Annotated in this window: 48 protein-coding genes (2 of these 48 only partly in view); 13 read left to right on the top strand and 35 right to left on the bottom strand. The window is 44.8% G+C overall.

What is annotated here, in order from left to right:
- A protein-coding gene (locus tag AC3WJJ_RS20505; RefSeq protein ID WP_492543515.1) for an efflux RND transporter permease subunit crosses the window boundary here: on the top strand, positions 1 to 2,536 show its 3' portion. Its footprint begins 635 nt before the window's first position; 2,536 of the gene's 3,171 nt are visible here — the last part of the coding sequence; its start codon lies off the left edge, out of view; it ends in the stop codon at positions 2,534 to 2,536.
- Positions 2,537 to 2,644: 108 nt separating this feature from the next.
- Here the strand turns inward: AC3WJJ_RS20505 and AC3WJJ_RS20500 are convergent, their stop codons facing one another.
- Positions 2,645 to 3,346: a TorD/DmsD family molecular chaperone gene (locus AC3WJJ_RS20500; RefSeq protein ID WP_422658644.1), complete on the bottom strand. Its 702-nt coding sequence runs from the start codon at positions 3,344 to 3,346 to the stop codon at positions 2,645 to 2,647.
- A gap of 381 nt (positions 3,347 to 3,727) precedes the next feature.
- On the opposite strand from AC3WJJ_RS20500, the gene moaA reads away from it, so the two are divergent.
- Entirely contained in the window at positions 3,728 to 4,741 is a 1,014-nt protein-coding gene (gene moaA / locus AC3WJJ_RS20495) for a GTP 3',8-cyclase MoaA (RefSeq protein ID WP_422658645.1), read from the top strand.
- A 112-nt stretch (positions 4,742 to 4,853) separates the two neighbouring features.
- On the opposite strand, the gene mobA is transcribed toward moaA, so the two are convergent.
- Positions 4,854 to 5,594 (bottom strand): molybdenum cofactor guanylyltransferase, encoded by a 741-nt coding sequence (mobA, locus tag AC3WJJ_RS20490; protein WP_492543514.1) that lies wholly within the window; start codon positions 5,592 to 5,594, stop codon positions 4,854 to 4,856.
- Between the two features lie 225 nt (positions 5,595 to 5,819).
- On the opposite strand from mobA, the gene AC3WJJ_RS20485 reads away from it, so the two are divergent.
- The gene (locus AC3WJJ_RS20485) at positions 5,820 to 7,058 is read left to right on the top strand and encodes an MFS transporter (protein ID WP_492543623.1); all 1,239 of its coding nucleotides are present in this window, start codon (positions 5,820 to 5,822) and stop codon (positions 7,056 to 7,058) included.
- An 88-nt stretch (positions 7,059 to 7,146) separates the two neighbouring features.
- On the opposite strand, the gene AC3WJJ_RS20480 is transcribed toward AC3WJJ_RS20485, so the two are convergent.
- Positions 7,147 to 8,883, bottom strand: coding sequence for a glutamine--tRNA ligase/YqeY domain fusion protein (locus AC3WJJ_RS20480; RefSeq protein ID WP_422658648.1), 1,737 nt, complete (start codon positions 8,881 to 8,883; stop codon positions 7,147 to 7,149).
- Between the two features lie 249 nt (positions 8,884 to 9,132).
- Here AC3WJJ_RS20480 and AC3WJJ_RS20475 point away from each other — a divergent pair, with 249 nt between their 5' ends.
- Together AC3WJJ_RS20475 and AC3WJJ_RS20470 are read left to right on the top strand one after the other, a co-directional pair.
- Positions 9,133 to 9,387, top strand: coding sequence for a DUF2164 domain-containing protein (locus AC3WJJ_RS20475; RefSeq protein ID WP_422658649.1), 255 nt, complete (start codon positions 9,133 to 9,135; stop codon positions 9,385 to 9,387).
- A gap of 30 nt (positions 9,388 to 9,417) precedes the next feature.
- Positions 9,418 to 9,966 (top strand): GNAT family N-acetyltransferase, encoded by a 549-nt coding sequence (locus tag AC3WJJ_RS20470; RefSeq protein ID WP_422658650.1) that lies wholly within the window; start codon positions 9,418 to 9,420, stop codon positions 9,964 to 9,966.
- A 103-nt stretch (positions 9,967 to 10,069) separates the two neighbouring features.
- Here AC3WJJ_RS20470 and AC3WJJ_RS20465 read toward each other — a convergent pair whose 3' ends face one another.
- The 10 genes from AC3WJJ_RS20465 to AC3WJJ_RS20420 all read right to left on the bottom strand — a co-directional run bounded on the left by AC3WJJ_RS20465 (position 10,070) and on the right by AC3WJJ_RS20420 (position 23,649).
- On the bottom strand, positions 10,070 to 10,726 hold the full coding sequence (locus AC3WJJ_RS20465) for an MOSC domain-containing protein (protein ID WP_492543513.1): 657 nt from the start codon (positions 10,724 to 10,726) through the stop codon (positions 10,070 to 10,072).
- A 62-nt stretch (positions 10,727 to 10,788) separates the two neighbouring features.
- On the bottom strand, positions 10,789 to 11,283 hold the full coding sequence (locus AC3WJJ_RS20460; RefSeq protein ID WP_492543512.1) for a GNAT family N-acetyltransferase: 495 nt from the start codon (positions 11,281 to 11,283) through the stop codon (positions 10,789 to 10,791).
- 79 nt (positions 11,284 to 11,362) lie between these two features.
- Positions 11,363 to 12,601 (bottom strand): MFS transporter, encoded by a 1,239-nt coding sequence (locus AC3WJJ_RS20455; protein WP_492543511.1) that lies wholly within the window; start codon positions 12,599 to 12,601, stop codon positions 11,363 to 11,365.
- Positions 12,602 to 12,900: 299 nt separating this feature from the next.
- On the bottom strand, positions 12,901 to 14,730 hold the full coding sequence (locus AC3WJJ_RS20450; RefSeq protein WP_492543510.1) for a sensor histidine kinase: 1,830 nt from the start codon (positions 14,728 to 14,730) through the stop codon (positions 12,901 to 12,903).
- Positions 14,727 to 16,304, bottom strand: a complete 1,578-nt coding sequence (locus AC3WJJ_RS20445; RefSeq protein WP_492543509.1) for a response regulator — start codon at positions 16,302 to 16,304, stop codon at positions 14,727 to 14,729. Before AC3WJJ_RS20445 ends, AC3WJJ_RS20450 begins: the two co-directional genes overlap by 4 nt.
- A gap of 171 nt (positions 16,305 to 16,475) precedes the next feature.
- A complete protein-coding gene (locus AC3WJJ_RS20440) occupies positions 16,476 to 18,149 on the bottom strand; it encodes an extracellular solute-binding protein (protein ID WP_492543508.1) in 1,674 nt (557 codons plus the stop codon).
- Positions 18,150 to 18,216: 67 nt separating this feature from the next.
- Positions 18,217 to 19,116, bottom strand: coding sequence for a carbohydrate ABC transporter permease (locus AC3WJJ_RS20435; protein WP_492543507.1), 900 nt, complete (start codon positions 19,114 to 19,116; stop codon positions 18,217 to 18,219).
- Positions 19,117 to 19,143: 27 nt separating this feature from the next.
- Positions 19,144 to 20,037, bottom strand: coding sequence for an ABC transporter permease (locus AC3WJJ_RS20430; RefSeq protein ID WP_492543622.1), 894 nt, complete (start codon positions 20,035 to 20,037; stop codon positions 19,144 to 19,146).
- Positions 20,038 to 20,431: 394 nt separating this feature from the next.
- Positions 20,432 to 22,498, bottom strand: a complete 2,067-nt coding sequence (locus AC3WJJ_RS20425) for a molybdopterin-containing oxidoreductase family protein (RefSeq protein WP_492543506.1) — start codon at positions 22,496 to 22,498, stop codon at positions 20,432 to 20,434.
- 293 nt (positions 22,499 to 22,791) lie between these two features.
- Complete coding sequence (locus AC3WJJ_RS20420; RefSeq protein ID WP_492543505.1) at positions 22,792 to 23,649, bottom strand: formate/nitrite transporter family protein; 858 nt, start codon at positions 23,647 to 23,649, stop codon at positions 22,792 to 22,794.
- Positions 23,650 to 23,914: 265 nt separating this feature from the next.
- Here AC3WJJ_RS20420 and AC3WJJ_RS20415 point away from each other — a divergent pair, with 265 nt between their 5' ends.
- Entirely contained in the window at positions 23,915 to 25,330 is a 1,416-nt protein-coding gene (locus AC3WJJ_RS20415) for an amino acid permease (RefSeq protein WP_492543504.1), read from the top strand.
- A 92-nt stretch (positions 25,331 to 25,422) separates the two neighbouring features.
- Here AC3WJJ_RS20415 and AC3WJJ_RS20410 read toward each other — a convergent pair whose 3' ends face one another.
- The 7 genes from AC3WJJ_RS20410 to AC3WJJ_RS20380 form a co-directional block, all read right to left on the bottom strand.
- Complete coding sequence (locus AC3WJJ_RS20410; protein ID WP_492543503.1) at positions 25,423 to 26,037, bottom strand: DUF4352 domain-containing protein; 615 nt, start codon at positions 26,035 to 26,037, stop codon at positions 25,423 to 25,425.
- Positions 26,038 to 26,201: 164 nt separating this feature from the next.
- The gene (locus AC3WJJ_RS20405) at positions 26,202 to 27,569 is read right to left on the bottom strand and encodes an FAD-dependent oxidoreductase (RefSeq protein WP_492543502.1); all 1,368 of its coding nucleotides are present in this window, start codon (positions 27,567 to 27,569) and stop codon (positions 26,202 to 26,204) included.
- A 289-nt stretch (positions 27,570 to 27,858) separates the two neighbouring features.
- Positions 27,859 to 28,338 (bottom strand): glutathione peroxidase, encoded by a 480-nt coding sequence (locus tag AC3WJJ_RS20400; protein ID WP_492543501.1) that lies wholly within the window; start codon positions 28,336 to 28,338, stop codon positions 27,859 to 27,861.
- 13 nt (positions 28,339 to 28,351) lie between these two features.
- On the bottom strand, positions 28,352 to 30,067 hold the full coding sequence (locus AC3WJJ_RS20395; RefSeq protein ID WP_492543500.1) for an ATP-binding protein: 1,716 nt from the start codon (positions 30,065 to 30,067) through the stop codon (positions 28,352 to 28,354).
- Positions 30,068 to 30,108: 41 nt separating this feature from the next.
- Complete coding sequence (locus tag AC3WJJ_RS20390; protein ID WP_492543499.1) at positions 30,109 to 31,119, bottom strand: cobalamin B12-binding domain-containing protein; 1,011 nt, start codon at positions 31,117 to 31,119, stop codon at positions 30,109 to 30,111.
- A gap of 461 nt (positions 31,120 to 31,580) precedes the next feature.
- Positions 31,581 to 31,928: a DUF3243 domain-containing protein gene (locus tag AC3WJJ_RS20385; RefSeq protein WP_422658666.1), complete on the bottom strand. Its 348-nt coding sequence runs from the start codon at positions 31,926 to 31,928 to the stop codon at positions 31,581 to 31,583.
- 95 nt (positions 31,929 to 32,023) lie between these two features.
- Entirely contained in the window at positions 32,024 to 33,703 is a 1,680-nt protein-coding gene (locus AC3WJJ_RS20380; protein WP_492543621.1) for a DEAD/DEAH box helicase, read from the bottom strand.
- Positions 33,704 to 33,802: 99 nt separating this feature from the next.
- On the opposite strand from AC3WJJ_RS20380, the gene AC3WJJ_RS20375 reads away from it, so the two are divergent.
- Positions 33,803 to 34,360, top strand: coding sequence for a hypothetical protein (locus tag AC3WJJ_RS20375; RefSeq protein ID WP_492543498.1), 558 nt, complete (start codon positions 33,803 to 33,805; stop codon positions 34,358 to 34,360).
- Between the two features lie 23 nt (positions 34,361 to 34,383).
- On the opposite strand, the gene AC3WJJ_RS20370 is transcribed toward AC3WJJ_RS20375, so the two are convergent.
- The 7 genes from AC3WJJ_RS20370 to AC3WJJ_RS20340 form a co-directional block, all read right to left on the bottom strand.
- Positions 34,384 to 36,054 (bottom strand): ABC1 kinase family protein, encoded by a 1,671-nt coding sequence (locus AC3WJJ_RS20370; RefSeq protein ID WP_492543497.1) that lies wholly within the window; start codon positions 36,052 to 36,054, stop codon positions 34,384 to 34,386.
- Positions 36,055 to 36,372 carry a phasin family protein gene (locus AC3WJJ_RS20365; RefSeq protein ID WP_422658670.1) on the bottom strand — a complete coding sequence of 106 codons (318 nt, stop codon included), beginning with the start codon at positions 36,370 to 36,372 and terminating at the stop codon, positions 36,055 to 36,057.
- Between the two features lie 100 nt (positions 36,373 to 36,472).
- Entirely contained in the window at positions 36,473 to 37,111 is a 639-nt protein-coding gene (locus tag AC3WJJ_RS20360) for a ThuA domain-containing protein (RefSeq protein ID WP_422658671.1), read from the bottom strand.
- 97 nt (positions 37,112 to 37,208) lie between these two features.
- Positions 37,209 to 38,030 carry a uroporphyrinogen-III synthase gene (locus tag AC3WJJ_RS20355; RefSeq protein ID WP_492543496.1) on the bottom strand — a complete coding sequence of 274 codons (822 nt, stop codon included), beginning with the start codon at positions 38,028 to 38,030 and terminating at the stop codon, positions 37,209 to 37,211.
- Positions 38,031 to 38,291: 261 nt separating this feature from the next.
- Positions 38,292 to 39,755: a catalase gene (locus AC3WJJ_RS20350; RefSeq protein WP_492543495.1), complete on the bottom strand. Its 1,464-nt coding sequence runs from the start codon at positions 39,753 to 39,755 to the stop codon at positions 38,292 to 38,294.
- A 154-nt stretch (positions 39,756 to 39,909) separates the two neighbouring features.
- A complete protein-coding gene (locus AC3WJJ_RS20345; protein ID WP_492543494.1) occupies positions 39,910 to 40,728 on the bottom strand; it encodes a winged helix-turn-helix domain-containing protein in 819 nt (272 codons plus the stop codon).
- The gene (locus tag AC3WJJ_RS20340) at positions 40,704 to 41,099 is read right to left on the bottom strand and encodes a Fur family transcriptional regulator (protein ID WP_422658675.1); all 396 of its coding nucleotides are present in this window, start codon (positions 41,097 to 41,099) and stop codon (positions 40,704 to 40,706) included. Before AC3WJJ_RS20340 ends, AC3WJJ_RS20345 begins: the two co-directional genes overlap by 25 nt.
- 189 nt (positions 41,100 to 41,288) lie before the next feature.
- On the opposite strand from AC3WJJ_RS20340, the gene AC3WJJ_RS20335 reads away from it, so the two are divergent.
- From AC3WJJ_RS20335 to AC3WJJ_RS20320, 4 genes are all read left to right on the top strand, one after another.
- Positions 41,289 to 42,257, top strand: coding sequence for a D-alanyl-D-alanine carboxypeptidase family protein (locus AC3WJJ_RS20335; protein WP_492543493.1), 969 nt, complete (start codon positions 41,289 to 41,291; stop codon positions 42,255 to 42,257).
- 33 nt (positions 42,258 to 42,290) lie between these two features.
- On the top strand, positions 42,291 to 42,989 hold the full coding sequence (locus AC3WJJ_RS20330; protein ID WP_492543620.1) for a response regulator transcription factor: 699 nt from the start codon (positions 42,291 to 42,293) through the stop codon (positions 42,987 to 42,989).
- Between the two features lie 31 nt (positions 42,990 to 43,020).
- Positions 43,021 to 44,088, top strand: coding sequence for a sensor histidine kinase (locus AC3WJJ_RS20325; protein ID WP_492543492.1), 1,068 nt, complete (start codon positions 43,021 to 43,023; stop codon positions 44,086 to 44,088).
- 134 nt (positions 44,089 to 44,222) lie between these two features.
- Positions 44,223 to 45,317, top strand: a complete 1,095-nt coding sequence (locus AC3WJJ_RS20320; protein WP_492543491.1) for a GGDEF domain-containing protein — start codon at positions 44,223 to 44,225, stop codon at positions 45,315 to 45,317.
- Positions 45,318 to 45,407: 90 nt separating this feature from the next.
- Here the strand turns inward: AC3WJJ_RS20320 and AC3WJJ_RS20315 are convergent, their stop codons facing one another.
- The 4 genes from AC3WJJ_RS20315 to AC3WJJ_RS20300 all read right to left on the bottom strand — a co-directional run bounded on the left by AC3WJJ_RS20315 (position 45,408) and on the right by AC3WJJ_RS20300 (position 50,033).
- Positions 45,408 to 46,346: an aldo/keto reductase family protein gene (locus AC3WJJ_RS20315; protein ID WP_492543490.1), complete on the bottom strand. Its 939-nt coding sequence runs from the start codon at positions 46,344 to 46,346 to the stop codon at positions 45,408 to 45,410.
- Between the two features lie 78 nt (positions 46,347 to 46,424).
- The gene (locus AC3WJJ_RS20310) at positions 46,425 to 47,534 is read right to left on the bottom strand and encodes a Ger(x)C family spore germination protein (RefSeq protein WP_492543489.1); all 1,110 of its coding nucleotides are present in this window, start codon (positions 47,532 to 47,534) and stop codon (positions 46,425 to 46,427) included.
- On the bottom strand, positions 47,531 to 48,643 hold the full coding sequence (locus tag AC3WJJ_RS20305; RefSeq protein WP_492543488.1) for a GerAB/ArcD/ProY family transporter: 1,113 nt from the start codon (positions 48,641 to 48,643) through the stop codon (positions 47,531 to 47,533). Before AC3WJJ_RS20305 ends, AC3WJJ_RS20310 begins: the two co-directional genes overlap by 4 nt.
- Positions 48,636 to 50,033 (bottom strand): spore germination protein, encoded by a 1,398-nt coding sequence (locus AC3WJJ_RS20300; RefSeq protein ID WP_492543487.1) that lies wholly within the window; start codon positions 50,031 to 50,033, stop codon positions 48,636 to 48,638. The genes AC3WJJ_RS20305 and AC3WJJ_RS20300 overlap by 8 nt, the downstream gene beginning before the upstream one ends.
- A 157-nt stretch (positions 50,034 to 50,190) precedes the next feature.
- On the opposite strand from AC3WJJ_RS20300, the gene AC3WJJ_RS20295 reads away from it, so the two are divergent.
- Positions 50,191 to 51,744 carry an FAD-dependent oxidoreductase gene (locus AC3WJJ_RS20295; protein WP_492543486.1) on the top strand — a complete coding sequence of 518 codons (1,554 nt, stop codon included), beginning with the start codon at positions 50,191 to 50,193 and terminating at the stop codon, positions 51,742 to 51,744.
- A gap of 69 nt (positions 51,745 to 51,813) precedes the next feature.
- Here the strand turns inward: AC3WJJ_RS20295 and AC3WJJ_RS20290 are convergent, their stop codons facing one another.
- Together AC3WJJ_RS20290 and AC3WJJ_RS20285 are read right to left on the bottom strand one after the other, a co-directional pair.
- Positions 51,814 to 52,266 carry a hypothetical protein gene (locus AC3WJJ_RS20290; RefSeq protein ID WP_492543485.1) on the bottom strand — a complete coding sequence of 151 codons (453 nt, stop codon included), beginning with the start codon at positions 52,264 to 52,266 and terminating at the stop codon, positions 51,814 to 51,816.
- A gap of 133 nt (positions 52,267 to 52,399) precedes the next feature.
- Positions 52,400 to 54,628: an MMPL family transporter gene (locus AC3WJJ_RS20285; protein ID WP_492543484.1), complete on the bottom strand. Its 2,229-nt coding sequence runs from the start codon at positions 54,626 to 54,628 to the stop codon at positions 52,400 to 52,402.
- 197 nt (positions 54,629 to 54,825) lie between these two features.
- Here AC3WJJ_RS20285 and AC3WJJ_RS20280 point away from each other — a divergent pair, with 197 nt between their 5' ends.
- Positions 54,826 to 55,434 (top strand): TetR/AcrR family transcriptional regulator, encoded by a 609-nt coding sequence (locus tag AC3WJJ_RS20280; protein ID WP_492543483.1) that lies wholly within the window; start codon positions 54,826 to 54,828, stop codon positions 55,432 to 55,434.
- 13 nt (positions 55,435 to 55,447) lie between these two features.
- Here the strand turns inward: AC3WJJ_RS20280 and AC3WJJ_RS20275 are convergent, their stop codons facing one another.
- Positions 55,448 to 56,338: a diacylglycerol/lipid kinase family protein gene (locus AC3WJJ_RS20275; protein WP_492543482.1), complete on the bottom strand. Its 891-nt coding sequence runs from the start codon at positions 56,336 to 56,338 to the stop codon at positions 55,448 to 55,450.
- A 186-nt stretch (positions 56,339 to 56,524) separates the two neighbouring features.
- Positions 56,525 to 57,671, bottom strand: partial view of an ABC transporter ATP-binding protein gene (locus AC3WJJ_RS20270; RefSeq protein WP_492543481.1) — the 3' portion only. It continues 713 nt past the right edge of the window; the window shows 1,147 of its 1,860 coding nt (coding positions 714-1,860); its start codon lies beyond the right edge, outside the window — the gene reads right to left on this strand; its stop codon occupies positions 56,525 to 56,527.

The raw sequence follows: 57,671 nt of genomic DNA, 5'->3' as shown, positions 1-57,671 counted from the left end.
TTATGCCCCTCTCGGATTGTTCGAGATGGAAGAGTCACAAAAAGCGGTGGCAGTCGATGGCGGCATCATCGGTATTGATGATCTGAAGAATATCGCGATTCCTGTTATGCCTAGTGGCGCTGGAGCTGGCGGAGCAGGAGCGCAAGGCGTTGGTGGAGCACCTACAGCAGAAGCTGGGGCTACTACTGGGCAAATTGGAGCCGACAATGCTGCGGGTGCTCCTAACGGAGGAGCTCCTCTAGCCATTCCGACCGTGAAGCTTAGTGATATTGCTGACATTCAAGTCGTCGGAAAAGCTGAGTCCATCTCCCGCACCAACGGCAAGGAATCCATCGGTGTTCAAGTCGTGAAAGCCAATGACGCGAACACCGTAGATGTTGTTAACCGAGTTAAAGACAAGACAGAAGAATTAAAAGAACTGTATCCGGGCATGGATCTAACCATCATGCTTGATCAGGGTAAGCCTATCGAAGATTCCGTTCATACCATGTTGTTCAAGGCTGTATATGGTGCCTTGTTCGCTGTAATCATTATTATGATCTTCCTTCGTAATATCCGTTCAACCATTATATCGATCATTTCGATTCCATTGTCGCTTCTCATCGCTGTGCTCTGTCTGCAGCAGATGGACATTACGCTAAACATGATGTCGCTCGGTGCGATGACGGTCGCTATTGGTCGGGTTGTCGATGACTCCATCGTTGTCATTGAGAATATTTACCGGCGGATGTCATTATCTACTGAGAAGCTGAAGGGCCGAGAACTGATTAGCGCAGCTACTCGAGAAATGTTCATACCGATCATGTCTTCGACAGTTGTCACGATTGCCGTGTTCTTACCACTCGTACTCGTTAGCGGTATGGTAGGCGAACTATTCATGCCATTTGCATTGACGATGGTGTTCGCTCTTCTTGCATCACTCGTCGTAGCCGTTACACTCGTTCCTGCACTTGCTCACACTCTTTTCCGTAAAGGTGTTAAGAACAAGCGGAACCATGAAGAGAATCCAGGCTCACTTGCTCGCGGTTATCAAAATGTGCTGAGATGGACGCTGAACCACAAGCTGATTACTTTTGGTGCTGCGATTGTGCTGTTGGTCGGTAGCTTGTTCCTCACGAAATTCGTGGGCGTAAGCTTTATGCCGGATCAAGAAGATAAATATGCGATGGTTACTTATTCACCTCAACCAGGCGACCGTCTGGAAGATGTGGAACAACGTGCATTAAAAGCCGAGAAGTACATTCTCGCTCAAGATGGAGTTCAAAGCATGCAATTCTCCATCGGAGGCAGCAACCCACTAGGTATGGGGTCAGCCAATTCCGGTCTGTTTTATGTCATGTACGACCCAGATACGAAGAACTTTGAGGATGTAAAAAAAGACTTAGTCGAAGGCCTCGAGACAGAAGTTCCTGAAGGTGTATGGGCAAGTATGGACATGGGCGGTATGGGCGGTAACCAGCTTACCGTTAATGTCTTTGGTGATTCACTAGATCAGATCAAACCTGTAGCTGATGAAATTGCAGAACTGGCGAAGAAAGATACAGCCAGCTTCGAAAATGCAGAAACCAGCTTGTCAGAAGCCTATGAGCAATACACATTAGTTGCGGATCAAGAGAAGCTTAGCTCTCTCGGTTTGACAGCAGGTCAACTCGCTATGAAGCTCAGCCCAATGCGTGAACGTCCTGTATTGACTGAGGTGAAGATTGAGAATAAATCCTATAAAGTCTACATTGAAGCTGATAATCAGACTTATAAGAGCATCAAGGAAATTGAAAATGAGACGGTAACCTCACCGCTTGGCATGGAAGTCCCAATTAAAGACGTCGCTAAAGTGGAGAAAGGTACCTCACCGGATTCCATTACACGTATCGATGGTAAGATGGTTGTTACCATTAATGCTGACATCCTGACTACAGACGTAGGTAATGCTTCCGCTGATCTTCAAGCCAAAGTTGATAAAATGAAGCTACCTGAGGGTGTTTCTGTCTCCTTCGGCGGCGTAACCGAACAGATTAATGAAACATTCGGTCAGCTTGGTCTTGCAATGTTGGCAGCCATTGCGATTGTTTACTTCGTTCTTGTTGTTACTTTCGGAGGTGCGCTTGCTCCATTCGCGATCCTGTTCTCACTACCATTCATCGTCATTGGTGCAATCGTCGCCTTGCTGATTACAGGTGAAACACTGAACGTATCTGCTTTGATGGGTGTACTGATGTTGATTGGTATCGTTGTAACGAACGCGATTGTACTGATAGACCGTGTTATCCATAAGGAACGTGAGGGAATGTCTACTCGCGATGCACTTCTTGAAGCAGGTGCAACACGTCTTCGTCCAATTCTGATGACTGCTCTTGCAACCATAGGAGCATTGCTGCCACTCGTCTTCGGATGGGAGAACAGCGCAGGTATTATTTCTAAAGGGCTCGGTATTACGGTTATCGGCGGTTTGATCAGTTCTACACTGCTGACACTTGTCGTTGTCCCTGTGGTATACGAATTCCTCATGAAATTCCACAAAAAGCAAATCGAAGATTAATTCAAAAAGGACACACTCCGAATTATAGGAAGTGTGTCCTTTTTTTCATTTGTTCTTATATGAAGAAGTACATCTAGACCTGATTGTAGCTTGTATCAATCATTGTCTCTATGCGAGTACAGGTTCACGAACCGGCTCTTTAACCGTCAGACAAGACTGTCTCCAAGTCCGAAGCATCGCCACATCGTATTCAAGGAACTCTGCAAGCAATCGTGATACCGATAAATAGATCGGACTCATCGTTGAAGCGTTTAGTTCTCTACATAGTGCAGGGATCCAGGTGAGTAAATGTTCTTCCAAGAATCGAATCTGGATATCCATGAGCTCGATCATGCTATCTTCGGAGTACAAACTATTCAGCATACGATCATGCAGTACCGTTATAAATTCAAGCTCAATTGCAAGGTGATCGTCAGGTTCGCCGCTCACTTTCTTAAAAGCGACCCCCGCCGATGCATAGAAATCCGATAGATCCTGTGCCGTACATGAGTAAGGAGAATAACGCGATTCCGCTAATGGACGCTGTTTCGAATGCTGCAGCAATCTACGGTATTCGGCACCTTCCCTTTCGCAAATCTTCACGAGTTCCTCTGGTGAGCGGCCACTTAAATAATGCATAAGCTCACGGCCTCCACGAGTTAACTCAGCAGCTTTACTAATGCCATGACTGCGACTCCAATGTGCAACTAAAGATAGTGTAGGCTTGTGGCCTAGAAATTCAGTGAGCAGCTGATAAATCGTCCCGCGATTTTCCAGCCACCTGTGACAGACGTCAGGTACCTCCAATGTTTGAACAGACGATATCGCCATATCGAACCTCCTAATGGTGACCTCTTGTTGGATGTGATATCCTTCACAGTATATCGCAAATGACTGAACTATGGGTGATTTAATGAAAAATGATTCCCGGAAGTTTCTGAAAATTCTGGAAATCATCCTGAAAACAGCGGCCATCCAGATCAGGATGGCTTAACTGTTAACTCAGGGCATATTTCCTAGGGGAAATTCATGTTCCTGTAACTACAGTATAAGGACACCTGAAAACGTTTTCTGTGATAGAGTTCACATGGATCGCATTTATATGCGAATTTTAAAGTTAAAATTTAATCTTTTATCATGTCCACTCCATTGACTCCCGCTCCGGCAATCGCTACAATGTGACCATGCTAGCTGGAAAGGGGATTCCGATAGATGAAACCAAATGTTGAACCACTGACGGACTCCTTTGGAAGGATCCATGATTATATCCGAATATCGGTAACCGACCGTTGTAATCTTCGCTGTGTGTACTGCATGCCTGAAGAAGGAATGGTATTTCAGCCGCATGACGAAATCATGAGCTATGAAGAGATTGCAGCTGTACTTAAAGTCCTTGCGCCAATGGGCGTGTCCAAGGTACGGCTCACAGGTGGCGAACCGCTCGTTCGCAAAGATTTAGAGTCTCTTGTCGCTATGATCTCCGCGATTGAAGGAATTCAGGATATTTCGCTTACAACCAACGGGCTTCTGTTACCTTCAAAGGCCCGTCTTTTAAAAGAAGCAGGACTTACTCGGATCAACATAAGCCTTGATTCATTACAGGAAGAGCGCTATGCATCAATTACCCGAGGTGGCGATGTGCGGAAGGTGCTTGAAGGCATCGAAGCTGCATATGAGGCTGGACTCGATCCGATCAAGCTCAATATGGTATTGATGAAAGGTTTTAATGAGGATGAAATTCGAGCGTTTATTGCAATGACCCTTGAGCGTCCTCTTCATGTCCGCTTTATTGAATATATGCCCATTGGACAGGCTTCTGATGAATGGCGCAAAACATACATTCCTCTAAGCCATGTAACCGATGTTTGTCGCGAAGCGGGTTGGTCTATTCAAGAGGATCAAGGTCCCGCGGGTAATGGACCCTCTCGCAATATGAGAGTTGAAGGCGCTGCAGGCACTTTCGGGCTTATCCATCCGGTAAGTGATCACTTCTGTGACTCCTGCAATAGACTTCGTCTCACCGCAGATGGACATATTAAGGCTTGTCTCTATTGGTCTGATGAGTTCAACGTTCGCCGGGTTGCTCATGATCCGGAAGCCACAGCTGCCTTATTCCGTAAAGCATTAGGGAATAAACCGCAAAACCACGAGATGGCTCTAGCACTCGAGAAAAAAGCCCAAAGTCACACGCCCACTCATCGACGTATGTCGCAGATTGGTGGCTAAGGAGCGATTTCCAATCCATGCTCAGGACATGTAAATAAAGCAGCTTTCGGGAAATCCGAAGCTGCTTATTTCATTCCCTACCGTTCAGCACGTTTCACTCGGCCCCTACGAATCAAGAAATGTCACCCGAAGTAGAATCCTCCACCCACTTACATGCTGTAACATAGTCTTTAGGCTCATTCATGTTAAATAAATCCCGTGTAGTCTCCCTCCCTACTCGCTGGGACAAGTCTTCCACTGGAACATACAATACATGTAAATGAGCAAGCCAATCCATCATACGCAGTTCATTTCGGCTTAAACAGTTCGCAAGGCTTCTCTGAACATCCCGGTGATAAAGGGCAAAGAGAGGCTGCGCTTTACCTCCAACTACAGGTATTACCGCGTCGAGCTCAGTGCGTCCAACTGCCTCATCCCTAAGATCATGGAGCAAGTCCGCCCTTGTCTTTTCCACTTCGGTTTCTCTGGTCATATCGCCTGCCGCAATTTGAATAAGCGCCTGCATCGTCTCTGCACTCACAAATGGCATATCACATGCCACAACCATATTCCAAGCTGTTTCAGATCTATTTAGACAAGCATGCAGCCCAGCCATTGGCCCCTTGCCGATATAAATATCCCTTACTGTTTTTAATCCTAGGAATTCATAAGGCTTCGGGTTGCTGATGGAGATAAGCACTTCCCTACATACCGCTCTAAGAGTCAGTGCCGTGCGTTCAATGGAAGTAACACTGCCAACGGGAAGCATCGCCTTATCCCTCCCCATACGCCTCGAAGATCCACCAGAGAGGACGATGCCTGTCAAATCCATCGGTACTTCCGTTACATGAAAATCTATCTGAAAACTACCCATTTTCATCCTCCCAACCATGCTCTTTATGGTTCAAATGTTGCTATGAGAATCGACCATTATTCCATCAAGAGTACATATATTACACTTGTATTACATTAACATTAAATGGATAATATCATATAAGATGGTTTGTATCCCTTTTCAATGCGTGATACATTGAGAGAAGATATTCGGCTACTCAGGCCATTTTTCTGTATTGCATTCGGTTTGAAAGGAATGACCTATTTGCGGAATATGAACAATGATCAACCATCATTAAAGTCTCTAAAACTATATAACTTCTTCATATATGGAACCATGGTCATATTCACCGGGTTCTTTCAACTATACCTGCAAGATATCGGAATGAGCAAAGTGGAGATCGGTAGCCTGATGGCTATTGCCCCTTTTGTCTCCGTGTTCGCTAACCCCTTCTGGGGGTATTGGAGTGATCGTGCAGAGAACATCAAGCGCGTTATTCTTATTATGATGACGGGAACGCTACTTCTTGTACAGTTTGTTTTTCAGGCGAATACGTACGCGATGATCTATTCAACAATGATTCTATTCTATTTCTTCCAAACACCAATGTTCTCACAGACGAACACCCTTATTCTAGGATATATCGAAGGTACAAGTCAGAAATTCGGCTCATTCCGGTTATGGGGTTCAATTGGCTGGGCACTAACAGCCGTTGCTGCAGGACCTGTGATTGACCGATTAGGATCAGGACGGATCTCCATTGTTTTCTCCATTATGCTGGTCATTGCAGCCATCTTCATGTTGTCTCTTCCGAATATTCAGAAGACAACAGGCTCAGCTACCGTAAATTTACGCGGGTTTAGCAAGCTGTTCCTGAATCCTTATTTCATCTGGTTCATCCTGCTTGGTATTGTTGTCTCGATTCCTAATACGATGAATAACACGTTCATGTCCCTATATATCCTTGATCTCGGGGGTACTAAGCAGATGGTGGGACTGGCCATTTTCTTTGCTTCAATATTTGAAGTAGCTGTCTTCCTGCTCTGTGACCGGTACTTGAAGCGTAAGATCAATGTGTTAATTGGATGTCTGACAGTGGTAAGCCTTCTCTTCTCTCTCCGCTGGCTGCTTATGGCTGAAGCTTCAACACCGATGGAGGTTGCTCTTATTCAGGTTCTGCACTGCATTACCTTTGGCGGTTACTTCTATGTTGGAACTCAGTTGACTATGCTGTTTGTACCCACGCAGTACCGCGCGTCTGGACAGGCCATCTACACCTTATCCTGGAGCGGCATCTCTGGTGTCATCGGTGGTATTGCTGGGGGTTGGATGTTCCAGAACTTTGGCGCTCAAACCATGTACCGAACGGGTATGATGCTAGCCTTAGTTGGTGCTATTGGTTTCGGATGGATGTGGTATATGCTTCGCAAGCAAGAAGATATTCTGACACCTGACCTGGAAACGGATGAGGATTATGAGGAAGAACCATACTCGACCCATTAATCGGATTGTAAAATAGGACAAGGCCCGGAAGTCTTCCCTCTAAGGGGAGCTTCCGGGCCTTGCTAGTTCTAGCGCGAGTCCGTGCTGCTTAAGAATTCTTCGGCAGCTGGAATGAGCTTTTTAAGGATACAACCCGGTTAAACACAGGGCGACCCGGCTCAGAGTATTTAGAGTCTACATTAAAGTATCCATGACGGAAGAACTGGAATTTATCCTGCGGCTTAGCATCTATCATATTCCGTTCTACGAAGCCATGTACGATCTGTAAGGAATTCGGGTTCACGAAGTCGAGGAACGTCTTCTCTGGCGCCTCAGCTGCATCTTCGCTCGAAATAACATCCCCTGCAACTTCTTGCTCCAATTCTTCATCTGGCTCCTCATCTTTAATGAGAGGCTCGAACAAGCGGAATTCAGCAGGAACAGCCTGAGTAGCTTCAACCCAGTGAATAGTCCCCTTCACTTTACGGCCTGTAAATCCAGTTCCACTCTTTGTCTCTGGATCATAGGTGCAGTGAATTTCAACGACTTTGCCGTTCTCATCTTTAATAAATTCGTTACACTTGATGAAGTAGGCATGCTTCAAGCGGACCTCATTACCAGGGAACAGGCGGAAATACTTGTTTGGCGGATTCTCCATAAAGTCTTCCTGTTCAATATATATTTCACGAGAGAATGGAATCTGACGAACACCCATCTCAGGATTTTCCGTATTATTCTCTGCATCCAGCCATTCCACTTGTCCCTCAGGATAGTTCGTAATGACCACTTTGAGCGGATCAAGCACAGCCATCGTACGCGGAGCCTTCAGCTTAAGATCCTCACGGATAAAGTGTTCCATCACTTGACGATCCACTTGTCCGTAAGCCTTCGATATGCCCGTCTCATAGACAAAATTCCGAATCGCATCCGGTGTATATCCGAGGCGACGAAGACCGGAAATGGTCGGCATGCGCGGGTCATCCCAGCCATCCACATAGTTCTCATCCACAAGCTGCTTCAGTTTGCGCTTACTCGTTACCGTCTGGGCTACGTTCAAGCGACCAAACTCATACTGATGCGGAGTAGCAGGCATTTCACACTCTGCGATAACCCAATCATAGAATGGACGCTGATCCTCGAACTCGAGGGAACAGAGGGAATGAGTAATCCCTTCAATCGCATCCTCAATAGGGTGAGCAAAAGCATACATCGGATAAATGCACCACTTATCTCCCGTGTTATGGTGGTGCGCATGAGAAATTCGGTAGATAACTGGATCACGGAGATTGATGTTCGGAGAAGACATATCGATCTTCGCACGAAGAACACGCTCTCCATTAGCGAACTCACCCGCACGCATTTTCTCAAATAGTTCGAGGTTCTCTTCAACAGTGCGATCACGATATGGGCTGTTCTGTCCAGGTTCTGTTAGCGTTCCGCGGTTTGCACGAATTTCATCTGCTGACTGATCGTCAACATACGCCTTTCCCTTCTTGATCAGAAGCACTGCGCGGTTGTACATTTCTTCAAAATAATCGGAAGCGAAGCGAAGCTGATCCCAGTCATATCCGAGCCACTTCACATCTTCTTTAATGGAGTTTACATATTCAACATCTTCTTTAACCGGATTCGTGTCGTCAAAACGAAGATTCGTTCTGCCGCCGAATTCAGCTGCTAATGTAAAGTTGATCCAGATTGCCTTCGCGTGACCAAGATGAAGATATCCATTCGGCTCAGGCGGAAAACGAGTTACAATCTCTTTGACTTTACCGGATTTCAGGTCTTCGGTAATGACATTTTTTATAAAGTTGGAGGGTGTTTCAGGATGGTTCTCCACGTTAATCAACCTTTCGTCCTGTATATTCTCTCTTTTCCTGTATAAACGAGTTTCTTATAAATATACCTGTATCGCCCGGATTGTTCAAGGAATCTGCAAGGATTAAAGACTTCAACCATATGTAGTAGGTGATCTCTGTTTTGAAAACGAGACAAAAAAGAAATATCCTACCCTAGAGATCGTTAAAAACGGCTTTGACGAGGTCTTTTTTTTAGTTTAGCATGGAAGAAAATAGCGAGAAGGAGGTCCGTTAATCCGATGAAACCAGTGAAATTTCCGAAAGAGAAGCGCGAGCTTCTCATTGAGCAGATTCAAGAATATTTCGAAGTAGAACGCGGCGAAACGCTCGGACACTTAGCAGCGGACAACATGCTTGAGTTCTTCATGACCCATATCAGTCCTCATGTATACAATCAAGCTCTGGATGATTGCAGACATCTCGTCACCCAGCGAATGGTCTCCATGGAGGAGGATATCTACGCGCTTGAGCAAAAAGTAAAACCTGTCCGCTGATCTTATCTATCAGAATAAAGGAGTTGGATCATGTTTACATATGCTTTAGATGATCATGTAGAACTGCGACCGCTTGCACCCGAACACGCACGCGCCCTTTATGAACTTACGGATCGGTCACGTGACCGTCTTCGCCAGTGGCTTCCTTGGGTGGATTCCGTTACGGAGGTTGAACATAGCGCCAACTATATCAAAGGAGCGATGAAGCAGGCTGCTGATAACGGTGGATTCTCCGCAGGTATCTGGGTACGTGAGGAATTAACAGGAACGATTTCATTTCACGAAATCGATTGGAATAATCGATCTGTCGGCATCGGCTATTGGCTCGATAAACAGTTTCAAGGACAAGGCCTCATGACAAGTGCTTGTCGGGCTTTCACGGACCATGCGCTTATGCGGATGGGGCTGAATCGTGTGGAAATTCGCTGTGCTACAACCAATCGCCGCAGCCGTGCCATTCCGGAACGTTTAGGGTTTGTTTTGGAAGGAGTTATCCGTGAGGCTGAGAAACTTCCCCAAGGTTACGTCAACCATGCAGTGTATGGCATGATCCGTAGCGAATGGAAACGAATGAGATAGTGCTTTTGCAATTTTAAATCGAATAAATAGAAAACAAATAAGCATACCCATTTTCCTTGTTAAGGAGCTTTGGGTATGCTTATTCAATTACTGGATTCATCAATCAGCATGAGGATTCCAGCTTATCCAGCCATCCTTGAAATTTCGTACGAACACTTTCAGCTAAAACCTCAAGATCAATCATTTGGCGAAGAGCAGCTGTCTCCTGTCGTCCATTAGTAAGCAGTTGTAGAATATTCAGAATACTCACCTGATCAGGGTGAGACTCTAGCTGTATGATTCGTGAATCAGCTGATAGATATCCTTCTTGCAGCACCCGTAGATAGAACCCGCTATACCCCGTCTCTAGCACCCGAGCTGGCATATCCTTCACACCATGCTTCTGAGAAAGCTTGAAGCAAGGATAGCGCGGCTGACTGACTTGTACAACTGCCTCACCAATCTGATACACATCACCAATACATACTTTATCTTCAAGCAGACCTCTTACCGTAAGATTCTCACCGAACGAAGCATATTCCATCTTCTTCGCCAAGACTTCCTCCCAATAGGCATAGTGTTCAAAAGGATACACACATACTGCCTTATCTGGTCCTCCATGAAACACCAGATCAGCTTGTCCATCCCCTTCAAATTGAACTGAACTTAAATAAAGCGGTCCCTGTACCGGTTGTTTATAGATTCCTGTTGATAGGGACTTACCGAGATAATCGACTGTAATCGGCTTACCAATATTCAGAGACACAATGTCTGCTGCCATCAATAATTCCCTCCGTATGTCCTTTTGATTAACACTATACACTAATGAAGATGATATCCATATTATATAAAGCAACCCATTAAGATATCATCTACATAATGCCCATCAATGAAAAATTCCCGTTCTAACCGGCCTTCTTCGTGAAATCCGCATGTCTTATAAAAAGAAATGGCACCCGGATTACTTGAAAGTACTCTCAGCCTCAACTTGCGCTTATGCTCTAATCTAGCCATATCTTTAGCTGCTTGCATAAGCCGGCTGCCTAGCCCCTTACGCTGGTAAGAAGGATGAATCGCTATATTGAGCTCCAGTACATGGTGATTACTCTCAAGTCCTGTTGGAGTACGAAAACCGACATATCCACAGATATCATCTTCACATACTGCCACAAGCTGTGAGCCGGGCGGACAATGCAGAAGATAATTGTCTCTTGAGCTCCAATGTAACGGCTCTGGAGCCGTGTACTTGTCCCATACGATATCGTCGATCTCCATGAGCTGAGCGGCATCCTTGATTTCGGAGAATCGGATCGTTACGGTTTGCTGACTTATACTCATGCTCTCATCCCTCATTTCGATAACAATCTTCCTTCATTATATCACTCAAGGGAATTTCACAAGGTTCACTTCATATACGCTAGGCTGCAATACTTTCACTTATCTGGTTGCGCTTGCTTAACTTTGAATGAACAAGGAATGACAGAAGTGACATCACAGCCGTACCTACCGCGAGCCAAGCTACTGGCGTGAGTCCACCACCATCGTACAGTGTTCCCATCGCATAGGGCCCGACAACACGTCCAGCTGCCCCCATCCCGCCTGCAACGCCGATATAAAATGGAGCATGATTCCCTGCACGATCTGCTATATATGCAGGTATCGCTGGTGAGATCAGCATCTCCCCAAGTGTGGCAAGAATCATCGCTAACACAAAGCCGGGATAGTTATTCATCACCACGATGATCATATACGCAGCCATATAGAATACCGCACTCATTGTCATCTGAGCGGTCTCTGTACGGGCGAACCAGCGTTTAATCATTGTAGTCAGTGGCTGAGCCACAAAGATTAAGATTCCATTGAGCGTCCACAAATAACTAAAAGCGGTCTTAGACATCCCCTCAGAAATAATATGCGGCGACACGCCATTATTCCATACCGAAACACCAAACCACATAAACAGAGACCCAAAGCCCATGAATAGATAAATCCGAATGTTCCGAAGCAGCGCCCAAGCACCAGGGCCCGCTGGTAAAGGTGTCCTCACTTGTGGCGAATGGCCCTTCTCCTCTAGATTCTCTGCTTCTGATCCATCGAGTCGCGTTAAATAGACTAGGAAGAAAACAGCAAATCCGAGTGAGGTTATACCGTTTGCCACAAAACTCAGATGGTAGGATATTTCGGCAAGGAATCCACTCATGGCTGTTCCAATCGCGATACCAATGTTGTTAGCTACGTAGATTACGTTAAACAACTCTCCGCGCCGATCCGCAAAGCGGAATCCGATAAAAGCTTGTATGGCGGGCAGCGATACCGCATTGCAGAATCCTATAAATAGCATCATCGGTAGCAAAAGCGGCCAATATCCGTTGATAAACGGCAGTGAAAACAAACCGAGTGCATTCAGCATCAGAGACCCTACGATTAATCGCTTCACCCCGATACGGTGATACATGGCGCCACCAAGCAGCTGTCCGGCGATCCCGCCCACGGATTGGATAAGGATAACAAGTCCTGCATCTTGCATATTGCGACCGAGCTCATCGAACACATACATCGTTGTTAGTGGCCACATCAGTGAGCCACCAGCAGAATTTACGAGGCTTGCTACTAGAAAACCCCTTACTTCCTTAGGAAACTGTTGTAAAAATTTCATCTGTCTCTCCCGTATTCTCCTAAAATTAAGAAGAAACGGTTTCCCACTCCATCGGGAGCGTTAGCCGTTTCTACGATAAAACCTCATATTCAGCATTTCAATCGTATGATTGCAAAATACTCAAAAAATGCATATCAAAAAGTAGAAACGACTTTCCTCTTGCCTTATCAGCATGGCGAAAGAACGTTTCTACTAGTTCGCATATGAAAAAAGTGATCTTTGGCCTCGACATATAGTATTGCTCAATTCAGCTCCTCAGGCAAGCACATTCATTGACGCTTCACCTTAATAAGCTATTCTTATGCTCCTCTTCTCCCCGTAAGCTTCCTCTCCCTTGCGGGGATGCGAATTTGTACCGTCGTTCCGATGCCAACCCTACTATAAATAGAGACACCATATTCGTTCCCGTAATGCAGCTTCACACGCTGATCAATATTTCGGATGCCGCACCCCATATGGCTATCATCTCTAGGGTCAAATATCTCCTCAATTCTCTCTTGCTTCATACCCAGACCATCATCAATAATTCGGTAAACGATATCCTTGCCTTCCTTAGTTACCGATACCCGGATATGAATTCGATCCCCACTCCAAGCGTGTTTGAGCACATTCTCAATAAAAGGTTGCAAGATGAGCTTTACCGTTTCATATGGCCAAATCTCCGCATCAATATCATAGGTAACCTCCAACCTCTGCCCATACTTCACCTTCTGGATATCCAGATAAGCATTTGCTTGCTCAATCTCTGTTACAATTGGAATCATCGTTTTCCCTGAATTTAAAGTGAGACGATAGAATTGGGCCAGCTGTACAACCATATCCTGAAGCTTCTCTGTCTCTCCAAATTTAGCGAGCTGGTTAATCGACGATAATGTATTATATAAAAAATGTGGATTGATCTGCGATTGGAGCATCTCAAGCTCCGCTTCCTTCTTTTGAAGCTGAGTCAAATACACCTTATTAATTAATGATTCAATATCTTCACCCATCGCATTCAGTGCTGTCGCAATCTGAGGGAACTCCCCCTTGCCACGATACGTAATCCGCTTATGTAAATCTCCTTCACGGAATGCATTAAGTACGCCTACTATCTTTAGAATCCGCTTCGAAAAAGATTGTGAGATAAGATACCCAGTGTATGCAAAAAGGAGAACGCAGATCAGACAGATAATAATGAACACCGTCCGAACTCGCTTCGCTTCTTGTTCAATAATGTTTAAGGGTACTTGGGCAACGATCTTCCAATTCTTCTGTGGTAGATCTTCTTGTAGGGTTAAATACTTCTTCTCATCATATTTTGCCGGTATAGCATATTTACTCACCTTTTTCTGTGACTCATCACGATCTTCTAAAGCCTGTCCAGAAGTAAACACTACATTACCCACAGGGTCCAGTACCGATAGTATACTTCCTTCCCCGAGCTTCGTGTAATCCACACTATCGAATAACTCCGATAAGCGCACACTAAAACGCATGATGCCTATCTCCTTGATTTCAAGTGGATTGTTCATATCCAGCATCCGTCGAATCATGGATATTCGCTCGTCTCGCGCATCCTCTTCGACCTGCCTCCATACCATCGTCACATTGAAAATTTCTTCAGGAAGTGTAAAATACCAAAACTTATTGGAGATATGTTTCATATAGTAGATATCGTAGGTCTGTTCATTGAAATTTTCGCCTCTACCATTACTCCAATTTCTGTAACTCTGAAATAATGTTTGATTATGAAAATATACAGATAATCTTAAATTTAGTCCAACCGCCTTCGCAGCACTCTCTAACTTGGGAACGATTATATCATTCATGCGATTATGATTATCAAGGCCATACAAATTCCTACGAACGCTCTGGGCTAATGTAGTATCATCATACAGTGTAGCTGACGTTTGGACGATATCATCTACTTTGTAAGCTACGTTATCTCTAATCTGTTTAAGTGTCCCTTGGATGTTCACCCGCGTTTGTTTTCGCATCGTTTCATCGTACATGGAATGCGATATATAGAAGTTAACCGAAACTAGTATCACAATAAATATCAAAAAAGTCAGCATTAACTTGTAACCGATCGGTATATACCCTAACTTCTTTTTGTTTCCTTGGGGTAAAGGAATCCAGCGTCTATTCATTCGAGCTCTCTCTTTCGATATTCCATAGGGGTCATACCAAACTTCTCTTTAAATTGCCTACTGAAATAAGGGAGATACCGGTATCCTACCTGATCGGCTACTTCATAAATCTTCATACCTGGCTGTTTTAATAATTCACACGCCTTCTCCATACGGAGCTGGACAAGAAGTTCATTAAACGTACTTCCTGACTTCTCTTTAATCAGGAAACCTATATGACTAGGCGAAAAGGAAAAATGCTGTGCAATATCCTTTATCGTAATATTCTCACTCATCCGTTCTTTCATCGTTTGAATCACACTTCGAATAAATTTACCATTCTTAGAATTACTCTTCTCGTATAGACTTTCAGAGATTTCAAATATCCGATAAATAAACCAGGAGCGAATATCACTCACTGTATCAAATTTCATCAAAATATCCAGATGATGAATCTCCATTCCTAACAGCTCAAACAAATCCTCGTTTCTGCTCGTTAAATATTGATCTAACTTCCATATAATATAATTAGACATATTGTGAACAGTAAATCGGGAACGCAGACTTTGAATCGAACCGAATAAGTTCTCCAGTTCATCACAGATTTGGACGAGCTCGTACTCCTCCATTGCCTTAATTAGTGTATTCATCCGTTCATCCAGCATCCTTGCATCAAGCATACCAGGCTCACCGCTTACGTCTTCGAACCGAATTACACTTCCCTTACCAAGAAACATCTTTCCTTCAACGGCCTCAACTGCTTGTCTATATGATAACTGTAACTCATCTAACGATTGTACTGGCTCACCAATTCCAGTTGTAATCGAAGATGACTCCATTGTACTTTGAACTGCTGTTGTTAATGCATCTACTATTTCATTGGTGACAGCGTCTTCAAGCAATATAGCAACTCGATGCGAAGATAATTTACAGTAAGGAACGGGTCCTTGTGCTGAGATCGCCTCGTGAATGTATTGCAAGAACATGCCTGACATCTCTCGCTGTGAAGAAAATCCTACAGCTTGTCGCCATGGCAAATTATCAAGCTCCATCACAACGACGCGAATCGGCCAGTTCAGCTGTTCAAACTCCTGAGATATACTCATTTTTGTCATCGCCTCATCCGTTTCCTCACGTTCAAGTAAACGTATGAGAAAATCGCTCTTGACGATGGGAATCATTTCATGGTAAGCCTGCTCCACTTCACGCTGCTTCATCTCTTCATCAAGATCTCGTTTCACCTTCAGTAATGAAGATACAAGCTCCTTATCATTCATGGGCTTCAGCACATAGCTATACGCCTTTAGTGACAGAGCTTCCTGAACGTAGCTAAACTCTTGGTATCCACTAACAAATATAATTCGTATATTAGGTTTGCGTTCAATAGCAATACGTGCAAGCTCGAGTCCTGACATATAAGGCATGTTAACATCACTAACTAAAATATCAACATTCTCATTCTCAATAATTTTACAAGCTGATAATGCATTATTAACACTATCCACTACCTCCATGCCGAGATCAGGCCAAGGAATGAACCTCTTCATTCCTTCCAAATCAAGCTCTTCATCATCTACGAGCAGCACCTTGTACATGGAAATCCCCCTAGCTAAATGTAAAAATTGCCCTTATTTGCATACTCATATCATACTATACATATTGGTCTATTGGATACATATACCAGGGCAAGAGCTCTTAAAAAAGAACCATCCCAAAGAGTAGATTGAACTCCTTGGGATGGTTAAATACTTTATTCGATTACAAGATTACTTTTTCATTTTTGCAAGGTTTGCCTGCCACTTTTCTGTACGGAAATCAAGAAGCTGTTGGTAACCCAGATCCATAAGATCTTTGTTTCCTTGATCAAGGATTTGATCTACTTCTTCATCACTCTTCGCCATAACGGATTTAGCATAAATCTCTAGGAACAATTCATCCACAGATTTACCAATAATATCTTCATCTGAGTTTGGAGGTGCATCAAGGCCAACAAATTCAGTAACGTTTAATTGTGTCGGCCAAGTAACTGTTTGTTGGTAACGCACTTCCCACTGCTGTTCTTCTTCAGGAAGGCTCTCCATGTACTTCCACTTAGCAGGGTCGATGTAACTTGTATTACCTACGATCTGCCATGGGCTGTTCTCAGCAGAGATTTTTGTTACTTCTTCTCTATCATAGTTCTCTGTGAAGTTTGGTTGACCATTCTCATCGAAACCTTTCCAGTTCTTGCCTTCTGGACCGAAGAATTGAACGTTCATACCTTCAGGACCTGTCATCCAGTCAAGGAATGCGAAGATTGCCTCTGGATCTTCAGCTGCAGTCGTAATATGTGCAGCGTTCCATCCAAAGCTTGTGTAAGTACCTGCTGTAATTTTGTTCTTATCCAATCCTGGCTTATGAATTGGCCAAATCATGAAATAACCGCCATCTGGATCGTCTTTCGTTAATTCGATCTGTGCTTTTGCTGCGATATCCGTCGGGCTTGAACCCGCAAATACAGCCACTCGACCAGTCATTACTTTTTCTTTAACCATATCTTCTGTTTGGCTAAATGCATCTTGAGAAATCAGTTTTTCTCTGTAGAGCTTAGCGATGTACTTCTGTGCTTCACGGAATGTTGGATCTGTAAGTAATGATGTAAGTTTGCCATCTTTAGGAACAGCAAGCAGATTTGCTTTTAAGTTTGAATAGCTTACTTGCTCTCCAAATGCCGTATACAACAGACCAAGCCCTTGTCTATCTTGTGCACGGTGCGGCTCGAACGGAACGATTGTATCGCCATACTTGTCTTTAACCATCTTCAAGTAGTTATACAAATCTTCAGTTGTTTCAAGTGCTGGCTTACCTAGCTCATCATAAATTTTCTTGTTAACTACATAACCTGCAGTACCATAAGGATTGGATGAATACCAGTTAGGGAATCTGTAGATCTTTCCATCTTCAGCGCGAAGCAAATCCAGATCGCCCATCCATGTTTTTAAGTTCGGATATTTATCGAGGTAAGGATCAAATGCAACGAGCTTACCTTCTTTTTGAAGACTTAGAATCATTGGCTCATCACGGTCTGTCCAGATCAGATCTGGTAGATCGTCAGATGCAATCATTGCACTCAACTTTTGCTTATGAGCTCCATTAGCCGCAATTACATCAATTTTCACTTGTTTCTCATCACTCAAGTACTTACCGAGCGGAACGCTCTCCCATTTAGGAAAGTCTATTCCTTCATAGTGAGCATAAGCTGTAAATTGAAGTGGCTTCTCACCAAGTACCCACTTGTCTCCAGAAGAATCTGCTGGTGGAGTCTCTTTTACTGTCTCCCCATTATCTTTGGTTGGTGCTGGTGCTGGTGCTGGGTCAGCTTTACCGCATCCGGCAAGAGCAGTAGCCAGTACCATGATCAGTGAAACCATCAACAGTAAAGACTTTCTTGTCTTTCTCATTTACTAAACCCCTCTCATTCTAAAAATATATATGTTCAAAGCTATTCGCCTTAAACCGTACGTAAAATTACTCTTTCAGCGATCCTACAAGAACACCTTTTACGAAGTACTTCTGTACAAAAGGATATACAAGAACGATTGGCAAGGTGGCCACAATCATCATCGCCATTGTGAGTGACTTTGATGTAATTTGTTTGGATCGGTTCATTAACATTACCGAAGCACTATCAAGTATGGCATTCGAATTCGTTACAATATTGGCATTCAGCGTCTGCCTTAAAATCGTCTGTATTGGCAATAAACTTTCAGTAGTGATATAGATGCTTGGAAGGAACCAATCGTTCCAGTGGCCTACCGCTGTGAACAACGATAGGGTTGCGATAACCGGACCAGACAGCGGAAGTATAATCCGGAAGAACATTCCCCAGTTGCTGCAGCCATCAATACTAGCTGACTCTTCCAACCCAGCAGGGAGACCTCTAAAGAAAGTTCGGAATATAATCATGTTCCACACACTAACTAAGGACGGAATAATAAACACCCAGAAGCTGTTCATCAAACCAAGTGAACGAATTAGGAGATAAGTCGGAATCAATCCTCCCGCAAAGTACATTGTGAATACAAAGAACACCATATAGAAATTCCGGCCGATCAAATAACTACGAGTCATTCCGAATGCCAAGATGGCAGTCATTAGTATCGAAGTTGCGGTTCCGATTATAGTCCGACTAATGGATATAAAAAATCCATTACCCAATCGCTCATCATCCAATATGATTTTGTAATTCTCCAATGTGAATTCTCGAGGCCAGAAGGTAATTCCGCCTTTAGCCGTGTCCACACCCTGATTAAAGGATACGGCAATTGCATTCCAGAACGGATAAAGTGCAGAAAAGGCCAGTAAAGTAAGTAATACATAGATCGTGATAATCATGATCTTGTCACCAAGACTAATTCTCTTTAGCATGCTGTACCTCCTGAAGGCTACTGATAATTACCATAGACTGTTACCTGATCTTCGGGCCACATAGTTCGCGATCGTAAGCAGTACTATGCTGATGACTGCTTTGAACAATCCAATCGCAACCCCGTAAGAATAGCGATTTGAACCTAGACCGACTCGGTAGACATATGTATCAACAACATCAGCTACCGGCCTCAGTACAGGATTGGAAGCCAAGAGCAAGATATCTTCGAAACCTGCATTGAGCAAGTTACCAATGGCCAGAATCATGAAAATAATAACAACTGGCATGATAGAAGGAACTGTAATCAAGTAAATCTGCTTTGTCTTGCTAGCCCCGTCAATGTCTGCAGCTTCATACAGAGATGGATCAATACTAGCTATGGCTGCAAGATATACAATCGAGTTAAATCCAATCTCTTTCCATACGTTGGCCGAAATCAGGATTGACCAGAAATATTCCTTAATAGAAAGGAAGTTGATCGGTTCATCGATGGCCCCCACACTCTGAAGCAGCATATTAACACTACCGTTCTCTGTGGATAACATTGCCATGACAAATCCCGCGACAATAACCCAAGACAAAAAGTGAGGCAGGTATGTAATCGACTGGATTATTCTTTTGAAAAACATATGACGAACTTCATTCAATAAGAGTGCTAGGATAATCGGTGCCGGAAAACCGATGAAAAATTTAAGTAAACTGATAACAATCGTATTCCGAATAATCCTCTCAAACTCAGGAGCATTAAAAAATGCTTCGAAATGTTTAAAACCAACCCATGGGTTCTCAAAAATCCGTGAACCTGTAAATATGCTGTAATCCATAAATCCGGTAATTACACCGTACATCGGCAGATAGGCAAAAATGAAAACCAGAACAATTCCTGGAATGACCATAAGCTGAACATCCCATTGCTTCATTAAGCGTTTCAAGAAACTCTTGTTATGGACCTTTGGCTGCCGGGAAATCGGTGTTTGCTGCTGTCCCGCTGTAGATTGTGGCATCTTCTTCCTCCCGTAAAATGATATAATGCGCAGCGATTCTCTGAATGCGTTTCCACTCCATTACTAATCGTTTGCATTTGACCTAATATCATTCTACCTTTGGAAATATATTGAAACTATATAATAAAAGCCCGATTTTTTATACTTCGGCAGGAAAATGTTATAAAAGTATAAAATTTTATCAAAATAAAAAAACTGCCATGTAGGTCTTATTGACCTATAAGGCAGCCTCTATTTTTCAACTTTATTCCAGTTACTAAGTCCTATTCAAGCGAAACGAATCTTTCGTAAGTACTCATATTTAGTTCCTTCAATCTTTCAGTTTAACCTCTACCACCGTCGAAAAGAATGTCGCTCCTTCTCCAAGATCAGACAACCGATCAGAAGTAAGGGCATTCGCCCGCTGTTTTCGACTTTCTCCTTCCCACCACAGACCCTGGCTTACAACGGTACCAGGGAGCATTTTATCTGTTACCTTAGCTCGCACCTCAAAGGTACCCCGGTCATTGTATACAGTTATCCACATACCATCTTCAATTTTTCTCTCCGCAGCATCTTCTGGGTGAATTTGCAGGAAAGGTTCTTTTTCCAGCTTCTGATGCTTAGGAACATTCGCAAACGTCGAATTCAGAAAATTATGATTCGGTGGAGAAATGAACATGAGTGGATACTTATGTCCTCGGCCTCGGCGGACTCCATCGTATCCTTCTTTTAATGGTACATAGGTAGGTAACGGGGGGAGCCCAGCAGCTTCTAAGCTTGCTGAGTACAACTCAATTCGGCCGGAGGCCGTTGGTAAATTATCCAGATATGAGGCATATGGAGACATATCCAGCTTCACATGACGATGTTCCTTCAATCCGCTGAGTGTCACTCCGTTTAAATACGGATTATCTGGGTAATCCAATGCTCGAGCAATCATATCTTCTTCACTCTCAGCAAATGCAGCTTCATTAAATCCCATGGCTTGTCCCAAAAGGGAAAATAACTCTACATTGCTCTTACTCTCGCCAATAGGCGCAATAACCGGTTCTTGCAATTGAATATACTGATGCCAATAGGAGCCGAAGACATCCGTATTCTCAAATGAAGAAGTAGCTGGCAGCACGATATCAGCATACATGGCTGTATCTGTCATAAATAATTCATGGACAACAGTAAACAGGTCCTCACGTGAAAATCCGGTACGAACGCGCTCTGTATCCGGTGCTACGACGAGTGGATTACTACAATAAACAAACAGTCCCTTCACCGGATTATCTGTCAAGGCAAGCGCCTCGCCAATTCGGTTCATATTAATCGTACGCGCTTCGGGATTGGGGCGCAGATCAGGCCGCTCTAGTGCATCGCTATTCATACTGTTATATCCACCGTTTGACTTCGAAGCGCCACCGCCTGTTTTTAACCAGTGCCCTGTAATTGCCGGAAGACATGCTATGCTACGCACAGCCATCCCACCATTATCATGATGTTGGAGCCCATTCCCAATATGGATATAAGCCGCTTCTGCACGACCATACATTTCAGCTAATTGCTCAATCTGCTCAGCTGGTACCCCTGTAATAGACGAAACATACTCAGGTGTATATTGTTGAACATGCTGACTAAGCTCTTCATGTCCCACAGTGTACTGCTCCATAAATGTCTCATTCACAAGACCATCGCGGAACAAAATATGCATCAACCCTACGGCAAGCGCGGTATCTGTACCTGGGTGAAGAGGAATGAACCAATCCGCCCACTGGCCTGTCTGGTTTCGATGCACATCGATTACGACCACCTTAGCCCCATTCTTGCGGGCCTTCTCGGCTAGTATCACTTGATGCATATTCGTACTTACGATATTAGCACCCCAGACGATAATCATATCTGCATGAATGGTCTCCTCCGGTAACGTTCCCCCGTTAATACCCATCACGGATGTCCAGCCTGCCGTACCGGCAGAATTGCAAATACTCTGCTTCAGCTTGCTTGAGCCAAGTGCGTTAAAGAAACGCCGATCCATTCCATCCACACTCAGGACGCCCATATTGCCATAAAAACTATAAGGCAGAATGCTCTCAGAACCATACTCTTCGGATAATGACTTAAAGCGATCTGTAATTTCTGTGATAGCTTCGTCCCAGCTAATCCGTTCAAAAACCCCTTCTCCCTTCGGCCCTACCCGGCGCAAAGGATATTGAAGTCGTTCCGGGTGGTACACCCGCTCCGCCATATTTCGAACCTTATTGCAGATCGCACCCTTTGTAACCGGATGATCCGGATTCCCGGCCACCTTCACAATCTTCCCGTTCTCTTTATGCAGCAACAGGCCGCAAGTATCCGGACAATCCAGTGGACATACCGCCGGAAATACACCATTCTCTTCATGAATCATTCCGTTAACCCTCCTAGCTGCATCGATTCCTTTATCTTAAAACGGGAAGACTCTTCTCGTAAAGTGAATACGACGTTAAAAACATCCAACTTTTATGTAAATATTATTCATTATATGTTTCATCCCCTAGCCAGCCGGGTAAGTTCGTATCAAGAGCAACGAAGAGGAACCCAGACCCTTTCTCTTCTTGCCGTATCATGGACCACTCCCAAAAAAATTAGCCATGCCGAGTTTCTTCCCCCGAAACCGGCATGGCTAATTTGTTTTATTTCGATGATAAATTGATATAAAAGTTAAGCACGCTTCTGAGTCATTTCGCTTGTTTGAGCCCCAGCTTTATTATAAGCGGGTACCTCAGTAAGCTGCGTCTTTGCTTCCGGTTTACCGTCCTTCAGGTACACAGCCCAGTAAGCCAGTGCAACGAACACGGCTCCTCCCGTCAAATTACCTAACCACACAGGAATAAAGTTCATAACATATTCTCCCCAGCTGAAATAACCTTCAAAGATCGCTGCAGGGATCAAGAACATATTCGCCACTACGTGCTGAAATCCAATCGCTACGAAGGCCATGGTCGGGAACCAAATTCCAAGAATTTTGCCGCTCATCGAATCAGATCCGTAAGATAGCCACACTGCGAGCGCAACAAGCCAGTTACAACCAATCCCTGAAATAAACGCCTGCAGGAAGCTATCATCGAGCTTATGTCCTGCCATATCCACGAGCTTATCCAGATAGACACCACTGCTCGTCAGTCCAACCACATGCCCAAAGAAATAAGCAACAAAAAGCGCGCCTGCAAAGTTACTGATTGTAATCAGCGTTAGATTCTTAAAGACTTCGCCCCAAGTAATACGCTTGGATATCTTGGCCAGCGACACCGCCATCATATTACCTGTAAGCAGCTCACCTCCAGCAAGTAGCACCAAGATAAGACCAACTGGAAACACCGCTGCTCCGATAAACCCAGCAATGCTCCCCCACTCCTTGGGCGCGCCAGCGATGACTCGTATATCAAGCAAAAAACCGAGCGCTATAAATGCTCCAGCTAAGAAGCCAAGAATGAGTACAGTTAAAAGCGGATTATGCGCTTTTTTAACGCCATTTTCCACAGTGATTTCTGCAATCTGTTGCGGCTTATAAAATGCCATCTCTCTATCCCCTCTATCACTTTTGACTTTGTATCCTGTAAAAACATATGCTCTGTATTTTCATAAATTTTATCGTTTGTTTTCATTGTAACGCAGACGAAAATTTTCGAACGTAAACTATGTCACGTTTCTGTTGTTTCCTGCATCGGCTCAGCACTTCTACGCTTTATGGCTTTAAATGAGTTTTCTTTTTCATTATAATGACGGAATGGATGGGTCATACATCGGGAAATCTATCTAAATAAACATCTAGGAGACTCCATTTATGAGTTTGAAACACAAGCTGCTTCGCAAGAAGCCGATCCCCGTGCTGCACGGCGGAGAAGTTCGTTCTTCTTTAAAAAAACAACTGGGTGCTATGGACCTCATCGTCCTTGGTGTAGGCTCGATTGTGGGAACGGGTATTTTTGTACTAACAGGTGTCACAGCCGCTACTCACGCAGGCCCAGGACTCATTCTCTCGTTTATACTGGCAGGCATTGTCTGTGTATTCTGCGCGTTATGCTACGCAGAGTTCGCATCAACTGTACCTGTATCAGGGAGTGCCTATACCTACAGCTACTCTACATTCGGTGAAGGTGCCGCTTGGATTCTAGGCTGGGATCTCATATTAGAATATGGCTTTGCCAGTGCACTTGTCGCCAGTAGTTGGTCCGGATACATTCAGGGCATATTGTCTGGATTCGGTATCCATCTGCCGAAGGCTATCAGCAGTGCTTTTAATCCAGCAGAGGGAACCTACATCGACATACCAGCCATCCTGATTGCATTGACCATTGCTTGGATCATATCCCGAGGTGCTAAGGAATCGACACGTCTGAACACGTTCATGGTATATCTCAAGGTTTCTGTTGTTCTCCTATTTATCGTCGTTGGGGCATTCTTCGTTAAACCAGATAACTGGACACCTTTCATGCCTTTCGGATTCGAAGGGGTGGTGACGGGTGCTGCAATTGCCTTCTTGGCATATGTCGGTTTTGATGTTATTGCTACCGCAGCGGAGGAGGTTAAACAACCACAGAAAAATCTCCCCATTGGCATTATAGGATCCCTCGTTATCGTGTCCATTTTGTATGTGGCTGTTACAGCAGTGCTTACCGGACTTGTACCCTATAATCTGCTAAACGTGAAAGATCCCGTCGCGTTTGCACTTCTGTATATCCAGCAAGACTGGATGTCTTATTTCATCTCCCTTGGCGCAGTCGCCGGTCTGACTACCGTTCTTATGGGCGTGATGTATGGACAATCCAGACTACTGTATTCACTGGGTCGTGACGGATTACTTCCTAAAAAAATGAGTTCTGTTGACCCGAAAACCCAGTCTCCGAAATTCAGCACTTGGGTAACGGGTATTGCCGTCGCCTTGTTCTCCGGCTTGGTTCCACTTGGTCACCTAGCCGACCTGACAAGCATCGGCACATTATTTGCCTTTATTTCTGTATCGCTCGGGATCATCGTTCTGCGCAAAACCCATCCAGATCTAAAGCGCACCTTCCGTGTGCCTTTTGTTCCATGGCTGCCGTTAATCGCTGCAATAAGCTGTGTCTACCTGCTAACAACACTACAGACGATCACTTGGATCGGCTTTATCATTTGGCTATTGATTGGTGTTATTATTTACGCAGCTTACGGGTATCGAAACAGCAGACTAGGTAAAAACGAATCGGAGGAAGGGGAGTAAACCTCTTATCTCTCTACAATTAACAAAGGGACCGTTCCAAAAGCACACATGTGCTGGAATGGTCCCTTTGTTCAAGGTCGGCCTTATATTCATTAATCAAGAGACCAAACCGCTTCTCCCTCCAATAACGGAATCGCAAAGGTCAGCTTCAAATCCTTGGCGTTCTTGCTGACTTCATAAGGAATTTCCCCTCGCAGCACCTGATTCGGTGCAACAACGCCGTCAAGACTCTGTTTAATATCAGAAGTCACTACAGGCATGTGCGTCTGACCACGGTCATCCGATAAACTAAACGAGAGGGCTGAGGACACGACCTGCTCCTTGTCTCCTGTGTTAACCACGGTAATATCAAATACCTTCAGGACATTTCCTTCCTGTGGCTTCAAGTAGTCGTCCCCGGCTGATTCCCTGATCGAATCGACTCGAATAATCATGCCATGATAATTAAGCCATTCACCCAGACTGGCTGGTTGATCTGAAGGTTCTTCTATTGTCTTCGACTGGACTTCAGTTAGGATGGAATCCATATTCTCTGATTCACGATTCGGCTCATTCGGTTCCTCCACCTGCTCACCTTTATTATTCTGTGTCATTGTCGTCGTTAAGGTCTCTTTAAAAGAATCTGGTTGATTATCATTCGAGCATGCTGCTGTCAGTATTAATCCGCATATAGCCGCTGTTATGATGATCATTCTGCGTATTGTCATCGTTTCGTATCCCTCCAACATTAGCTTCTCTTCTCTATAGCTTAAATAATGTTTTCTCCATATCCTTCCATATACCTGCCAAAAAGACAAAAAAGCCCCCCTTTACAGGGAGGCTTTAAAGCGAATTATACGATTTTATGGTGCATTAACCTTAAAAATGTCGATTACGCATGACTTAATTGTTCACTCTTACTCTTCACTTCAGGCAACGCTGCAAGTCCGGCAGAATTGAGGAAGTTCCAAGGTTTATTGTAATGCGGTTGGAAGAAGAAATCTACAAATGCCAGCTGGTCAATGGTCATTTTATTCTGGATACATACCGACAAGGTATTCATCGATTGTGTTAGATCTGTCTCCGAAATGATCTGGGCACCAACCATTCTACGACTATTTTTCTCAAACACAACCTTTAAGGTTACCGATTCAAAGGTCGGCATGAACTCCGGCCGGTAATGATCCGTGATCGTGACGGTATCCACATCCATATTCTCATCTGCACAAGCTCCTTCTGTTAGCCCAGTTGAAGCAATGTTTAGGTTATATATTTTCAATCCCGAGGTTCCTTGAGTTCCCAAATACTCGGTTGTTGGCTGCACCAGATTCCGGGCCACGAGCGTTCCCATCCGGACAGCATTCGTCGCAAGAGGAATATACGTATTCTTCCCTGTTGGGTTATAGTGAACGGAACAACTGTCTCCAGCCGCATACACGTCCTTCTTACTCGTCTGCATATATTTATCTACAATGATCGCGCCATTCGGAAGCATATCTACTTGGCCTTTTAGCAATTCTGTGTTAGGGCGGAATCCGATACATAGAATAACCAGATCGGTTTCAATCTCACCCTTATCTGTAATCACACGGTTGACCTTTCCATCTTGACCTTGGAAAGATTTAACCGTCTGATTGAGTGCAAGTTCAATACCTTTTGCTCGGAATGCATCTTCAATCTTATCGCTGAATTCCGCATCCAAGTACTTATTCAGTATACGATCTGCGCTGTCAATCAGTGTTACCTGTTTGCCATTGGCCTCGAAAGCCTCTACTAGCTCTACTCCTATATAGCCTGCCCCAACAACGGTAATATGCTTGGCTTGCTTAGCTTTATCAATAATCGTATTCGAATGGCTGTAGTTCTTGGAGAGCAATACATTATCAAGTTCAATTCCATCCAGCTTAGGCACAATCGGCCATGAGCCTGTCGTCACAATCAGCTTATCAAAAGTGTCCTCAAAGGTTTCCCCTGTCTCCATACGACGTACCTGCAACGTCTTTTTGTCTGTATCCACCGATATAACTTCATGAAGCATCTTGGTGTTCACACCAAGTTCAGCAAGTTTCTCTGGGGATGAATAGAACAATCCATCCGGATCCTTCACAACGCCACCTACATAAAGAGCAATACCACAAGACAAAAAAGAGATATTATCATTGCGTTCATACACGGTAATCTCAGCATCAGGATAAAGATTAGCTGTGTTAACTATGGCTGCCGTTCCGGCATGTGTACATCCGATTACTGCTACTTTCATGATTGGTTCCTCCTCGGGATGGATCTGTACTTGTTTAATATGGTCGTCTTCCTACACAATCATGCTTCATATTCGAAGATATTGTGAAAAATTTCACCTTAGCTTCTTGTTATTCATTATAGTGTGATAAATTTCACATTGCAAGAGACATTCGTTAATTTCTACACTTTGTTCACATTTTCACAATCATAGTGTGATATATCGCACCGACATAAAAAACCACCGGATCAAGGCGTAAAGCCTCAATCCAGTGGTTATCCTAATAGCTAAGTTTAACTGTATAAACGAGTTATCCAAGCAGCGATTCAATGGCTTCCTTCATAACTTCAGGTGCTTCTTTCGGCTCAAACCGAGCAGCCACCTTGCCGTTGCGATCCACTAGAAATTTCGTGAAATTCCATACGATTTCCCCATCTGGTGAATCACCGGGTTGCTCCTTCTTTAAGTAACGGAATAATGGATCTGCCGCTTCCCCATTCACATCTACTTTAGCAAAGACAGGGAAGGTAACACCATAGTTGATCTGGCAGAATGAAGCTGCCTCTTCACTCGTTCCAGGCTCCTGTGCACCAAATTGATTACACGGAAACCCAAGAACTTCTAAGCCCTGAGCCTGATACTGATCATAGAGCTTCTGAAGCTCTCCATATTGTGGAGTCAACCCGCATTTGCTCGCTGTGTTCGCAATCAGTATGACTTTTCCCTTATATTGCTCTAAGGAGACCTCCTGCCCTGCTGGATTGACTGCTTTCATCTCGTAAATTGTCATCTTCATTTCCTCCTCATTGTAGGTACTGTTGTAATGCTTCACATGCTTCTTCATAAGCTGGGAGCAACAATTTAACCGTTTCCTTGTAGGTATCGATCCGGCCCTCTTTAGCAGCCGTCTCAATCTGGGTCAATAAGTCAGATAAACGGACAATTCCCAGACTTAGACTACTTGATTTGAGATCATGTGCTACAGCCGCAATCCTGTCCGCATCAAGATCCTCTACATTCTGCTGAAGTTCATTTATTTTTCCTGGTGTATCTTCAGTATACATTCGAAAAAGAACGGATAACAAATCGCTCTCTTCCCCCATACTCAGAGCTTGAATTTCCCGAATGATTGAATCATCGAGAATCAACGTTTCTTGAGCAGATGGAAGCCATCTTCGCAAAATTTTTGCCAGCGATTCCACAGTGGATGGCTTCGGTAAATAATCATTCATACCCGCATTCAAACATTGGTCCAGCACACTTTCACTTGCATTGCCTGTTAATGCTATGATCGGAACATGTTCTAACGCCTTGGCAGTTTCATATTCTCGAATTCTTACAGCAGCTTCCAAACCCTTTATCTTCGGCATCATTTGGTCCATAAATATTAATGAATAATTTCTTCTCCGGGCTGCAAGGATGACTTCTTCACCATCTTTAACGGTATCAACATCGTGAACACCCAGCTTTCTAAGCTGCATCACGATCACTTGACGATTAATGGGGTTATCTTCAGCAACAAGAACCGGCGCTAACACATTCACTGTACGGTTATCTAATCGTTCTAGATCCAGATTTGAATGGTTTTGTGGGTCTTCATGATCTGAATTCACAGCTCGATCACCTTTATAAAGCTGAACTTCAAACCAGAAACAGGAACCTTTTCCTGGCTCACTATCCACCCCGATCTGTCCATTCATTAGTTCAACAAAAGATTTACATATCGAAAGCCCGAGTCCAGTACCACCATACTGAGGTGAACTACCTTCTTCTGTCTGAGTATAGGGCTGGAATAGTCTATCTTGATCCTCTGCTGATATTCCGATCCCGTTATCCTCCACCTCAAAGCGGATATACTGGTAATTCTGTGCGTCTTCTAGCAATTTCACTCGTAGGTTCAGATGACCATAGCTCGTAAATTTATTCGCATTGCTCAACAAGTTGAGTAAAATTTGAGTCAATCGACCAGAATCTCCGATGAGATTCTCATTCATTTCCTCATCTATATGAAATAGTAGGATATTCCCATTATTTTTAATTTTAATATCAAGTAGTTTAACGATATGGTCAATTATGGACTGAATCCGAACTTGCTGCGTCTTGAGTTCCATTTTGCCAGCATCTATTTTAGATAAATCCAGCAGGTCATTGATCATATTTAATAATAATCCCGCTGAATCTTGTATCACATTCATCATTTCACGGTGTTCAACAGATAGCTCTTCACTCTCTATAAGCTCCGTCATACCAATAATACCGCTCATCGGGGTTCTAATCTCATGACTAATCATGGCTAGAAGTGAACTCTTGGCTTCGTTGGCCCGCTCGGCAGCAATACGTGCCTCTGTAAGCTCTGCATTTGTCTTTGCTAGTTGACGTTGTAAAGTGACTAGTTCGTTATTCATCGCAGAAAACTCAGTTAATGCCTTCTCTTCCTGCGCTTTACTGCGAATAATTTGATCAGATAAACGCTCGATTGTATTCTTCAAATGATCCATTTCACTGTTCGATGGTTGCAAGGGATTACCCCCTTCCTGGTGGTCTACACCGACCTTGTACCTCAACTATTAATTATTGGAGTAACAAGCTCTTCTGCTAAAGATACGGTAGTCTCGGCATCTGGCGCATATCCATCGGCACCTACTTCTTGCCAAAGGTTTGGATCTAGATTAAAGGGAAACCCTCCAACCATGATCTTTACGCCACAAGCAGAAGGTTCCGCTTTGATCTTCATGATCAACTCGCGCACCAGATGAACGTGATAAGTCATTGTAGCAGAAATAGCGATTAGATCCGCTTTATATTCCACAATGGCTTGCACTATACTCTGGTCAGGTACATTGGCTCCCAAATAGTAGGTGTCCCAGCCTTCCATCTCAAACGTATCTGCAACCATGCGTAGTCCAATCTCATGCATTTCACTACCAACACAAGCCGCTATCATCCGAAGACCCTTATGTCCTTTTCCGATCCAATGAGGGTAGAGACTCGATATAATCGATTGCGTAACCGCGGTACAATAATGTTCCTGTGCCACAGTGAGCGTCTTATTATGCCATAAACGTCCAATCTCATATTGGGTTGCTTGAAAAATATGCTTATACAGCGCTTTAACCGGAACACCTTCATCCATAAGTTGATGAACGATAGCTACAGCTTGTCGTCGCTCGCCATCTAGTAATGCCTTCAGATAAGCCTCCGCCTCTGCAGCTAGAGGGCTATCCGGCTTAATAAAACTTGGAGTTGGCGCCGCTGGCTCATTCATTGCTAGCTCAAGATGCTTCAGCACCAACGATTTGTCAGGATGATCGAATTTCTCAACAATTGCCTCTCTAATCGTCTCCAGATTCACTCTCACATCTTCATCAGATACCTTATATCCTGCAAGTAAAACTTTTAGCCAAGATACGTAGTGAATAAACAGTGTCGAACTGTTCACAAGAACGCTCTCGGCTAAGTAATTCAAGGTGTATAACGAATCCTGCTTGGTTCTCATTCTGCCTAAGGGGCCGAAACGCTCTATCAAGTCAGGTTGCCGTGTGTACTGCTTGTCCGTAACCCAATCCGCCAAATCTCCCGCCTGAGTTAACAGTTTCTCTCCTGCGGTGCTATGTTGTATGCTCAGGGTGCATTCCTCCTCGCATTATTCACTCCGCCGAAATCGTGATCACTGCTGTTCAACAAATTTATTATTGTTCTGTAAGAGTTATAAGAAAGCCGGGCTGTTCATTAACAGACCGGCTCCCATTGTGGTAGTCCTATCACTTTCTACGCTCTCTCAACTCACATCCTGCACAGCAGACAGGGATACATACACTCGAGAAAAACCTTTTGTGAAAGATCTTCCTAATTTATATGAAGAATGAATAGTATTTTCTGGTTATCTGTATTATAACGCAAATCAGATCATATTTCGAACGCAGAGAGGTAGGACCCTGCTGAATTATGTTATCCCCCACAAAAATAAAAACAAAAAAATCCTTCTCCGACTTGGGTCGAAAGAAGGATATGATACTTCATTATCTACTGTTACTATTCTGCCTTGCCTTGAGCCAACTTAACTAACAGATGAGCAAGCTTATGCTGCTCTTCTTGTGTGCCGACTTTCCACAATTCTTGTAACAATTTCTCTTCACTGTTACGTGGTTCTTCATTCGCAGCCAAATATCCGGCCACCTTCTCGGCAGCTTGAGCAAGCTGTTCATCATTCAAGCCGATACTTTGTGCCAGTTGAATGCGCTGGTGTAAATACGATTTGAAAGAGTCGAAGTTCTTTAGAATTCGATCCTTTTCGCCATCGTCAATCCGGCTGATTGCGTCATCCATCTTACTCATATCCAAATCACCATTTTTCTTCACTACATGATTATGTTCAGACATGGTAACGCCTCCTTATACATTGACTATGGTAACGTATTTTACTTAACCTGCCCAAAACAGCTTGAATCTATGAATTTACATTATTCTTGTATCAATTAGCGATTACGGCCACGACGTCCACCGCTTTGGCTTCGTCCACCCTCACGGTTCGCGCTCCCACCTCGGCTTGGCCCGTTCGTTCCACGGCCGCCTGAGGTTCTTGCCTTGCCAGCTCCCTCTGGAGCTTTACGTCCGGAGCCTATACCACCTTTGCTCCAACCGCCCTGACCACGATCACTGCTCGGTGCACCTGATCTTGCCCCTTGACGTGTATCCTGTCTGCGATTGTCTTTATTCTTCCGTGCACTTCCTGTCCCTGCCGAAGCCTCACTGCGGCTACCGCGAGCTTCTTGGGAACGCGAAGCGTTACCACCACGTCCTCCTGCCTCTGGACGTCTGCGCCCCTCACCTCGATCATAGTCACGTGCAGCAGAGATATCCCGAGCACGGCTTGTGCGGTTGCCACTGCTGCGATCCGATCCGGAACGATCACGATCACGTGACGCTCCTGAAGCCGTTCTGCGTGGTCTGCCTTCACCTAAACTACTATTTCCGGTAGATTCACGCATCTCACCGCTTGCACCATCCCAGCGAGTCCGTTTCAGACGTAGTGAAATGCCCTGTTCGATCTTCTCCAGCTCTCCACGATCTCTTGGAGATGCGAATGTGATGGCCATACCATTACCACCAGCACGACCTGTCCGGCCAATTCGGTGAATATAGCTCTCTACATCATGCGGAATATCGTAGTTAAATACATGAGTGACACCTTCCACGTCTAATCCCCGAGCCGCAACATCCGTTGCTACCAGAAGCTGAAGCTTCGCATCCCGGAATCGCTTCATTACCGCTTCCCGTTTGGCTTGAGACAAATCACCGTGGAGCTCGTCTGATTGATAGCCGTGGGCTAACAATGCTTCGTTCAGTGTCGATGCCCGGCGCTTCGTACGGCAGAAAATAATCGCCAAGAACGGACGATACTGTTCAATCATACCTCGAAGTGCGTCCTGCTTAGCACGGTCACTGCACTCCACAACTACCTGCTTAATCTGTTCAAGTGGGATTGGGGAAGCACCTTTAATTACAATATCCTCTGGCTGGTTCATATAGTTACCTGCCAGCTGCTTCACACCTGCAGGCATCGTAGCGGAGAACAACATGGTCTGGCGACGATACGGAAGCGCTGCAATGACAGCCTCTACTTCATCCAAAAATCCCATGTGCAACATCTGATCAGCCTCGTCTAGAACGAGTTGTTTTACGCCACCAAGCTCCAATGTACCTCTGCGTAAATGGTCCAGAAGTCTTCCTGGTGTTCCGATGATTAAATGACGTCCACCCTCCAGCTTACGAAGCTGTTTCTCCACATCTTGACCACCATAAACAACCAAGATTTTCACTCCATCTTCTGCTCCGGAAGTCAGCTTTCGTGCTTCCTCCGTTATTTGGAGAGCTAGTTCACGCGTAGGCGCTACAATCAGCGCTTGCGGATATGCGCGTTTCGGGTCAATCCGCTGCAGAATGGGTAGCAGAAAAGCAAGCGTTTTGCCTGTCCCGGTGCGTGCACGGGCAATGACATCCTTTCCAGCCAGCAGCGGAGGAATGCTCTCCAGCTGTACCGGCGTCGGCACGGTAATTCCTTGTTCTTTTAGCGTCCGTACCATTTGTTCGTCAATGCCCAATTGTTGAAAGTTCGGCAAACGTTCCACCTCATTTATAGTATTTCCCGGTAACATCCGGATTGTTTTGAGTGACATTCCAAAAGAAACTGACAAAAGCTTCGCTCTCTGGTAATGTCAGTGTATAGTTCATATTTACGACAAGGAGGTACTTGTATGAATGCAGTTCAGCTTATACTAGCCTTCCTCGTGCTCATGTTGCTGTTCGGAATCATGAACCTGACCATTAATTATATCACGCGCAGGGATCGTAAGGGTCAAGTTTCCTTGCGAATGAAGCTGTGGCTCATTCCGACCTTGTCCACATTTATCATTGTACCTGTCCTGATATTTTCTGTCCTGTTCGACTTGTTATTTCATACAACAGCTAACTACACTCAGATTATATCCTATGAGAATGTAGGCAGCCTGCTCAGCTTTGCACTAGTTGTTCTTGTCTTATTTCTCTTATTCGAGAGTCTAGTCCATCCCCTTAGTATCGGTCTGCTGCGGTTATGGATCGGAAGGGATGCTACCATCTATACCAAACAGTGCATCACGATGATCACAGATACCTGTCTCCTGTATTTGATCTCTATAGTTGTTCCAGGTTTCCATGTTAGTGGATTTCTTCAGGCTCTATCCATTTCAATATTCTACCATCTTATCGAATGGTTTCTTATGGGGGTACAGACCTTCATTCATCATCGAAAGCAGATACGCTCTTCCACATAAGAGTGCTTCACGCCTGTTAATCCTTAAAACCTTCCCGATTTAAAAATGGAATACAGCAACCAGGCCACCATAAGCAACGCCACAATAAATCCAATCTCAATCGCTGGAAAATTCCATAGCATCGTCGGTTGACGGCTTAAAGATGAACCGATGATCAAGCCGACCATGATGATGCTAAACGCCAGCAGTACTATGCTGAAGGATAGACGATTACTGATCTGATCCATTTTACGCATAAGCGCCTGTAGTTCAGGCACACTGATCTCTACCTTCAGCTTCCCCTTACTAATCAATGCAGACAATTGTCTCGCCTGTCCTGGCAGATCGAGCAGCCCTTCGGCAAGACTTGTTACCCCATCTAACACCTTACGCCCGATCCGGCGAGAATTGTAACGTTCCTTAAGTAATTTACGACCAAAGGGCTCAGCCATGTCGATGATACTGATCTTTGGATCCAGCTGCTCAATAACACCCTCAAGGGTTAGTAATGACTTGCCGAGCAGTGTTAAATCTGCCGGCAGAATGATCTGATGACGCTGAGCCACACCGAATAGATCACTAAGCGCCTTTCCCACTTTTACCTGGGCAAAAGGAACATCCAAATATTCATTTCTCAGTCGTTCCATATCGGATCTTAAATGCTCAAGATCACACTCATCCGGTACTAATCCCATGCGGAGAATGGAGCGAATCATACCATCCGTACTCCGCCGCATCAGTGCGATAATCAGCCCCGATAAATGGCCCTTCATATCCTCACTCAGGTGACCCACTAAGCCAAAATCCAAGAATACCAGCTTCCCGTCTTTCTTCACCAGCAAATTACCGGGATGAGGATCCGCATGGAAAAAACCTTCAATAAATATTTGGTGGAGCATGCCCTCGATTAAATGCTCGGCTACCGCCTTCAAGTCATAACCCTTGTCCGCAAGTTCCTTGCTTCTACTCAGGGTAATGCCCTCAACATATTCCATCATAAGTACTCTTGATGTTGTATATTCCCAGTATATTGAGGGTATTTCAAAGTCCTTATTCTCGATAAACCCTGCAGCGATCTTCTCTGAATTCCGCGCTTCATGACTGTAGTCCATCTCGGTCAAGACCGCACGGGCAAATTCGTCTACAATCCGGTCAACCCGGTATTGTTTCACCCAATCCCAATGTTTCTCCGCTAAAGAAACCATGTCCTTTAGAATTTCAAGATCTCTTCCAATCATCTTCTCAACACCAGGGCGCTGAACTTTTATGGCAACCGTCTCTCCGCTCTTCAATACCCCGGTATGTACCTGACCGATCGAAGCTGCGGCAAGCGGCTGGTCCTCGAATGAGTGAAGCACCTGATCAATAGGAACCCCCCACTCATGCTCAATCAGTGCCCTGGCGCTTTCTGAAGAAAAGGGAGGCACCCGCTCCTGCAGTTTCACCAATTCCTGTATAATATGGTCCGGTAATAGATCCGAACGCGTGCTAGCCAACTGGCCAAACTTAACGAAGGCCGGACCTAAATCTTCGAGTACTCGCCGAATTCTCTCACCCAGTTTAATACTCTCTGGCTCCTCATGAGATATCCATCTCACAGGAAGTGAGAGAATATGAAATAGTCCCATCTCCTCCACCATATAGCCAAAGCCATGACGCATAAGCGCCATGGCGATTTCCCGGTACCTTCCGGCATGTCTGATACGAACAGCCATTTATTCGGACCGTGGCCCTTCCAGCTCTTCTACTTTCTTCTCCAGAGCCGCAATCCGCTGTTCCAGGCTGACGATATCATTCTCAGTCGGAACATCCAGTTCAGATAATACACGCTTTACTTGATCTTGTATGAACGTCTTAATTTGGGACTGTTCTTCATCTCCGCGCTCAATAAGTCGACTCACAAGCGCTTTAGATTCATCCGGGGCTAGCTCTCCCCGCTTCACCAAATCATCCACTACTTTTTCAACTTTTTCCTTGCTGACTACGGTAAGGCCTAATCCTAGCGAGATTGCTTTTTTAAAAAGATCACTCATGGTTTTTTCCTCCCGGTCTTAGTCTTAGGTTCATTATACCCTGAATACATATAAGAAAAAAACGGCGTGCTTCCACGAACATAAAAGTCCCGATGAACAATTATCCTGGGAAACGTGATGCCCATTTCGCAGCCTGTGTGATCATGGATCTCACTGGTGGCTGAATAAACGTTGGCTCGTGGTGACCTGGCATCAAGAATACAACTCTTCCAATCCCATAAGTGTGACACCAAGCTGCCGGCCAGAATTGCCCCTCATGCTCATATTGAAGCAATACGGTTTTATCTGTAAAAGGATCAAATATGAAGCGGTAGGCTTCTTCCTCAAGTTCGAACGGCTCAATCCCTTTCATAATATCATGTCCAGGTGCAGCTGGAGTGAACGACAGCTTTTGAATGGGTGGGTGGCCGTCAAATCTTGCTCCGATTAACTGAGCCAGTTCATATCGATTAGCAAGTGTAATCCCGTTATGAATGACTAGTAGTCCGCCGCCGCCACTTACATAAGACAGTAGTCCTGCCGTTTGCTGTGGGGATACCTTCTCATCCCATAAATCGCTATAAGCGATGCAGAGATCGTAAGGGTACAGGTTGCTTTCCTTCAACATTTTATGATTCTCGGTGCACTGCACCGTAAACTTATCATTCAATAAGTGAGAGATTTGTGTATCGATTCCTTGAAGTGGGTGAAATTTAGGATGCGTATAGCTTCCCAGTAATAGTGCTTTTTTTCTATCCATAGATAGAGACCTCCTTGCTTAATTAAGTGTATCTTGCATACGCTCTTCTTATTACCGTACTATCAATTTTCCCGATATGCACGTAACATAGTCACATTTAAGAAGAAATCGTTGTCTGGGCAAAATATCGTCCAAGTTCAACCATCATACTGCCCATTCGTTCCTCTTCCGGCACAACCTTCACTTCGACCCCTTCTTCACGAAGGCCTTGAGCCGTTACTTTACCGACAGCAACTGCGATGACGTTATCTTCGAACGCATGGATTAATGCATCAAACTTGTCTTCTTTGCGGGCATATTCAGATAAGAAGCGGAACTGAGGAGCACTGGTGAACGTTACCGCATCGACCTTACTTTCCAGAATCTCTCCGAGCAACAGTTCAAGATCTTGCTCCTCTGGCGGAATATGCTTATAGGGAAGGATCTGATCGATCTCTGCGCCTTTCTCCTGCAGCCACTGCACCAGCTTCGGAGCAGATTCGCCGTGGAGTTGAAGCATAACACGTTTTCCTTCGAGATCATGTGCTTCAAATGAACGAATTAATCCTGCGGTACTCCCGTCGTCGTCTCTTACGATCGGTGCAAGTCCTCGCTTTTTCAGAGCATTTACAGTCTTATAACCTCTTGCTGCAATCGATGTATTCGCTAATATTTCAAGCAACTTGTCCAGTACGTCCATCTGCTCGGCTGTGTTCAGAATGGCTTCTAATCCGATTCCCGTTGTAAACACATTCCAGGCCGGGGGTTCGCTCACCCAAGCAGTAATAGACGCCCGAAGCGCTTCATCATCCAAAAAAACAGTTCCCTGAGCAGGACGAAGCACTGGTGTTCCGCCCATTTTCTCTACCAGTTTCGCCATATCTGTTGCCTTACGGGGACCCGCAAGTGCGATGACCTTCCCCTTCATATGTTGCGCCAATAATTTCGCCTCCCGTTCTTGCCTTCGATAGACCTGCTGTGTTTTGTTATTTAATACAGTATACTTGCCTTGCTTATATATATAAAGCCACTTTGGTCTTATTTACGTTTGAAACTCCTTTTGTATTTGCACTTAAAGACACTGTATGTATGAATCGTTTCTATAAAAGCACAAAAAGCAGGCAGCAACGGGACAAACCCTTGGCTAGCCTGCTTTTATTATATGAACTGGTCAAACAACAACCAGGAACAAATCCTTCAATTATACCTGAGGTGCACCTGGTACAAATGCACTTACATCCACACCAAGTCCTGCAGCAAGACGACCTCCAAGGCCAGCATCTGCACGGAAAAAGTTGCACAGTGCACGCATCTGAATATCCTGCTTCACTTGACTAAGGTCCGTAACAAGATTGCGGAGGAGATTCGCTTGCTGCTCAGCTGTAAAGGAGCGGTAAAGCTCACCGGCTTGCGTAAAGTCGTCCGTCTTCTCAATCTTCTGGCGTGTGACATGACCAACCAAAGGAGCTTCGCTCTCACGATATGATGGGTCTTCACTCGGACCGCTTGTATAGCTGTTTGGCTCATAGTTAACCGGTGACGGATCTTGATTCACATTCATGAGTCCATCACGCTGATGATTTCTAACAGGTGCGTATGGACAGTTGATTGGTATTTGCAAATAATTCGCTCCAAGACGGTGACGCTGTGTATCTGGGTAAGAGAAGAGTCTACCTTGAAGCAATTTATCCTCAGATGGTTCAATTCCCGGCACAAGTGCACTTGGTGAGAATGCAGCTTGCTCTACCTCTGCAAAAAAGTTCTGCGGGTTCCGATTCAGTGTCATGGTACCAACAGTCACGAACGGGAAGCGGTCTTCCGGCCAAGTCTTTGTTGGATCCAGTGGATCGAATGACAGGTCATCCATCTCATCTGGAGACATCATCTGGACAACCAGACGCCATTTCGGGAAGTTTCCTTCAGCGATGTTCTCGCGCAGATCTCGAGTCGCATGGTTAAAGTCCTGTCCTTGCACTTCTTGAACCTCATCCGCACTCAGTGTCTTAACACCCTGCTGGGATTCCCATTTATATTTAATGTATGTGACTTTCCCTTCCGCGTTCACCCACTTGAAGGAATGGACACTAAAGCCGTCCATTTGACGATAATTTGCAGGAGTACCGTGATCCGAGAATAACCAAGTCATCATATGAGTAGATTCCGGAGTCAAGGTCATGAAATCCCAGTAGCGTCCAGGCTCTTGAATGTTACTCTCTGGTGATGGTTTCAACGAGTGAACCATATCCGGGAATTTAATCGCATCGCGGATAAAGAATACCGGCAAATGGTTACCTACGATATCGTAGTTTCCTTCTTCCGTATAGAATTTAACGGCAAAGCCTCTCGGGTCACGAGCCGTCTCTGGTGATCCTGTTCCGTGAATTACGGTGGAGAATCGGACAAATACCGGTGTTTCTTGGCCCGCTTCTTGTAGGAAAGCTGCACGGGTATATGATTTCATACTATTCTCAACAACAAAGACACCATGTGCTCCTGCGCCGCGAGCATGAACGACCCGCTCTGGAATACGTTCTCGGTCAAAATGAGCGATTTTTTCAATCAGGTGATAATCTTCCAATAGCGCAGGACCACGGCGTCCTGCTGTTTTTGAATTTTGGTTATCGGCTACAGGAGCCCCTTGGTTTGTTGTCAAACGATGATCCATATATTATTCCTCCAATTAATCTATATTTGATTTTAGACTGAATCTAAATTTATAAATTAATTGTATCATCCCTTTAAGCCCTCTTCATGATCAAAAGATGATCCTTAAATGAAGATCACATGAATAGACATCCAGCAAGATAAAAAAAGAGGAATCAGTCCGCCAAGCGGTATCCGACTCCTCTAACCGTTGTGATATAACGCGGGGAACCCGCTTTATCACCAAGTTTTTTTCGCAGACTTTTAATATGAACATCGACGACATTACTCCCCCCAAGAAAATCAGTATCCCAGATTTCACTCATCAGATCTTCTCGGGTACATACACCGCCCTCACGATCCAGCAGAAGGGTCAGAAGGCTATACTCTGTCTTCGTTAAATGGATGACTGTGCTTGCACGTTCCACTATCATTTTGTCCCGATCTATGCACAAGTCCTTGAATACTTGCTGGCCTACGCTCTTGCTCTCTTCCTTAGGCAATGGGGATACCGAATATACACGAATAGCTCGCTGAACCTGATACATCGTTGTCTCTTTAGAGCGAGCTGGCCATACCATTAATTCCTCCTGCAGCAAGCTTCCACTTGCACGACTCATCAGATCTGCACTAACCAAGTACATCACTGGAACACGCATCTGTTCGAAATGAGGAAGCAACTGATTCCGCTCCACTTCAAACTGCTCAGCGTCGGTGCATCCTGTCAGATCGGCCAAGACTAATCCTGTATGCAGTGCAGAATGCAGCTCCGGCTCCCACTGCCGCATCACCATGACATCAAAACAGTTCTCAGACAAGATCCCAACCAATTCATGAACGCGGGCCGGATTCTTACTGATCATAGCTGCGCGAAAAATGGATACTGGACACTTATTATCTGTTATCTCCTCGGGGGTCGGACGTCCATAAAGACTTCCCCCTTGCCGGCCTTTCATCGGAATTCGTTCAATTACTTGTTCCGCTTGATTTGGCATTCTGGGCACACCCCCCCAAATACTACATGTGCATGATTAATAACGTACCCCGTCTCTTCTGTAACTGTTTCTGTCCACTCCTTGGGAACCTCTGTCATCACTTCGTCTACCTTGCCACAGATTTCACACATAATATGCTGATGTTCATCCGTACGAGCATCGTAGCGGCTCATTCCTTCACCGAGCTTTAATTCCCGAATCAACTGCTTGTCAGTTAAGTAACGAAGTGAATTATAAACGGTTCCGTATGCCAGATTGTTTCCTTTCTCCACCAACCGGTTCATAATGTCTGCTGCGGTGGGATGGTCCTCTGAATGCCGGACTATATCATAAACTGCTTGCCGTTGTGTCGTTAAATTTAATGATTTCAAGGTATTCACCCTTTTTGATTTATTTTTAGATCAAGTATAAATCTTATTTCTGATCAGGTCAATCCATCTAACTGGCGTGATTCTTTAACATTTCTTAAGAAACGATTAATAAATAATTAAATCCAGTTGTCTACACTACAATTATTAGATTTATGCAAATACATATAACTGGAGGCGTGTAATTTAGCGATGGATACCATATCAAGACGATCATCGGAACCTCAAACGATATTTCAGCGGAAACGGAAAAAGCAATCTCGGCTATCACTCATCGTTCTCACGCTAGGCGTTATCTTCGTCTCTGTTTATATCATAAGAATATTCATCCCACCACAAATGAAAGTGGCATCTGCTGTGCTTATCAATGCAGATACCGGTAAGGTCCTATATTCATATAATGGAGATCAAGCACTTCCACCTGCTAGCATGTCCAAAATGATGACAGAGCTTATCGTTCTCGAAGCAATTGCCTCGAAGCAGCACACGTGGGATGAGATTGTATCGATCAGCCATTATGCTGCAAACGTCCCTGGATCACAGATAGGGGTCGAGGAAGGTGAAAGTTACAGTCTGAAGCAGTTGTTCGATTCACTTGTTATCCATTCAGCTAACGATGCTGCAGTCGCCATTGCAGAACATATCAGTGGATCTGAAGCTGCCTTTGTGCGACTCATGAATACAAAAGCCCGGGCAATTGGACTATCCGCCAAAACCGTGTACGCCAATGCGTCTGGTCTGACAGCAGATGATCTTCAAGATTTCACTGGAGCAGCCTCTTCCGCAGATACAATGATGACGGCTCAGGATGCTGCCAAGCTCACGAGATGGCTTCTTCATAACTATCCAGATGTGCTTGAAGTGTCCCGTCAGAAAGAGATCTCCATCCCGCAGCGACAAGTATCCTTACGAACGACCAATCTTATGTTGCCTGGTGAAGCTCATGCTTATCGAGGAACAGATGGTTTTAAGACTGGGTACACTCGGCAAGCAGGCTACTGCTTCACGGGAACGGCCGAGCGAGGCGGAAGCCGTCTGATCTCTGTTGTAATGGGCGCTGCTGATTCTGATGAAAGATTTACAGAAACACGTAAGCTACTCGACTATGGATTCCGCAGGCATAGTACATTATGGGATACCTTAACTTCCTTTTTAGGGTAAACTTAATGTTAGTTCTAAGTATTGGGGGCGTTTATCATTCGAAGTATATTAGTGGTAGATGACGATAAGGAAATCGCAGGACTGATCTCGATCTATTTGGAGAACGAGGGGTTTCAGGTCATCAAAGCACATGATGGTGAAGAAGCACTTATGCAGCTGGAGACCAGAGCAGGCTCCATTGTTCTCGTTATCCTAGACGTGATGATGCCTAAATTAAATGGGATGGAGGCTTGCCGAAAGATCAGAGAAACATCATCCATTCCAATCTTAATGCTAAGTGCCAAGAGTGAGGATATGGATAAAATCCTTGGGCTCATGACCGGAGCAGATGATTATATGATTAAGCCATTCAATCCGCTGGAGTTAACTACAAGGGTGAAATCCCTTCTGCGGCGATCGCTGCAATACAATTTAGAGCAACCGCAGGCTATCCCGGATAGCTTGCACTTAGACGGACTTGAAATAAATCGAACCACACATGAAGTTTTGGCTAACGGTCTACACATATCACTCACCGCCAGAGAATTCGATATTTTGTATTTGCTTGCCCGGCAGCCAGGACGGATCTTTAGCGCGGAGGATATTTTTCAGCAGGTGTGGAAAGAAAAATATTACGTTTCGAACAATACGGTGATGGTACATATCAGCAATCTTAGGGACAAGCTAGAAAAAGAACTTGGTTATAAACTCATTCAGACGGTGTGGGGCGTTGGGTATAAGATCAATGCGTAAATTTCAGTGGAAGCTTATTACTCTCTTTTTCTTGAGTTTAGGGCTGACTGTACTTATACTGTTCGGCATTCTACTCCTCGCCAGATATCTTGGACGTACCTATTGGGCTGACCCATGGATTGATTTGATATTTCGAATTAATCGTGGGACGGCTAGTTTTTTTGGATTCCCGATTCTTGCCACACTCAGTGGGATCCTGCTCTTCGTTGGGATTGTGCTCCTGCTAAGTAGAAAAACAATTGTGACGATGAATCAGTTAATGGAAGGGACGAATCGTCTTGCACGGGGAGAGTTGGATCAGGAAATTCGTGTGAAATCTGATGATGAATTCGGACTTATGGCTGATCATATTAACCGAATGGCTAAACAGCTGAAGCTTTCCATGGAGGAAGAACGCATGGCTGTACAAGCTAAGAATGAACTCATCAGCAACGTATCCCATGACCTGCGCACGCCTCTCACGTCCATTATAGGTTATCTACGACTTGTTAACGAAGACCGCTATAAAGATGAAGTTGAGCTTCGGTATTATACAGAGATTGCATTCGAGAAGTCGCTCCGGCTTGGAAGACTGGTGAACGATCTCTTCGAATATACAAGGATGGGACACTCACCGCTGAACCTTGCAGATATTAATCTTGTAGAACTGCTTGGTCAGCTTGCGGCTGACTTTTCCTTGGCAGGGCACACACGTCATGATAACGTGCAGGTTGTGTTCACAGCCGCTGAAGAGAAGATCATTATCCATGCAGATGGAGATAAATTAATGCGCACCTTCGAGAATCTTCTCTCCAATGCTGTTCGTCATGGAAAGGAAGCAGGTAGGATCAATCTAACCGTTAAAATAGATGCACAGCACGCTGTTGTACAGGTTATTAATTTTGGACCCCCTATACCGCCTCATGCTGTTGACCATATTTTTGAGCGGTTCTATCGTGCAGATGCTTCACGTACAGACAAAACAGGAGGGGCAGGTCTAGGTCTTGCGATTGTCAAAAGCATCGTAGACGCTCATCACGGTATAATCCGTGTAAGTAGTACACCAGCACAGACGATATTTGAGGTTCATCTGCCGTTAAAAGAAACCACCACTCCATAAATATTAGCAACATTTTCGTATATTAATCGACAAACAATTCCATTTTCCGATAAAATAGGAAAAACGCTAACAGCATAACTAGCGAATCTATACCGTTGAAATCGGTATGTGAGAGGAATGGAATGCTTCTTATTATGATTAACATACTGTTTGCTAACTTCTGCATGTTCGTTACTTTCTTGTACATTTCAGGTTTATTGTCCCAGCGATATGTCGTAGGCGTTCAGTCTCCTTCCTATATTGTAAAGATAAATGCTGGACTGCTCTTTGGGATCTACGGCATCATTCTGATGTATTATGCGTTTCCCATCAGCCCACTGTTAATTTCTGATCTCAGGCATTTAGCAATTGTTGTTATCGCGAGCTATTTAGGCTGGCTTCCGTCCCTTATTGCAGGCTTTCTGATCGGGGTTGGGCGCATGCTCTTGTTCGGTCTGACCGCTTCCTCAATAAGTGCAGCCATAGGCACTTGCCTGATCGGGATCCTATGCGGATTGGTCTCTTGTTATCGTGGAAAGCGACTCGTCAAAATGCTATTTATGAACTTGATAAGCCTGCTCATTATCTTGTTAACGCTGCTTATCAATCTGAAAGAACGAGGTAATATCTTCGAATTGTTCACGATTCAGCTAGTTATTTCTACGCTCGGTACTCTAATTATCTATACCTTAACTGAGCATATTAACGCATCTAACAAACTGTTTCTACAGATGAAAAAAAATTCAGAAACCGATCACCTCACCAGTCTGAACAATCTGCGTCAATTCGAGCAACTTCTATTAGAGCGATTCATGGAAGCTCAACATTTCAATGAAAGACTAGGTGTTCTCGCTGTCGATATTGACCATTTCAAAAAAATAAACGACACCTATGGTCATGCTGCCGGAGATGTAGTCTTGCAGCAGCTAGGCAGGTTATTAAAGAGCCATACTCGCTCCTTGGATGAGGTGTCACGAAATGGTGGGGAAGAGTTCTCGGTCTTGGTCCCTGGAACATTACGGGGGGAAGTGACCACACTTGCTGAGAAGATTCGGATTGCGGTGGAGAATCATTCCTTTGAGCTGCCAGACGGTACGAAGTTAAAGATCACCGTATCTATCGGAGCTGCGGTGCATCCAGATACGATAGACGCTGCAGATGCTAAGGATTTACTTGAGCAGGCTGACCGAGAGCTGTACAGAGCAAAGCATGCTGGACGGAATCAGGTATGTATTGCTTCTGGTCGCTAATACGTAGATACAAGATCAACTGGTGTTACTCACATTTACGAACGAAGGATCCGCCCATGATGGTACGGATCCTTCTTCATATTTATCGATTTACTTCAATATTTCTTCAATCGCTGTCAGCGTATCGGGCGATAATTTAATCCCTGAAGCCTTTACATTCTCTTCTACTTGCTCTGGCCTGCTTGCACCCACAAGTGCACTAGCTACATTACTCTGCCTCAAGATCCACGCAAGTGCTAGCTGTCCCACACTAATACCGTGCTCGTTCGCAATATGGCCAAGCGCCTGTACTTGGTGTATCCGCTCCTCACTAATCTTCAGTCGATCCGATCCAAGCTTTGAAGCACGGCTATTCTCCGGAACTTTCTCTGCAGACGCATACTTCCCTGTTAGAATGCCTTGGGCAAGTGGAGAATAGACAACTTGGCCAATTCCCTTCTTCTCCCCGAGTGGAATAATCTCTTCTTCAATACTGCGTTCAAACATGTTATACAGCGGTTGATTGACGACAATCCGATCCAGTAGATAACGATCCGCTACCGCTAATGCTTCCTCCATCTGAGCTGCTGTCCACCTGCTAACACCGACATACAGAACCTTGCCTTGACGAACTAGGTCATCTAGAGCACGAAGGGTCTCCTCGACTGGCGTTTCTGGATCAAAACGATGGCAATAATAAATGTCTACATAATCGGTGCCAAGACGCTTTAAGCTGGCATGGCACTGTTCCATAATATGTTTACGGGAAAGTCCCTGATCATTCGGGCCGTCGCCCATCTTCCCGAATACTTTTGTCGCAAGTACATAAGATTCACGCGGAAATGCCTTTAATGTCTCTCCCACAACCACCTCAGCAGCCCCTTGTTCATAGACATTAGCTGTATCGAAGAAGTTAACACCCAGGCCATACGCTGTTTGGATGGATTTCACCGCATTCTCACGCTCTACATAGCCACCATAAGTCAACCAACTGCCCAGACTAATCTCACTTACCTTTAATCCGCTATTGCCTAATCTTCTAAACTCCATATGGGGAAAACCTCCTTGCGATAAATATATATACTCTATATTTTAACATCATCTTGAACAATTCATAGATACTCACGATTAGCGGTTATAGCCCGTCGATTTAATGGCGGTGTGCACTTTAACCCCGAACTTAATCCGAGGATACATCTCTCTCCACTCCTCTACCTCTGTTTCATTATTCCAATGTGTTCCGAAATAGCGAAGACCGAAGCCAAGTGGATCGACGCCGGTCTTTTGTATTTTTTCAAGCAGCTTCGTAACATCGGTTGCAATTTCTTTACTAAAACCCTGCTCAATATTAACAATATCCTGATGCGTCAATTTCCCCACCTCGTCCTTCTCCTCCAGATTTCCCATCAGCCGGATGGTGTAAATAATCTCTTCTTGTCCAAGGCCCCCGTTCTTAATGTTGAACTTTGCTCTGCTATTCGTGATGTTAGCCTCATAATGATTGCCGCCCTGCTCCATCCCGAAGTTCGTTCTCAGATCTTTGCGAAAGAGCAGATTGAATAGCTTTGTCTCCTCTGGCGACAAGATTTCCAGTACCTTCTGCTTGTCCATTAGAGCAACCTTCTTAATATCAAGCAGTGATTCATTCACCACTTCAATTACAGGCATGATTGGGTCCTTCCCCTTTTCATTCATCCTTCTTGCCAGATCAAAAGAGTACATCTTGGTGATATACGGTGAATCTGATCCGTCCTCACTCAGTGCGAGGAACAGGGAGTTACCCGCGATACGCTCTGTCTTAGGCTGTACTTTGAGCACCGCCTCAGCTGTGGGAATGGCAACCGTAGGATACATAAGCAGCTGAATATCCCTGCGCCGAATCGTCCAATCTTGGACTTTACGAATATCCCTGCGTGCGTAGGCTTCTCCGTACATTACGCCTTTGCAATGCCCAAAATCGAGCTCTTTATCGACCTTTGACTTGGCTTGCCGAATCGCCGTAGCTATATTAGTGGCATCCTCGGTCACAACCAGTAAATTAACCTCCCCAGTCTTGGGGTCGCCTGTTGGAAGTGACATTTTGAAGCTGAATCGCAGCAGATCAGAGTTATCTTCAATGACGTCCACTCCAATAGCCACCACAAATAAACGAAGGTCGATGTCACGGAATTCACAGCCTCCCAAGATCATCAGCGAGGAGCACATCAGCATAACCAGATAACGCTTGAAATGCTTCATACACGCCACCTCCTCTGCATCACGAAGTAAAACATCAGTCCTAACAAAACAATCTCGCCAACAAAACGCAAATTGAGAAACATTTGAGCCATCTGGTTCAGAGTGAACTGGTCTAATAGCCATGCACAGGCATACACAAGAGCAGAGAATACACCCAGAATCCACCACTCCAGCTTGCTTTTCTGTTGCGACAGATGTGCGGATGAAGACATAGCCTTCTTATGAAAGGACCCGAGCAATAATTCTTTGGACACATGCCAATGAATGATTGTGTTCATTAATGACAGAGACATATACACAACATAAAAGACATAGATCATTCGCTCGACAATAAAGTATCGAATCCGTAGTGAGTCTATCGTAGAGAATGCAGGATAAACGTGCTCACCAGCACCGTCAGCACCTAAAAAACCGATCGGGGCAAACATCGAGATGATCAACGTAAAGAAACCAATGATGCAGAACAGCCATAAATGTCTAATCTTTACCTTCTTGAATACCCGATTAAAGATCACCATATTAACGTATCCACTAAAAATAAAAGTTGCCCCAGCGATCGTCTCATAGCGCGGCATCTGCCATACATAAGTGATAATCTGCATAACCGCATCCCACTCAAAGTGCGGACTGCTGAACACCCGCCATACCATGTAAACAATAAGTGGGACCGTCATATAAAGAACAATCTCTAACGCATACAATATAGACTCCGAATCGAGCCTTGCACAAAGCCCTACCACGACCAAAAAACCAACAAGCACAACATATGGCGAGACATCGGGACTAATATAACGCACTGTAATATCTACGAATCCTACTAGTGTAAGTACACTGGACAAATACCAGATACATCCCATTACAAATAACAGCGGCCTGCTAATCCAACCTGGAAGTGCTTTACTCATGATTTCTGGCAATCCTTGCTGGGGAAATTTAGCGATCATTTCGCAAAATAAGTACAGCAGCAGTACTCCGACCGGAAGGGCAATCATGATCGAGATGATTGAACCGTTAAACCGATCCTCTATAAGTACTCGGGGAACATAGTTAACCAGATTGATAAGAGCATTCAATAGAAAGAGGTACAAGAAATAAATATTCTTAACCATTGTTCTGTCCCTCCTTCGCGCTCTTATCAATGGCGAACATCTTAAAGTACGGTTTACCAAAACTCCGGAGACTAGTTAGATACATAATCATTCCAATCATCCCTAGAACGATGCCGACTAAACCGAAAAAAGTAGATAACAAGATGAAGATATATTTGGCCACTCGAATGCCAAAGCTCATCATGGTTAATGGAATTACAAAATTCGTAATGGCTACCGCGGCGACCAGGATTACCATAATATTACTGACCAATCCTGCCTCCGTCGCTGCTGTACCCAAAATTAACCCGCCAACTGTTGTTGCCGTAGGGCCTATCGATTTCGGCAGCCGTACACTCGCTTCCATCAGAAACTCCATGGCGAGCAGCATGAATAGCACCTCGAAAAAAGACGGATATGGCACCGTAGCTCGGCTGCCCGCAATCAGCAGCGTAATCTGCATCTTGAGTATTTCGGGATTATAAGACGTAAAGGCGACATAAAGAGCAGGCAGAAGAACAGTCAGGAATAACCCGATGTAACGTATAACCTTTAGAAACCATCCGATCGGGGGCAACTGAATCTGATCATCCATCGCTGTAAAGAAATCATTAAATATAGCAGGCAATAAAAGAACGTATCCGGTTGTGTCCATAACGACCGCTATTTTCCCTTGTGATATATTCAGCACGGTTCGATCCGGACGCTCACTCAGCATAATTGTAGGAAATAACCGAAGATTCGGTTTCATCGTGAATCTCTCGATTTCCGAAGCAGATTGTACAACGTCTTCATCAATTAGCGATAGACGATGCCTGAGCTCTTTAAGCACATTCTGGTCAACTCTGCGATCGTCGTACAAAATGGCGATCCGGGTCTTAGATGTTTTGCCCAAATTCATATATTCAGATTTCAAATGGGCCGTCTGATATCTACGCCGTATCAAGTTCATGTTGGTATCAATACTCTCAGTAAATGAATCTGTGGGACCCTGAATGACATTCTCCGTTGAGGCTGGTGATACATCGGCTCCTTCCACCCATAAGGCATCGAACAAATAAATATGTTCTTTCGTAAAGACCACAACTTGTCCTTTAAGTACATTATCCAGTGCATCTTCCCCGTCCTTTGCTACTTTACTGGAGGGATAAGAGCGTACGTAATCACAATATTGCTCTGTATTCTGAATTTCGTAATATCGGTTGACCAAGTTCTCACTGACAAAGTTAGGGTCACAGAGACTTTTGAAATAAATAAGCTCAATGGTCTCACTGCCATCTGAGAGGTGAACCTGCTCTTTGTCACCTATATCCTCAAGTTGCTTCAATAACCACTGCTTCGTCTGATCCGTACTGCTTATCTGACTTACCATCTCCATCACCTCGCTTTTTCCGTCTCTTAGCCGTTTCATGTTCTGTAGACTAATGATTATCCTTTGCAAAATAGTTCCAATTTATGAGTGAGAGACTGGATTCGTTTCTTTTTTCTGGTAGGTGGTAATAATGAAGCACAGGCAATACGTAATTCCATGGAATAATCGATTTAATATAAAGGAGGGCATGTAAACGATGGATAAATCTAATAAAACCCAGCAAAGTCTGCCTCAATATCCGGAATCTCTATGGAGAGCCACAACCGATCTTCCTGCTTTTCAACGACTTGCTGAGGATATTGATACGGATGTTGCTGTTGTAGGTGCGGGCATTACCGGCATAACGACTGCCTATCTACTGGCGAAGCAAAGTAAACAGGTTGTTCTTCTCGATGCAGGCCGGATATTAGATGGAACGACAGGCTTTACAACGGCCAAAGTAACAGCCCAGCATGGCATGATCTATCATGAGTTGATGCAGCATTTTGGCGAGGAGAAAGCACGACACTACTATGATGCAAATGTTAAAGCGATGGACTTTATCCGGCAGCAAGTCAAAGAATGGGACATTGTCTGTGGGTTAGAGAAAGAGGATGCATACATATATACGCAGGATGACAAGAGGCGATCGAAGCTGGAGGATGAGTTCAAGGCATATGAGAAAATGGGGATTCCCGGGGAATGGCTGGAGAGCGTGCCGCTGCCACTACCTGTCCGGGGTGCTATCAAGATGCCAGGGCAATATCGCTTCCACCCCCTAGTCTATTTAAAACGGATGGTGGAGGAATTTCTGAAATTAGGCGGCGTGATCTATGAAAATACAACCATTGATGAAAAAGCTGAAACGGAAGGACCAATCACACTCACAACAAAACGAGGAAATCACAGCATCACCTGTCAATTTGCCGTATCAGCTTCGCACTTCCCGTTCTATGACGGAAAAGGTCTTTATTTCACAAGACTGCATGCGGAGCGTTCTTATGCGGTTGCTGTGAAACCGGAAACGGGTTATCCCGGTGGCATGTATATCAATATTGATGACCCTTCTCGGTCCCTTAGATCTGTATCTTATAACGGTGAAGAACTGATCATTGTCGGTGGTGAAAGCCATCCTACGGGTAAAAGTGAGTGCACCCACCGCCATTACGAGAATCTTGAGAAGTTCGCTGGAGAGCTGCTGGGTGCTAGATCCATTCCTTTCCGCTGGTCTGCTCAGGATCTGATCACCTTAGATAAGCTGCCCTACATCGGGCCTATTACGTCCAAGCAGGACCGAATTCTGGTGGCGACCGGTTACCGGAAATGGGGTATGACCACGGGTACCGCGGCAGCAAAAATCATTACAGATCAGATTATGGGCAAGGATAATCCATACTCCGAACTGTTCACGCCTTCTCGGTTTCAAGCTGATCCTGCTCTGAAAACCTTTGTCGTACAAAATGCAGGGGTCGCCAAGAATTTTATTGCTGGAAAGTTCGACATGACTCACGGGAACATTGACGAGTTAAAGGCTGATGAAGGAATGGTCGTACGTCATAACGGTCAACGTGCCGGGGCTTATAAGGATGCTCAAGGAAATTTGTATCTCGTAGACACGACTTGTACACACCTAGGTTGTGAGACTGAATGGAATGAAGGTGAGCGTTCATGGGACTGCCCTTGTCATGGATCGAGATTCAGATATGACGGTGAGGTGCTTGAGGGTCCTGCCATCGAACCACTGAAGAAGCTCGATCCTCACGGGGATTAACCCACAAAAAGAGGCTCATGGACAAGGAAAATCCCTCGCACATGAGCCTCTTTGTTTCATGATCTTTATTTAAGCCGTTACCGGTGCCAGTTCAGCACGGTAGCTTTCCAGCGACTGGTCTACAATGGTTCTGATAAGGATCGGATCAATATCCATAATCCACGACATAGCGTTATTCCATGCATTTTCCTCGATTTGCAGCGCGATTGTTTTTCTCCTGAATTCATCTCCGCAAGTATCCAGTTCATCACAGAGCTTAGATAGACTTGCATCAGCTGCATGCCCAAGCTCATGAGCGAACACCACAGCAAAGTATTCATACACGGGTTCCAACGTTCCAAACAGCTGCAAGCATTGTTGTTTAATGACCTCGGTATACATTGTCACGCTGTGCGTACTCATTGCATATTTCCCGCCGATTAAACGGCCCCCTGGAAAATAAGAATGGAGCTTTACTGTGACTCCGCTACCCGACCGACGAAGCAATTCTGAAACCGTTCGGTTCAGTACGGATTTCTTCAAATCATCATGGCTCCCTTAGTGAAGATTACACATCATTATAAAAGAACCGCATGAAAATATGCAACGAAAACGCATGATTTGTTACAGAAAATGTGACCAATTCGCGTAGCTCGCCAGCTTTCTGAATGGTTATTTAAACGCGCTCTTGAACTGCTTTCGCATCTTCTACCTCAGCTGGGGCTTTGCCCGGCCAAAAAGCAGCTTTACCAAATAACGTTGTAATCGCTGGTACAAGGAATGGGCGTACAACAAAGGTATCGAGCAGCACACCGATTGCCGTAATAACCCCAAACTGTACAAGGACCTGAATTGGCAATGTAGCTAGTACAGCAAAGGTTCCAGCCAGGATCAGTCCGGCGGAAGTAATGACCGGTCCTGTCTCATGCACACCTTCACGGATTGCCTGCTTAAGTGGCATACTGCGGCTCTTCTTCCAGATGCTCGAAATCATGAAGATATTATAGTCTTCACCAAGAGCAACGAGGAAAACGAACGAATACAACGGGATTGCTCCTTGAATCGCATCAACGCCCATACCGTAATGGAGTACGATCCAGCCTAGACCAAGCGCAGAGAAGTAAGACAGGATAACTGTAAGTACCAGATATACGGTAGCGACAACTGAACGAAGATATAGAAGAAGAAGCAGCGTGATCATTCCGATGACAATCGGGATAATCAGCATGGTATCACGATCACCAATCTGCTCTGTGTCATACTGAGTCGCGGTCTGCCCTGAAATCCATACCTTGGACTCAGGGGATGATACTCCTGCCTTCTGAAGTGAAGCTTCTGCAGTAGCACGCAAATCCGGGATATGTTCCATAGCTTCAAGGTCGTACGGATTCATTGTAAATTCTAGATCATAGGCTAGAATGTTCGGGTTTTGTGCACCTTCTACCGGGTCTCCAGCTTTGCTGATATAAGGAAGAGATGCTAGGGTTTCCTTCAGCTGCGAAGCGTCTTTCCCCTCTGTATCTACCATCACTTTGACCGGAGCTAATTCACCAGGGGAGAACTGCTCTCCAATAATCGTAAAGCCTTCTCTAGATGGCATATCCTTAGGAAACGAGGAAAGGATATCATACGTAAACTTCACTTTAGGTGTAAAGGCCGCCAAGCCTCCCAGCACAACAAGGCCGACTAAAACGACCATCCAAGGCTTACGGGTCACGATTTTGCCAATCCAGCCTTCTTTCTTGATCTTATGCGTTTTAACCGGCTTACCTTTGCTGCGAGCACGCTCCTCTTCCATCTCCGGAGTACGTGGGACGAATGGATAGAACGATACACGACCAAATATAGCAAGCAGTGCAGGAACTAGTGTAAGGCTCGCAATAAACATAATCAGAATAGCAAAACTGAAAGGTACCGCAAAGCGGTGGTACGCACCATATTGTGCGAACAATAGGGCAAGCATCGCGATAACAACGGTAATGCCACTCATAGCAATGGCGCCTGATGATTGTGTAATGGCTTTTAAGAGCGCTGCAGTCTTACTCTTCTCCTCACGGAGATCGTGACGGAAACGGGAGATCATGAAGAGACAATAATCGGTGCCAGCTCCGAATAATAGTACGGTCATAATAGAAATTGCCTGGCCATCTACCGTAATCCATTCCTTGTCAGCCATAAAGCCTAGCACCGGACTAATTACCCCATACGCAAATCCGACGGCAACCAGCGGTATAAGAGCCAGAATAGGCGAACGGTATATCAAAAGTAAGATAATAAGGACAAGAAGTACGGTAGCTATTAATAAAGAAACGTCAGCATTACTAAACAACGCTGTTGCATCAACTGAAATCCCCGCTGGGCCGGTAACACGCGCTACAAGCTCAGGATTGTTCATATCCGCAGCGAATGGATCCACACCAAAGGTCTCCTTGACCTGGGCTTCCATCCCTTTAATTCCTTCTTCTATTTGTTCAGCTCCTGCTGTTTTATCGAAAAACACAGGAGTCACGATAGAACTTCCATCTTCGGACAATTGAGCCTTAAGCGCAGGCAGAGGCATTTTATCATACGGAACGAGTCCAACCTGATTCGGTACGGGCTTCTCAGCAAGCTTAGCAAATAGCTCCTGAATATGGCCTAAATCCTCATCAGACAATCCTCCCTCTCTCTGCCATACGACTAGAGCTGGAACCCCTTCTCCGCTCGGAAATTCTCGTGAAGCTATGGACTCCGCCTGTACAGATAGACTAGTGTCCGGTAAGTTCGGTGCATTGTTTTTTTCCTTCTCATTCACCATAGGCCAAATTAGATTGAGGACTGCAACTACAACAATCCATACAATCAATGTTACCCATTTGGTCTTAGGGCCTGCCACCAAGCGGCCGTACCCACGTTGTTCTTTCATCCTTATGCTCCTCCTCTTTTGTAACTCGTAGACTTGAAAAAATGACGCTCTGGTGTCAAAATCAACATCATAGTCGTTAAAAATAAACGGTAAACGCCATCCATACGAATAATTGGATTATTAATCTCTAATAATTATATATACCGTTCGGTTAATTAATCAACTTTTTTTATTTTTTTCGAAATGAGGGACTCCTAATGAAACCAAACACACCTCGAATGCCAGGCCGTCCCAAGCGGCAGGATCAAGATATGCCAGTACAGGAAACCGTGTTGTTCACCGCCTCCAGACTATTCATGGAGCTCGGTTACGAAGCCGTTTCCTTACAGCAGATTGCTAAAGCCTGCGGTGTAACTAAAGCATCCATCTATTATTACTTCGACGGAAAACCGCAGTTGTTCACTGCATCCGTCTCTGCTGTTTTGGAGCGGGCACGTACAAGTACTTCTCAAATTCTTGTTCAGCCATTGCCGCTGCGGGAACGCCTCATAAAAGTATCGGAAGCCAAACTTGCACGCTCCCATGGTGATTTTGAGACGATTCTGCGTGAAGCCCGTTCTTCCTTAAGTCAGAAACAACTCGATGAGATCACTAGCAAAGAGGAGATGATTCATGATTGCCTTGCCGAGCATCTTGTAAAGGCGATGGATGCTGGTGAAATTCGTAGAACGGATCCACTGCTCACAGCGCATGCCTTCTCAGCAGTTCTGATGCTCGGAATACGTGAAATCGCCAAGGGAACACCCGCTGACAAGCTCGCCCGAGACATTGTTGATTTATTTTGGGATGGCCTCTCAATAAGGTAAACCTAAATATAAATTACACTTCACCCGTTAAAAATTCGAGCGATTCCGATCTAATGGATAACTTCGCTGGCGTCTTAAGATATTTCTCGCCATCCGTATCCGCCTTCATGGGCTGCTCTGTCTTCAAGGTGAGGGTTGAGGATTGAAAATACTGAATGCTATCATTTTTCGGCTCCCATTCCCCTTGCTCCTTGCGGCTAAGCAGCTCTTTCAAGAGCGGAAGTCCAGCCTCTCGAATGATCAAGACATCAAGCTTCCCATCCGTTAGAGCATCGACAGTGAAAGGCAGTGCCTGCGTACCAAGATAACGGCCATTAGACACGTAAATCATGACTGCCTCATCTTCTTGAATGCCATCGTCTGATTCCATCCAGTAACAAAATGGCTCCGCCGAGCGTACGGTTTGAAGTGTACTGATATAGTAGCTCAGACGACCTAGCGTTCCTTTTAAATCCGAGTTAATATTTTCTGAAGCTTCTGTAATCAAACCGACACCAAAGAAGTTCGTAAATACCCTCTCCCCCGCAACGCCGATGTCCACTTTTCTTCGCTTTCCTTCCATAAGCTGTCTTGCCGCTTCAGCCAGATTAGCCGATAGATTCAGTGATCTGGCAAAATCATTACAGGTTCCTGCTGGGAGTACCCCGATTAACGGTGGGTTCTCTAAAGAGGCGAGTCCATTAATACATTCATGTACCGTTCCGTCTCCACCCATGATGAGAACAAGCTGAAATTCCTCCCCTCGCTGCTGACAGATCTTCTCCCCTTCTCCTGGTTCAAGCGTCTGGATCAACACGAGCTCCCGTATACTGCGCGCAAGAATCCCTGTTACTGTTCCCAGTAACTCCTCTACACTCTGTTTCCCTGCGTTACCGTTATATATAAGCATGGCCCTTTCATACATTAAACGTTCCTCCTTAGGGATTGATCCCTATATTGATGTATATTATTACCCATTAGAAGAATTCCAGTAATCAGGGGGCCAGCTGCTGAAGTAGGCTGCAATAACAAAAAGGCCGAAGGCATAGCCCAAAATGAGCTTGCCTTCGACCTTTTTGATTGGATATTCGTTGTGTTAAATTGTGTTCTTTTAACCTGCTTCCTGCGTTCCACTAAACTGGCTGTTATACAAATCTGCATAGAAACCATTCTGCTCAAGCAGTTCCTCATGTGTACCTTGCTCAATAATACTGCCCTGATTCATCACGAGTATCATATCTGCATCCCGAATCGTAGATAGCCGGTGAGCGATAACGAAGCTCGTTCTTCCCTGCATCAATCGATTCATCGCCTTCTGGATATACAGCTCGGTCCGCGTATCCACGCTACTCGTTGCTTCGTCCAGAATGAGGATCGAAGGGTCTGCAAGAATAGCTCTTGCGATCGTCAGAAGTTGCTTCTGTCCTTGCGAAATATTGGATGCTTCCTCATTCAGAATCGTATCATAGCCTTCAGGCAAGGTACGGATGAAATGGTCCGCGTGAGCCGCCTCGGCAGCCTGCACGATTTCTTGCTCCGTAACACCTGCTTTACCATAACCGATATTATCACGAATTGTACCGTTAAATAACCAAGTGTCCTGTAATACCATACCAAACATACTGCGCAGATCACTTCTCTTCATCTGCTTAATGTCGATACCATCGATTGTGATTTTACCATCATTAAGCTCGTAGAAACGCATCAGCAGGTTCACAAGTGTTGTTTTACCCGCGCCTGTAGGACCTACAATAGCCACCGTCTGCCCTGGCAATACGTCGACATTCATATCTTCGATCAACATTTTCTCCGGGCTATAACCGAAGTTTACATGTTCGAAATGAACTTCGCCGCGCGGATTGGTAAGTTTCTTCGGAGCGGAATCCTCAAGTACTTCCTCTTCTTCATCCAGCACCTCAAATACCCGCTCTGCGGAAGCTACCGTGGACTGAATGACGTTCGCAATATTCGCCAATTGAGTAATCGGCTGTGTGAATTGACGTGAATATTGAATAAACGCCTGAATGTCCCCGATTTCGATCGATCTCTTGGTCACAAGAATACCACCCATGACCGCGACAATAACATAGCCGATGTTTCCAATGAAACTCATAAGCGGCATAATCGAACCCGAGATGAACTGGGCACGCCAACCCGCATCGTACAGTTTATCGTTTACCTTATCAAACTCTGCGATCGATTCATTTTCACGTCCGAACGCTTTAACCACTTTATGACCTGTATACATTTCCTCTACA

This window comes from Paenibacillus sp. FW507-14B1B, assembly GCF_058781425.1.
Note: the sequence above shows the minus strand (reverse complement) of the source record. Positions and strands in the feature narration are given on the sequence as shown.

What these genes read in the sequence shown, in the direction of transcription:
- AC3WJJ_RS20500 (WP_422658644.1), bottom strand. Translation starts at nt 3,346, where the DNA reads ATGGCGATATCGTCTGTTCAAACATTGGAGGTACCTGACGTCTGTCAC.
- moaA (WP_422658645.1), top strand. Translation starts at nt 3,728, where the DNA reads ATGAAACCAAATGTTGAACCACTGACGGACTCCTTTGGAAGGATCCAT.
- mobA (WP_492543514.1), bottom strand. Translation starts at nt 5,594, where the DNA reads ATGGGTAGTTTTCAGATAGATTTTCATGTAACGGAAGTACCGATGGAT.
- AC3WJJ_RS20475 (WP_422658649.1), top strand. Translation starts at nt 9,133, where the DNA reads ATGAAACCAGTGAAATTTCCGAAAGAGAAGCGCGAGCTTCTCATTGAG.
- AC3WJJ_RS20470 (WP_422658650.1), top strand. Translation starts at nt 9,418, where the DNA reads ATGTTTACATATGCTTTAGATGATCATGTAGAACTGCGACCGCTTGCA.
- AC3WJJ_RS20465 (WP_492543513.1), bottom strand. Translation starts at nt 10,726, where the DNA reads ATGGCAGCAGACATTGTGTCTCTGAATATTGGTAAGCCGATTACAGTC.
- AC3WJJ_RS20460 (WP_492543512.1), bottom strand. Translation starts at nt 11,283, where the DNA reads ATGAGTATAAGTCAGCAAACCGTAACGATCCGATTCTCCGAAATCAAG.
- AC3WJJ_RS20455 (WP_492543511.1), bottom strand. Translation starts at nt 12,601, where the DNA reads ATGAAATTTTTACAACAGTTTCCTAAGGAAGTAAGGGGTTTTCTAGTA.
- AC3WJJ_RS20450 (WP_492543510.1), bottom strand. Translation starts at nt 14,730, where the DNA reads ATGAATAGACGCTGGATTCCTTTACCCCAAGGAAACAAAAAGAAGTTA.
- AC3WJJ_RS20445 (WP_492543509.1), bottom strand. Translation starts at nt 16,304, where the DNA reads ATGTACAAGGTGCTGCTCGTAGATGATGAAGAGCTTGATTTGGAAGGA.
- AC3WJJ_RS20440 (WP_492543508.1), bottom strand. Translation starts at nt 18,149, where the DNA reads ATGAGAAAGACAAGAAAGTCTTTACTGTTGATGGTTTCACTGATCATG.
- AC3WJJ_RS20435 (WP_492543507.1), bottom strand. Translation starts at nt 19,116, where the DNA reads ATGCTAAAGAGAATTAGTCTTGGTGACAAGATCATGATTATCACGATC.
- AC3WJJ_RS20430 (WP_492543622.1), bottom strand. Translation starts at nt 20,037, where the DNA reads ATGAAGCAATGGGATGTTCAGCTTATGGTCATTCCAGGAATTGTTCTG.
- AC3WJJ_RS20425 (WP_492543506.1), bottom strand. Translation starts at nt 22,498, where the DNA reads ATGATTCATGAAGAGAATGGTGTATTTCCGGCGGTATGTCCACTGGAT.
- AC3WJJ_RS20420 (WP_492543505.1), bottom strand. Translation starts at nt 23,649, where the DNA reads ATGGCATTTTATAAGCCGCAACAGATTGCAGAAATCACTGTGGAAAAT.
- AC3WJJ_RS20415 (WP_492543504.1), top strand. Translation starts at nt 23,915, where the DNA reads ATGAGTTTGAAACACAAGCTGCTTCGCAAGAAGCCGATCCCCGTGCTG.
- AC3WJJ_RS20410 (WP_492543503.1), bottom strand. Translation starts at nt 26,037, where the DNA reads ATGACAATACGCAGAATGATCATCATAACAGCGGCTATATGCGGATTA.
- AC3WJJ_RS20405 (WP_492543502.1), bottom strand. Translation starts at nt 27,569, where the DNA reads ATGAAAGTAGCAGTAATCGGATGTACACATGCCGGAACGGCAGCCATA.
- AC3WJJ_RS20400 (WP_492543501.1), bottom strand. Translation starts at nt 28,338, where the DNA reads ATGACAATTTACGAGATGAAAGCAGTCAATCCAGCAGGGCAGGAGGTC.
- AC3WJJ_RS20385 (WP_422658666.1), bottom strand. Translation starts at nt 31,928, where the DNA reads ATGTCTGAACATAATCATGTAGTGAAGAAAAATGGTGATTTGGATATG.
- AC3WJJ_RS20380 (WP_492543621.1), bottom strand. Translation starts at nt 33,703, where the DNA reads ATGTTACCGGGAAATACTATAAATGAGGTGGAACGTTTGCCGAACTTT.
- AC3WJJ_RS20375 (WP_492543498.1), top strand. Translation starts at nt 33,803, where the DNA reads ATGAATGCAGTTCAGCTTATACTAGCCTTCCTCGTGCTCATGTTGCTG.
- AC3WJJ_RS20370 (WP_492543497.1), bottom strand. Translation starts at nt 36,054, where the DNA reads ATGGCTGTTCGTATCAGACATGCCGGAAGGTACCGGGAAATCGCCATG.
- AC3WJJ_RS20365 (WP_422658670.1), bottom strand. Translation starts at nt 36,372, where the DNA reads ATGAGTGATCTTTTTAAAAAAGCAATCTCGCTAGGATTAGGCCTTACC.
- AC3WJJ_RS20360 (WP_422658671.1), bottom strand. Translation starts at nt 37,111, where the DNA reads ATGGATAGAAAAAAAGCACTATTACTGGGAAGCTATACGCATCCTAAA.
- AC3WJJ_RS20350 (WP_492543495.1), bottom strand. Translation starts at nt 39,755, where the DNA reads ATGGATCATCGTTTGACAACAAACCAAGGGGCTCCTGTAGCCGATAAC.
- AC3WJJ_RS20345 (WP_492543494.1), bottom strand. Translation starts at nt 40,728, where the DNA reads ATGCCAAATCAAGCGGAACAAGTAATTGAACGAATTCCGATGAAAGGC.
- AC3WJJ_RS20335 (WP_492543493.1), top strand. Translation starts at nt 41,289, where the DNA reads ATGGATACCATATCAAGACGATCATCGGAACCTCAAACGATATTTCAG.
- AC3WJJ_RS20320 (WP_492543491.1), top strand. Translation starts at nt 44,223, where the DNA reads ATGATTAACATACTGTTTGCTAACTTCTGCATGTTCGTTACTTTCTTG.
- AC3WJJ_RS20315 (WP_492543490.1), bottom strand. Translation starts at nt 46,346, where the DNA reads ATGGAGTTTAGAAGATTAGGCAATAGCGGATTAAAGGTAAGTGAGATT.
- AC3WJJ_RS20310 (WP_492543489.1), bottom strand. Translation starts at nt 47,534, where the DNA reads ATGAAGCATTTCAAGCGTTATCTGGTTATGCTGATGTGCTCCTCGCTG.
- AC3WJJ_RS20305 (WP_492543488.1), bottom strand. Translation starts at nt 48,643, where the DNA reads ATGGTTAAGAATATTTATTTCTTGTACCTCTTTCTATTGAATGCTCTT.
- AC3WJJ_RS20300 (WP_492543487.1), bottom strand. Translation starts at nt 50,033, where the DNA reads ATGAAACGGCTAAGAGACGGAAAAAGCGAGGTGATGGAGATGGTAAGT.
- AC3WJJ_RS20295 (WP_492543486.1), top strand. Translation starts at nt 50,191, where the DNA reads ATGGATAAATCTAATAAAACCCAGCAAAGTCTGCCTCAATATCCGGAA.
- AC3WJJ_RS20285 (WP_492543484.1), bottom strand. Translation starts at nt 54,628, where the DNA reads ATGAAAGAACAACGTGGGTACGGCCGCTTGGTGGCAGGCCCTAAGACC.
- AC3WJJ_RS20280 (WP_492543483.1), top strand. Translation starts at nt 54,826, where the DNA reads ATGAAACCAAACACACCTCGAATGCCAGGCCGTCCCAAGCGGCAGGAT.
- AC3WJJ_RS20275 (WP_492543482.1), bottom strand. Translation starts at nt 56,338, where the DNA reads ATGTATGAAAGGGCCATGCTTATATATAACGGTAACGCAGGGAAACAG.